Below are 56,612 nucleotides of genomic sequence, written 5' to 3' on the forward strand. Positions count from 1 at the left end.
GGGCACGCGGGGGCGCGGGCTTCGGGGGTTAGTCGGTCAACGGGAGGTCGGCGGAGTGGTACTGGCGGGCGTTGTCGGTGATCGCCGCGTGGGTGTGGTCGTCCAGGCGGGCCAGCCAGTTGAGGCCGGGGGTGCCCATGGCGAGGGCGGCGGTGGCGTACGCGTCGGCCACCCCCAGGTTGGTGCCGACCACTGTCACCGAGCGCAGCCCACTGGCCGGCGCGCCCCGGCGCGGGTCCAGCACGTGCCGACCCCGCTCGTACACGCCGGACGTGGCCACGGCCAGGTCGGTCCCGCTGAGCACCAGGCACGCCGCCATCGCGTCCCACGGGTGCCGGATACCGATGCGCCACGGCTCCCCGGACGGCGACAGGCCCCGCACCCGTACGTCACCGCCGGCGTTCACGCAGTGGTTGACGGCACCGGCGGCGACGAGGCGGTCCGAGGCGACCTGGGCCGCCCAGCCCTTGACGTAGCCGGACGGGTCGAGCCGACCGGTGGCGTACGCGTCGAAGAACCCGTCGGTGGCGCCCCACAGGTCGGCGCAGGTCTCCAGCACGTACCGCAGGTCCGCGGACGACTCGGACAGCAGCACCTCACCCCTGTCGAAGCGGCACACCTCGCTGTCCGGCTGGTAGGTGCTGAACCGCGCGTCCACCTCGCGCATCCAGGTGAAGACCTCATCCGCCAGCTCGCGCACTGTCGACTGTGGCAGATCGTCGGCGAGGTCCAGGGTGATGGCCGTACCCATGATCTGTTCGACCCGGCACAGCCCGGGTCGGGTCAGCGTGGCCCGCACGTCAGAAAGCCTGCTCGATGGCGGACCGCAACGACTGCTTGTAGGAGTTACTGGTCTCGGTGGCCCCGGAGACGGTGTTGAGGTTCGCGTTCTGCTTCTGCACCACCTCGCCGCCGCGGCCGTCGTAGCGGTTGCGGACGTCGCCGCTGTGGATGTCGGATTCACCCCCGCTGGGCAGCGACAACGCGACGGCCTCGACGATCCGGTTACCCGAGACGACGATCTGCACCTGCACGTACCCGTACTCGTTCTCGAAGCCGTTGCCGGTGACCCGGCGGGTGGTCGACTGGGGCGCCTTGGTGGTGGTTCGGGGTGCGGCCTTCGTGGTGGTGCGGGTGCCGGACGGGCGGGCGGTGCTCTTCGTCGGTTTGGGCGACGTGGGCGCCTTGGGCGCGACGGACGGCGTCGACGCGACGCCCGCCGGGTCGGTGCTCGGCTCGACCTCCTGCGGGGTGGGGTTGACCGGCTGGGCGCTCGGCAGGTTCTGGGCGACCTGGTTGGTGGCCGGGGAGCCCTTGAACACCACGAGCGCGGTGGTGCTGGCCGCCAGGCCGGTGATCGCGAGGAACGCGCGACGCATGGGGATGCCCTTCCTACAGCTCGAACGTGGCCAGGTGGATCTGCCGTGGGGGCACGCCGGCCCGCCGCAGCGCACGCACCGACTGTTCCACCAAACCGGGCGGCCCGCACAGGTAGACGTCGCGTCGGGCCACGTCGGGCACCAGTTGACGCAGCCCGTCCGGGCTCATCAGTTGGCGGGGGCCGGGGTCGTCGCGGGAGCCGATGACGTACCAGACGGAGGTGTGGCGTTCCTGGGCCAGCCAGTCCAACTCGCGGCTGAGCAGCACGTCGGCAGGCGTGCGGGCCCGGTAGATCAGCGCGGCGCCCGGAGGCAGTTCCTCCAGCATCGCCCGGATCGGCGTGATGCCGCTGCCGCCGGCGATCAGCAGCGCCCGCTCGCGGAGCCGGTGCGCGGCGGTGAAGGTGCCCGACGGGCCTTCGGCCCAGACCCGGGTGCCCGGCTCCAGGTCGCGCAGGTCGGCCGTGTGGGTGCCGACCACCTTGACGGTGACCCGCAGCCAGCGGCCGTTGGCGGCGGCGGAGACGGAGAACGGGTGCGACTGCCACCAGCAGCCCCGGGTGAGGAACCGCCAGCGGAAGTGTTGGCCGCCGAGCATCGCCAGCCGGCCGAGCCGCTCCCCGGTGAGGTAGATGGAGATGGTGTCGGTGCTCTCGGCGACCACGTCGGCGACCCGCAGCTTGTAGCGCAGGTTGAACGCCAGCGGCGCGATCACACGGCCCCAGAGCAGGGCGGCGACCACCAGCAGGTAGAGCGCGATCCAGCCGGTGCGCACCGGGCCGGGCTTGTACAGCTGCGCGCCGTGGGTGAACTGGTGGCCGAAGCCGAGCAGCAGGATCAGGTAGCTGGACAGGTGCAGCAGGTGCCACAGCTCGTAGGGCAACGCCCGCCGGATCGCCCGGACGCTGCTGAACCCGACGAGCATCATGATGCCGGTGGCGACGAACGCCGAGACCATGTCCTCGTAGTCGCCGAGCAACGTGCCGACCTCGGCGAGGATCGACTGGTTCCGCAGGTCGGCGTAGCCGACGAGGATCAGCGACATGTGCGCCAGCACGGTGACCAGCAGGGTGGCCCCGACGTCCCGGTGCCAGCGGGCCATGTGTTCGCCGCCGATCCACCGTTCCAGCACCGGCAGGCGGCTCATCATCAGCACCTGCACCAGCAGCAGGTAGCCGGCGACCAGGCCGGCGATCCGGCCGGCCGCGGTGACTGTCGTCGCGGTGGTCCGCAGCGATCCGGCGGGGGTGCCCAACCACCACGGCAGCACGCTGGCGAGCAGGCCGACCAGGAGCAGCACGCCCAACAGCCGTCGGCCGCCGGGTCCGCGCCGCTCCGGGATCTGCGGGGGTACGGGCGCAGCCGACCGGCCGCCGTGCCGGGACGAGGTCCCGGTACGACGGCCGGCGGCGTGGGTGTGCGAGTACGTCACGCGTACAGCTTCATCGGGGCGTACTTCTGGCGGGGGAAGACCTTGTCGACCTCCGCGTTGGTGAGCCCGAACCGCCCCTGCGCCACAGCGCCGTAGACGTTGAACATGTTGTTGTACTCCGGCACGTCACCGGAGTCCAGCTTGTCCAGGCCGTTCCAGGTGCCCAGCAGCGAACCGGCCAGCTTCTTGCCGGACAGCACTGTGACCACGCCGCCGTGCCCGTGGTCGGTGCCGTTGTTGTTGGAGCCGACCCGACGGCCGAACTCGCTGGACACCATGATCGTCACGTCGGCGGCCTTCGGGCCGAGGTCGGTGAAGAACGCGGCCATCGCGCTGGCCAGCTCGTTGAGCCGGCGGTGCAACTGGCCACCCTCGCGGGTGCCCTGGTTCTCGTGGGTGTCGTAACCACCCATGCCGACGGTGGCGACCCGCACGTTGGCGCCGCCCTTGATCAGCTGGGCGAGTTGCTGGAACGCGTTGCCGACGCCCTCGTACTTGACGCCCTCGGCGGGCTGGTACGGCTTGGCGGCGAGCTTCTGGGCGGTGGCCAGCGCGCCCATGCCCTCCTGCACGGCCTCCTCGACCGGGTGGTTGATCCCGGTGAAGAGCCCCTTGATGGCCTTCTCGGTGGCGGCCCGGAACCGCTCGTCACCGTTGAGCCGCAGCGACCCGACGTTGTTCAGCGACAACGCGCCGTTGTTGCCGACAAGCGAGCGGGGCAGCGTGCTGCCGATGCCGACGCTGCGGAACGCGGTGCCCTTGCCCAGGTTGTCGACGAGCCCGTCCAGCCAGCCCCGGCCGCCGGTCTCGTTGGGCAGCCCGCCCAGGTTGCAGGCGTCGGCGGCCTGGAAGTGGCTGCGGGACAGCCGCTCGTCGGAGACCGCCGGAATGAAGCCCAGCTGACCGGCGCTGAGCCACTTCTCCAGCGGCTTGAACGCGCTGGTCAGCTTGAAGCCGCGGCCCAGGGACAGCGAGTCGTTGCCGAGCAGCAGGTCGGGCCGGGCCTTGTTGAGCACCGCGTCGTTGTCCGGCGCGATCAGGCTCAGCCCGTCCAGCCCGCCGTAGAGGAAGACGTGGATCAGGGTGCCGGTCTTGGTCGCCGCGAACGACGCCGAGGTGGTGACGAACTGGGCGGTGGCCAGCGCGGTGGCGGTGGCCGCGGCACCCGCGACGAAGGTCCGTCGGGTCACGCCACGGCCGTCCTGCTGGGCCTCCTCCAGGTCCTCCAGGGTGCGGTACCTGTCGAACTCGGCGGCGTTCTCGGCGGCGACGATGTCCGCCTCGGCCCGCAGCAACGCCTCGGCCGGGTTGTCGGCCAGCCGGCGCACGTCGGGGCATTCGGGGTGCAGGGGGAAAGAGTTGTACACAGTCTTCTCCATCGGGTGCCTCACCGGAGGTGGTGCTGGGGGGAAGCGAGGATCGCCCGCGCGACGGCGGTGATGGCCCCGTTGAACGTGGCGTCGACCTTGGCGGTCGCCGCCACACCGGCCACGCCGAGGATGAGGTTCTTCTCCCGCGTGCTCAACTTCTGGCCCACCAGGCGCAGGGAGAGAGCGTCCACGTACGCCCCGGCGGTCGCCGGCGGCTTGGCGACCAGCTTCTCCGGCGCCGTGTACGTGAATGTGGTGCGGTAGCCGGCGAGGATCTCGCCCGCCTCGTTCCAGCCGTTGACCATCGTGCCGGCCGAGGTCCAGGCGACGTAGACGTCCGGGTAGCCGTCCGGGGTCGGATGACCCATCGGGGACTGGCCCAGCTCGCGCATCTTGTCGTGGATCTGCCGCAGCCCCCGCGCGTACGCGGTGCGCTTGCTGTCGCCGTTGTTGTGCTTCGGCGACGCCTCCGGGGAGACGCCCAGGGTGCGGTACGTGGCGACCAGGTACTCCATCGGCCGACGCACCTTCTGGCCCACACCGGCCCAGAACTCCGAGGAGCAGAACAGCGTCATCAGGACCGGCTTGATCATGCCCTTGTTTGTGGTGTACGTCTTGGCCAGCCGGTCCACCAGGGACTTCGGCGGGGTGTCCGAGACGAACCGGGTGGCCAGGCTCTGCGCCACGTACCTCGCGGTCGACGGGTGCGTCGCGATGTAGGTGATGTACGCGTCGATCGCCGCTTCGGCCTTCTTCGGGTCGGCCGAGTTGTTCGCGTGGCTGAAGCCGAGGATCTTCACCTTGCCGACGTAGTGCTGCTCGGGGCGGAAGACGTACTTGCCCTTGTCGTCGACGCCACGGCCGGTCTGCAGCATGGCGGCCTGCCGCACGTCCGGCTCCTTGTAGCCGCCGTCGACGCCGACCGAGTAGAGCTCCAGGTTCTCCCGGGCGAGGTTCTCGTTGATCGCGTCCTTGCGGGAGTCCTTCTGGTTCAGGTAGATCAGCAGCGCCGGGTGCTTGTTCGCGGCGACCAGCATCTCCGGGTAGCTGCCCAGCGCGTGCTTGCGCACGACGTCCTGGTCGAACGAGCTGCGGTACACCTCGCCGCCGTCGAAGTCCGCGGCGACGTGCAGGAAGTCGTTCCAGAAGTCGACCATCACCTCGAACAGCTGGCGCTTGGACCAGATCTGCCGGGCGATGGTGGCGTCGACCATCTCCCGCTCCGGCTGGGCGTCCTGCTCGTTGAGCTTGTCCCGCTGGTCGCGCAGCTGCTGCACGGAGAGCTTCTGGGTCGGCAGCTCGGCGAGCTTCAGCTCGCCCTTGCTCGGCTCCAACTTCTCCGGGTCCAGCTGGGCGCGGATCCAGGCGTCCATGCCCTCGCGCTTGATGTCGGCGACCACAGCGGGCGTCACGCCGAAGGTGGTGCGCCGGGCCAGGTGCAGGATCGGGTCCTTGGCCAGCACCGTCTTCACTGTCACCTTGGTCGCCGCCGCGGCCGCGGCCGGGCCGGAGAAGGTCCGCCCACCGGCCGGCGCGTTCTTCTTCAGCGCCTCACCGGCCCGGGAGCCCATGTAGCTCTCGTTCTGCTCGGTGTAGGTACGCACCGTGCTGGGCTGCTGGCCGCTGGGCCGCGCCGCGGTGCCGTCGGTCACCGTGCTGCCGGTCGCGTCGCCGGCCGCCGCCTCGTCGCCGAAGAGGCCACGGAACTGCGGGGTCATGGCGAGCGCCGCGCCACCGGCGACGACGGCGGCGCCACCGAGGGCCACCATCGCCTTACGTCGACCGACCTTGCGACCCGGCTCGTCGTCATCGTCGATGGTGGGCAGTCCAGTGCCGGCCGGGCGCGCCGGGGCCGGACGGCCAAGGCCCTCCGGGCCGACCCACTGCGGGCCGCGCGGCGCGGGTGCGGGCTGCCCGGCGTGCGCGTACCCGTCGGCGTACTGCTCACGCGGGTCGGCCTGCGCGGCGTAGCCGCCCTGGTGGGGGTGGGGCGAGTCGTAGCCGTAGGGCGCGGGCGTGTGGGGGTCGCCGTAGCCGTCAGCGGTGGGGTGCTGATGTCCGTCCCAACCGCGGTCGTCCCGCGGTCGACGTGGTGGCACATTCTGGTCGGCCATGTACCAATCCCGATTTCTGAGAAGCGCCGGAAGCTGCTACCGGGCAGGTGCGGCAGGTGCGGCGACTGTTGCCTGAGGGGGTTGCTACGGCAAGGTAACCAAGGCCCCAGGGCCCTTCAAGGTGGCCGGAACACACTCGTCAGGGCACTTAAGACAGCGTTCAGTGCGACAGCGGCCGGGGGCGGTGGGATGGACGTGCCGGCAGACCTTCCCAGCAGGGCGTACGCGCGGCAGCCGAGCACGGATCGGACCAACGCCGCCGTACGCGACACTTTCGGCGCCGTTCACCACCAAAGGCAAACTTAAGGTTCAGGTAAGCCGGACATGAAGCGCGCTCACGTGGAGGAAAAGTAGCAGCAACGGGTGAGCGTGAGCCGCCACCGCAGCGGGTATGCCGCCGAACCGCTGAACGCGTGAGGGGAAGGCAGCGCCATGCTCAGCAAAGAGGATCAGCGCAGATTCGACCAGATCACCCGTCAGCTCCGAGAGAGTGACCCGGCCTTCTTCAAGCGGCTGGACCACAGGGTTCGGGCCCGCAGGGGCCGCTACCTGATGTTGTTGACCATCGTGCTGTGGGCGTCGCTGCCGGCGATAGCCGTGTTCGCCGGTCGACTGACCGGTGCGATCTGCGCGGTGGTGCTGGTGGCCAATGCCGCGATCATGTGGCGGTTCCGCCGCCGGTGGACGTGACGGCTCACCGGTCGGCCGGGCCGAACGCCCGGTACGCGCGGCGCAACCGTTCGAGTAGTCCCGGCCCACCGATGGCCGGGGCCGGTGCTCCGAGCTGGCGCAGCAGCAGGTCGGTGCCGGTCACCAGTCGGGGCGGCCGATCCGGCAGCGGCACCGGCGCCGACCAGAACCGGTCCGCCGCCTCCGCCAGGGGCGTCGCCGACAGCCCGGCGAGCGCGCGGGCGGCACCGACCGGCGCCACGACGTCCACTGTCGACACGACACCGTCCGGTTCGGACGGTTGGTCGACCGGCGTGGGCGGCGGGGTGGCACCGGTGGCCGCGGCGCGCCGGGCGCGGAGTTCGTCGAGCAACTCCGCGCGGGACCGACCACGCCAGTGCAGCAGCTCGAACGGGTCCGCGTCGAACGCCTCAGCCAGCAGGTAGAACGTCGCCGCGAGGTGCTTGCACGGCACCGCGAAGTCGGGGCAGTTGCAACGCTGGGTCAGCTCGTCCACACCGGCCGGGAAGAGCGGCGCGCCGGCGGCGGCGAACAGCTCCTCCAACTCGTCGGGCAGGTCCCCGGCGAGCAGCCGGGCGCTGAAGAACGCCTGCCCGGCCAGCTCGTTCTCGACTCGGGACCAGAGCGCGGCCGGAAACGGCTTCAGGGCGATCGACACCTGGTACGGCTTCGGCCGGGAGCCCTGCACCACCGCACTGACCCGCCCGGGTGTGATGTCGAGCGTGAGCACCTGACCGGCCCGCGCGTACGACCGGCCCCGGGTCAACCGGGTGCCGAGCGCGAACGACTCCAGCACCTCCAGGAAACGCCGCGACCACCAGGACCTGCCGATCGCGCCCCGGGCGCTACGCGCCCGCAGACCCCCGTCGACCTTGCGGGGGCGCCCATAGTCGGCGAAGTCGGTCACTCCACCACCGCCCCGGCCTCCAGGGCGAACAGGTCCCGCAACTGGCCGGTCGACAACTCGGTGATCCACTGCTCACCGGTGCCGACCACCCGCTCGGCGAGGCGGCGCTTTTCGGCGATCATCGCGGCCACCTTCTCCTCGACAGTGCCGGCGCAGACGAACTTGCGTACCTGCACACGTCGGCGCTGCCCGATCCGGAACGCCCGGTCGGTGGCCTGGTCCTCGACCGCCGGGTTCCACCACCGGTCCACATGCACCACGTGGTTCGCGGCGGTCAGGGTCAGGCCGGTGCCGCCGGCCTTGAGCGACAGGACGAACAGCGGCGGACCCTCCGCCGACTGGAAGCGCTGCACCAGGGCGTCCCGCTCGGCCTTGCCGAGGCCACCGTGCAGGAACAGCACCTCCCGGCCGAACCGCGCCGACAGGTGACCGCGCAACATCGCACCGAACTCGGCGTACTGGGTGAAGAGCAACGCGCGCTCCCCCGCCGCCAGCACCTCCTCCAGGATCTCGGTGAGCCGGGCCAGCTTGCCGGAGCGGCCCTCCAACGGTGAGCCGTCGCGCAGCAGTTGGGCGGGGTGGTTGCAGACCTGCTTGAGTCGGGTCATGGTGGCCAGCACCAGGCCACGTCGCTCGATGCCGTCGCTGGTCTCGATCCGGGCGAGCATGTCGTCGACCACCACCCGGTACAGCGCGGCCTGCTCGGAGGTGAGGTTGCAGAGCACCTCCATCTCCAACTTCTCCGGCAGATCCGAGATGATCGACGAGTCGGTCTTGAGTCGGCGCAACACGAACGGGCCGGTGATCCGCCGTAACCGCTCGGCGGCCTCGGCGTCGCCATGCCGCTCGATCGGCTCGGCGAACCGCTTGCGGAACGTCGCGGCAGGCCCGAGCAGACCCGGGTTGGCGAACTGCATGATCGACCAGAGGTCGGCGAGGCGGTTCTCCACAGGCGTACCGGTCACCGCCACCCGCTGCCGGGCGGGCAGCGCGCGAACCGCCTCGGCCTGTCGGGTCGACGCGTTCTTGATCGCCTGGGCCTCGTCCACCACCACCCGGTGCCAGTCGATGCCGGCCAGGTCGGCGGCGTCGCGGGCGGCCACCGAGTAGGTGGTCAGGACCAGGTCCGCGCCGTGCGCGGCCGCCGTGAACTCCGCCCCCCGCGCCCGCTCGGCACCATGGTGTACGTGCACCCGCAGCTCCGGAGTGAACCGCGCCGCCTCCCGCTGCCAGTTGCCGACCAGTGACATCGGACAGACCAGCAGGGTCGGCCCGGCCTCCGGCGGGTCCCCGGCGAGCAGCGCGAGCAGTTGCACGGTCTTGCCCAGCCCCATGTCGTCGGCGAGCACACCGCCCAGGCCGAGTGAGCGCAGAAAGGCCAGCCAGGCCAGTCCCCGCTGCTGGTACGGCCGCAGCGTCCCCTGAAAACTCGGCGGCGGGTCCAGCGGGGTGAGCCGCCGCTCGACCGCACCGGCGAGCAGGTCACCCAGCGCCCCGTCGGCGGTCACCTCCAACACCGGCAGCTCACCGGTGGCCTCGCCGTCGGCCAGCCCGAGGCGAAGCAGGTCGGCAACTGTCAACTCGCCCGCGGAGCGGAGCAGGCGCAGACCGGCTGCGAGCCGCCCCGGGTCCAACTCCACCCACCGGCCGCGGAGCCGTACCAACGGGGTCTTCGTCTCGGCCAGCGCCGCCAACTCCTCGGCGGACAGCGGCTGGTCACCGAGCGCGATCTCCCAGCGGTAGTCGACCAGGGCGTCCAGACCGACGCCGGCTTCGGTGCCACCCACAGTGCCCGGCGCGGTGCGGCTGCGCGCCCGCAACCGGGCGCCCAGGCGCGCCGACGGACGCTGCCACCAGGACGGCAGCAGCACCCCGAAACCGGCCGCGTGCAGCACCGGGGCGCCCGCACTGAGGAACCGGTGAGCCCCCTCGACGTCGAGTTCCATCGCCTCCGGGGCGGCGGTCCGCAGCGCGGCGTCCAGGTCCGGCCAGAGCCGGCTGGCCCGCCCCAGCTCGGCGAGCAGCGTCTCCTGCGGGCTGGTGGTCCGGCCCGCCAGGCCGCCGAGCGTCTGCGGCGCCCGCCAGATGTCCCCGGCGTCGACGTGCAGGCCGGGCTCGTCCGCAGCCTGCAACCCGAACTCCAGCCGCCAACGCCCGCCCCCGATCGACTCGACCGGCACCGGCGCACTGTCCGCGGGCACCGACACCGACGCGCTGTCGGCGGGGACCGGCCGGGTGGCCAGGATCGGTTCGGTGACCTCGTCGGGGGCCGGTTCCACCAGGCGGAAACTGGCCCGCACCGGGCCACCGGCGGCGTCACGCTGCCACGCCTCCAGTTCGGAGGAGAGGGTCGCCAACCCGGCCGGGTCGATGGTGAAGTCCCGCTGCGGGCCGGCGAGCGCGGCCAACCAGGCCGGTGCCGGACCACCCGGGCGCAGCCCCCGGGCCAGCGTGGTGGTCGCCAGAGCGGCCCGCGCGGCGGCGTCGGTCAACGCGTCGAGCGCATCCGCGACCAGCGCGCCGGCGGTCAGCTCGGTGGCGGTCAGCTCGGTGGCGGTCAGCTCGGTGGCGGGCGGCTCGACGGCTGCTCGGGCGGCGGGTGGCAGGGCGGCCTCTCGGACGGCTGGTGGCACCACGGCCGCTCGGGCGGCCGGTGGCAGGGCGAGCGCCAGCGATCGCGCCCAGGCGGCGTCGGTGCCGGTCAACAGTGGACGCCAGACCGCCTGCGCGGCAGCGCCGGACGGCCCCGTCACACCAGCGCCTGACCTCTGGTCGCCTGTCGTCACACCAGCGCCGAGCGGCTGGTCGCCCGTCGTCGTGCGTACGCCGGGGAGGACCCGGCCACGGGTCACCAGGTCGGCGGCGAAGTCGGCCAGCTCGGCGAGGTGCCGCAGGGTGGCCCCGGGTACCGCCGGGATGTCGTCCAGGGCGTGCAGCAGCGACAGGGCGTCGTCCGGGGCGTACACCAGGATGGGGACCCGCCACCGGGCCAGGGTGAGCCGGCCGCGGGCCGCGGGTGCGACGGTGGTCCGGATCAGCTCGGGTGAGTCGGTCGGCGCGCCCGCCAGGGTGGGTAGGGTGAGCAGCGCGGTGTCCGGCCGGGTCGGCTCGGCGGCTTCGGCGAGGACGGCGGCCAGGTCGGTGTGCCCGGCGGCGAAGGGGTGCGGGCGTTCCCGGGCCGGTCGGCCCGAGCGCGGCGCGGGAATCGGTGCGGCGCTGTCCTCGGCCCAGACGGCGAGGCCGCCGGTCGAGTTGTCGCCGGGCAACCACAGCCCGTGGATGACCAGCACCTGTTCCCCCTAGTCGCCGCCCGCCCCACAGAATAGGCGGCCCCCCAGGGCGACCCACCGCCGCCACCTGCGCGATCTTGCAGTTTGTGTTGGCGTTCTGCGGAGAGTGCGCCTTTTGTCACCGCAGAAAGTGCAAGATCGCGGGGCTCGGGGGGTCAGAACGCGCCGGAGTCGCCGTCGGTCAGTTCGCGCAGGATGTCGGCGTGGCCCGCGTGACGGGCCGTCTCCTCGATCATGTGCACCAGGATCCAGCGCACCGACACCTCGCCGAGCTGCGGGTGCGGCACCACGTGGTCGAGGTCGACGCTCGCGGCGACGGCCCGGGAACGGGCGCAGGCCCGCTCGTACGCCTCAACGAGCCCTGCGACGGTCTCCTGCTCGCCGAGAGTGAAGCTGGCGACGGCATCCTCCTCGGAGGTCAGGTAGACGTCGCCGGGCTCGGGGGCCAGCAGGGTCGGGAACCAGTTCCGCTCGACCAGGGTCAGGTGCTTGACCAGCCCCACCAGCGTGGTCGCCGAGGGCACCAGCCGGCGGCGGGCGTCGGCGTCGGAGAGACCGCGCAGTTTGCGCAGCACGACGGCCCGGTGGAAGTCGAGGAACGAGGTCAGGACGGCGCGCTCGTCGCCGGTGCGGGCGAGCACCGGACCGAGTGTGGGATCGATCGTCTGCTCCATCCGCCGACCCTAGCCACGGGCCGGGTCCCCCGCTGCCCCGCTATCCGCTGCGGGCGGGCGCTACGACGGGCAGGATGGGCGCATGGCTTCATCCGTGCAGATCCTTCTCGTCGGCGGCACGGCGGACGGGCAGACCATCACCGTCGAACTGGACACCAACGGCCGCCCGCCGCTGACCCACCATCACATCGGCTCCGGTGGGCTGGTTGACGCGCAGATCTACGAGTTGGAGACCGCCCGCGAGGAGGCCCGCGAGTGGCGCTACCGGTGGACCGGCCCGGCGGTGTGACCGCCCGCTCAGACCCGGGTGAGGGTCTGACTGCGCAGGCTCTCCAACACGCCGCGGGTGACCTCCGAGGTGCCCCGCGCCTGATCGCACACCTCCGCCACCCGTCGGGCGGTGGCCTCGGCGCGCTGCTCCCGCTCGTCCCAGAGTCGGTCGACCTCGGCCAGCAGCGGCCCCTCGACCTCCCGCTCCACGCCGCGTAGCGCCGGCACACCAAGCCGTTGGGCCAGGTCGAAGACCTTGCCGGCGTACGGCAGGGGCAGGAACGGCGTACCGACCATCGCCGCGAAGATCAGGAAGTGCAGGCGCATGCCGACGGCCAGGTCGAAGTGGCGCATCAACCCCAGCACCTGCTGTGGAGAGTAGGTGCCGTGCAGGATCCGACCCCGCTCGGCGGCGACCATGTGGGACAGCACCCCGTGGGCGTGCCGGATGTCGTCGCGTTCCATCGGCACGAACAGCACGTACGCGTCGATCCGGTGCACCAGGAAGTCACCGATCTGGGCCAACAGCCGGTGGTAACCGTCCACGTCGAGGCGTTCGGCGGCCCGGCCCGGCTCCCGCACGCTTATCCCGACCAACCTCTTGCCGACCGGCACACCCTCCTCGGCCAGCAGGTGGGCAGGGAACTCCTCCGGTTGCAGCAGGAACGCCGGGTCCGCGGTGACCGTGATCGGGTTCAGCAGGCCGGCCTCCTCCAGCACCATCCGGGACTCCTGGTCCCGGACGGTCACCTGGGTCGCGCTGGACAGCGTTTCCCGGACCATGCCGGTGTCCACCCCGTCGCTGAGCGGCCCGACCCCCACCGCGTACGTGATCAGCGGCAGGCCCCGCTCCTGGGCGACCCGGACCACCCGCAGGTAACGGCGGGCCTCCCGGTCGTAGAGGATGCCGCCGCCGCCCAGGATGAGCAGGTCCAGCTGGGCCAGGACGAGGGCCGAATCGGTACGGCTCACGCCCTCCCACGGCACCGCTTCGACGTCCGGGTGTGCGGCCCGGGTGTGCTCCGGGTTCCGCGAGAAGACGATGATCCGGGCGTTCGGTTCCTGCGTACGCAGATCGGTGAGCAGGCCGGTGAGGATCGCCTCGTCACCGAGGTTTCGCCCACCGTACGAGCCCAGCACACCGATGGTCAGTCCGGCGCCATGCGTCATCCGTCGCTCCTCCCCAGGTGCGGTCCGCGCCGGTTTCCCGCTGGGCAGGTGAACAGTCCTGCCGGGGGGACCGACCTGGGTCGTCCCCCCGACTCAGCTCGCCGGGGTGAGGCGCTTCGCCATCTGCTGCGAGGTGACCTCGAAGCCCAGACTGCGGTAGAGGCCAATCGCCACGGTGTTCGTACCGAAGACGTTCAGACCCAGCTCGGGCACGCCGAACTGGGTGAGTTCGGCCTCGATGAGCTGGATCATCCGGCGTGCGTGGCCGCGTCCCCGGTGCGCCGGGTGCACCTCGATGTTGTGGATCCACGCCTGGTGCGGGGCGGTCGCCGTCGGCAGGGTCACCCAGATCCAGCCGATCTCGGTGTCGTCGACCCGGCCCAGCCGCAGCAACGCCCCCTCGGTCGCCGCGCCCGCCGGCAGCGACTCCCGGATCTGGCTGACCGACCGTTCGAGGGCCGCCTCCGGGGTCAACCCCCGGTTCACGACCAGGTCCTCGGCGTACCCCTGCTCCAGTTCACCGAGCAACCGGGCCAAGTCCTGCGCCGTCATCGGTGTCAACGTCAACTCCACCGCGTCCCCCCTTCGTCGTCGCCAGCGGGTAGTGCAGCAGAACCGGCCCGGACACGCCAACGGATTCCCCGCCGGGGCGTACCGACCGACCTGGCGGTCAGGGTGCCGTCGGCGTCGACTCCAGTTGGTGCGCCAGTTGGGCCAGGTCGCGCAGGCGCAAGTCGCCGTCGAGGCCCTTCAGCGCGGCGGTCATCGCCCCGGCCGCCCGACCGGCCCGCAGGCCGACCTCGGCGTCCTCGACGACCAGGCACCGCGCCACGGGTACGCCCAGCAGCGCCGCGGCCCGCAGATAGCCCTCCGGGTCCGGCTTGCCGACGCTGACGTCCTCCACCGTGACGAGCACCGGCGCCTTGATGCCGGCGGCACCGAGCCGGGCCTCGGCGAGCCGCGTGTCGGCGCTGGTCACCACCGCCCAGGGCAACCCCAGCCGGGCCAGCGCGTTCAGCAGTTCGTGCGCCCCGGGCGTGGCCGTCACGTCGGACAGGTCGTCGTACTGCAACGCCAACTGTCGCGCGGCGGCGGTGGCGACCGCGCTGTCGTCGAGCGCGGGCAGCAGCCGACGGATGGTCCGATCGGCCGGGCTGCCGTGCGCGATCGCCAGCGCCGTCCGCGGGTCGACGCCGTACTCGGCGGCCCACCGCTCCCAGGCCCGCTCCACGGCGGCGTCGGAGTCGACAAGGGTGCCGTCCATGTCGAACAGCACCGCGCCAGTGCCCGCCAGTTCCACGCTCACGCTCCCCGAATCGCTCGCCCCACCCTCCCCCACCTCGCAAGACCCGCGCAACTTCGGTGATCCTGCTGTCTCGTCGCCTGGTGAGGCAGCAGGATCCGTGAAGTTGCCCGGATCATGGCGGCCCGCCGGGTCGGCGGGCCGTCAGGGATCGCAGGCCGTCGAGGATCGCGGGAATCGGACCTGGAGGTCGGAGCGAGGGGTCCGATAGCCGCCAGACGGGAGCCCGGCGCGGCCAGATGATCGTTTGCATGACGACGACACTCAACAACAGGGTCGCCTTGGTGACCGGCGGCTCCCGGGGCATCGGGGCCGGCATCGCCCTACGCCTGGCAGAGGACGGGGCCGACGTGGCGCTGACCTACCGACAGGACGCCGAGCGGGCCGCGACAGTGGTGAAGCAGATCGAGGCGCTGGGCCGCAGAGCGCTGGCGATCCAGGCGGACGGCGCCGACCCGGAAGCTGTGCGGGGCGCTGTCGACCGGGCGGCCGCCGAACTGGGTCGGCTGGACATCCTGGTCAACAATGCCGCGGTGTTCCTGGTCGGCGCCCTGGACGAGCTCGGCTCGGCAGAGGTGGAGCAGACGATCGCTGTCAACATCAGGGCACCGTACGTCGCCGCGCGGGCGGCGCTGCGGCACCTGGGCGACGGTGGACGGATCATCAGCATCGGCAGCAACGTCGGTGAACGGGCGGTCTTTCCCGGGCTGACGCTCTACGCGATGAGCAAGACCGCTCTGGTCGGGCTGACCCGGGGTCTGGCCCGTGAACTGGGCCCACGGGCCATCACCGTCAACCTGGTCAACCCCGGGCCGACGGACACCGACGCCAACCCGGCGGACGGCCCGAACGCGGCGGCGATCAGCGGATTCACCGCCGTCGGCCGGTACGCTCGCCCCGCCGATATCGCGGCCACCGTCGCGCACCTGGCCAGCGCCGAGGCCGGCTACGTGACCGGAGCGGTGGTCAACGTGGACGGCGGTTTCACCAGCTGACCCTTCGACCCGCGTGCCGACCAGGCTGCTTGGCCAGGTGATGGGCGTGGTGCTCAACGGCGCCTGGTTGGCATCACGGTCTGCAGCAGGAATGCCTGCTCGTCGGGCGTCCTGGATCGGTGGCAGCTCAGCAACTCGACACGCCGCGCGCCGCCCTGCTGAGCTGCCAGGGATCGCTCGTATGTTGACCCGGACCGATCCAGGTGGCCGCCGGGCTGCCTACCGCTGGACGTCAAAGGAGTTCGTAGCCGGCTTCCTCGACTGCGGCACGTACCTCGGCGATGTCGAGAGGTCCATCGCTCGTCACCGTGGCGGTGTCGCGTTCGACGTCCACCGCCACGGCGGTGACTCCGGGAAGCCGTTCGATCTCCTCGGTGACGAAGCCCGCACAGTGCCCGCAGGCCATCCCGATCACCCGATAGCTGCTGACCGTCATGCCGGCAACTGCCTTAGGTCGGGCGCCTCTGGTGGCGGGAGCTGTGAGCTGACCTCGGCCGGGGCGGTACCGCTGGCCTTCAGGGGGACCGATCGGGTGAGCATGTGTGCCCGGCGCATCCGCCCATCGGCAGCGAACTGCCCGAAGAAGTGGACGTCGACACTGCCCGCGCGCTTGGCGGTCTGGAAGTGCAGTGTGTAGCGGGCGGCGATCCGGTCCCCGTCTGCAATCGCCTCATGCACCTCCCACCGCGCGCCGGTCTGGTGTTTCCGCGCCGGGCGGGTGTGTGCGATGAGCTTCGCGCGGTCCATCAGGTTGCCGTCGGCGACCTGCACAATGTCGGGCGTGTGGTACCGGTCGACGACCATCGCAGGATCGTCGTCGCCGCGAACCAAATCGCTCATGAAGGAGGTGAAGAAGTTGGCAATGAACTCCTTCGGGTTGCTGCCATCAAGACCGCCCATGTCACCCACCGCCAACTCGTGATTCGGCGAACCTTTACGGCTTGTAAGATATAGACCTCCGATAACTTTGGCAAGGTGTAAGAAATGAGTGGCTCCGCAGAGCGCAACCGACGCGCAGACGCCCGCCGCAACAGCAGCTCGATCCTCGACGCAGCAGTCCGACTGCTCGACGCGCAGCCCGACGCGAGCCTTGACGCCATCGCCGGCGCCGCCGGGGTGACCCGGCAGACTGTCTACGCCCATTTCCCGTCCCGCGAGCACCTGATGGCAGCCGTCGTCCAACGCATCACCGACGAGGCTGTCGCCGCGATGGACGCCGCCGAGCCAGACAACGGATCCGCCACGGACGCGCTGATCCGCGTCCTCGAAGCCGGCGCCCAGACCGCCGGGCGCTATCCGGTCCTCCTCCAGCAGATCGCGTCACTACCGGTGAGCCCGCACGTCGACGAAGAACGCCACGCGCCGGTCGCCGCCCGGATCAACCGAGTGATCCAGCGCGGTCAGGCGAGCGGCGAGTTCGACAAAGGACTCCCGGCCGCCTGGCTGGCCGCGATCACTATCAAGATCGGCCACGCCGCAGGCGAGGAAGTCGACGCCGGCCGGATGCCCCGGAGCGAGGCCGCCGACGCGCTGCGTACCGTCCTGGCCAGGCTGCTGCGCCCCGAATAATCGTGTGCGAGGTGGCCGACCAACGGGCCGCGCGAAAGACCCAAAAGGACGGTGCGGGCCGCCTGGAGGCGGCCCGCACCGTTACCGAACGGCGGGCGCGTTACGCCCGTCTGCCGGAATGCTGGCGGGTGGGAGTTCCCGGCCTACAGGTCGGCCTTCGTCACGCGGGAGGACTCGTACGTCGTGGAGGCCTGCGGGAGGCCCGGCACGGTGGAGACGTCCTTGACCAGCATGCCGGTCTCGGCGTCAATGGTCAGCACCTCGCTGCCCTCACCGCCGAACACCTCGGGCCCGGCGGTGATCGTCAGCGTGGCCGCGCCGTGGGTGGTCGAGTTCTTGACGCTGACCGCGGAGATGGTGGACAGCAGACGCAGCACACCGGCCCGGACCCGCGTGTTGCCGTCGCCGGCGGACAGCGCTTGGGTGCTGTACGTCCACAGGGCGTTGTCGAAGTGCCGCTGAACGGCCTGAGGGCTGTACGGCTTCGGCTCGGCGTTGCCGCCCTTCTGCTTGATGATCACCTGGGCGGCCGCCTGCTGCTTGTCCCACACCACCTTCTGCGCCGCGGGGTCGAGGCCCACCAGCGGATCCTTGGCTGCCTTGAGCATCTGGGTCCGGCCGTCGGCCGGGCTGCTCTCCGCCGCGGCAACGGCTGCCTTGAGGAGCGGAGCGTAGCCGCCGTCCGTCATCTGGTCCTGGTGACGGGCGATCGCACGCTTGATGTCCTTCACGCTGTTGCCCGTATAGATCGCGTGACCGTCGGTGTACAGCGTGTAGACGACCTGCATGGTCTTGGTGCCGTGGACCTGCGTCGCCTTCACCAGCCACGCGTCGCCCGCCGACGGGGTGACCGTCTTGATGGAGCCGGCCAGCGTCATCAGCGGCGCGCGCTCGGCAGACCCGTCGACGGTGGTCGAGCCCGAGGTGGCGGCCGACGAATCCTTGCCGGCCTCCGTGCCCCCGGTCGCCGGCGAGTTGACCACCACAGCGACGACTGCCGCAGCGGCGGCAACCCCCACCGCGGCGCCAATGCCCAGTCGGCCTGTCATACCGATCCGGCGGCGGCGCTGAATCGCCGGGCTGGATTCGTGATCCCGCGTGGTTGTCGTCGTTTCCATTGTTGACGTCGCCTCCATAGTCGTGTGCTCCGCTGATATCGCGCCCAGCAGCCGCACGGTTCCGGGGCCGGCCATAGCCGCCCGCAGCACCGCCCGCGCCCGCTGATACGCCTCCGGGCGTAGTGGTTCTGCGCTGCCCAACGCACCGACCAGATCGAGCTCGTCGGTCATCGGTGTCTCTCCTTCGCGCTGTTGCGGTCCTTCAGAAGCGCGGACACCCCCGGCGCGTCGCGCAATGCCGTCCTGGCCTGGCTCAGCAGCCGCCGCGCGGTGCCGGCCGGTATGCCGAGTGCCCGCGCGGCGTCGGCTGCGGTCAGGTCCTCCCAGGCGACGAGCCTCAGGACCTCCCGCTCTTCGGGTTTGAGCCGCGTCAGGGCCGACCGGAGCACCGTCCGGGCGTCCACGCCGAGGTCCACCGCCGACCACGGATCCCATCCAGTAGCCACGTCCGGCACGTCCGCGACCAGGTCCTCGGCCGGCCGGGACCGCCAGTAGCGCCGCAAGCGATTCAATGCCACCCCGTACAGCCACGGCCGTGCATCGTTGTACGACCGGTCGTACGATCGCCGCGACTCGAACGCCGCAACCCAGACCTCGCCCAGGAGGTCCTCAGCCGCATCCCGCCCCGCCCGGCGAACGAGGTACGAACCGACGGCGGCCTCATGACGCTCGACCACCTCCACGAAGGCGTCGACATCGCCATCCAGCGACCGGCCTATCAGATCCGCATCCGAAGCCATGGCCCTCCTCGGCAAAGTCCGCGCTTCAACCTGTCATTGCCGATCAGGCGGCGAAGTGTTCAGGCGCCGAGGTGCTGGACAGGTCGCCGGGCTGCTCTGGAAGGCCGACTGAGACGACAACTGAGACGAAGAGGGCCACCGGTGATCCGGTGGCCCTCTTCGCTTGCTGATCAGAGTGTGGGCGCGGCAGGTTTCGAACCTGCGACCCCCCGCTTGTAAGGCGGGTGCTCTCCCACTGAGCTACGCGCCCGGATCGCCCGTGTGGCGGGCCGGTGGCTGGCAAGCTTACCTGCCCGCCACCGACCCGGGCGCACGGCGTACCCCGGTCAGGTGGTCGCTTCGGCGATGGCCTTGCGCCAGGCTTGCTGGTCGCGGGCCTCGCCCGGGCTGTTCATCTCGGCGAAGCGGACGACGCCGGCCTTGTCGATGACGAAGGTGCCCCGGTTGGCGACGCCGGCGATGTCGTTGAAGACCCCGTACGCCTGGGCGACAGCGCCGTGCGGCCAGAAGTCGGCAAGCATCGGGAACTGGTAACCCTCACGGTCGGCCCAGATCTTGTGGCTGTAGGCCGAGTCGACGCTGATGGTCAGCACCTGGACGTCGTCGTTCACGTACTCGCCGAGGTTGTCTCGCACCTCGCTCAGCTCGCCCTGGCAGGTGCCGGTGAAGGCGAGCGGGTAGAAGACCAGCAGTACGGTGCGTCTGCCCCGAAGGTCCGAGAGTCGGACCTCCTGGTTGTTTTGGTCCTTGAGCACGAAGTCCGGTGCCATGGCACCAACCTCGATGGGCATGCGAACTCTCCTCGCGTCGAGTCGGGTGAACGGCACCAGCCTGCTGCCCGGCGGTGGACGGACCGTCGGGCGCGGGAAGCGGTGTTTGCTACTTCTTGGCCTTGGCCCCTCGACGCAGCACCAGACGTGCGCCGCTCCAGTCCCGGCCGGCGTTCACGGTCGAGGTCTGCTGGAGGCCGGCGGTGGGCGCGGACTCCGCGACCTCGCTCGGCTCGACGTGCCCGTCACGCCCCGCCTTCGGGGTGAGCAGCCACACGACGCCGTTGTCGGCCAGCGGGCCGAGGGCATCGACGAGCAACTCGAAGAGGTCACCGTCGCCGTCCCGGTACCAGACCAGCACCGCGTCGACCACCTCGTCGGTGTCCTCGTCGACCAGATCTCCACAGCGGTCGGTCAGGGCGTCGCGGAGATCCTGGTCGACGTCTTCGTCGTACCCCATCTCCATGACGACCATCCCCGGTTCGATTCCGAACCGGTCCGCCAGGCTGCGTACCCCGTCGGCGGCCTGACCAGCGGTCGCGCTCACTGTCGCGTGCCTCCTCATCTCGTCCCTGCTCGCGGCGTCGGTGCGACGCCGTCAGGCAAAGTCCACACAGTTGTTGGTCTGCGCGCAAGTGGCGCACCGGGTGGAACGGAATTTACCGTGCCAGCAGCGTACGGGCACCGTCGGTAATGGCTTCCGCGGAGACCAGTACGTGACGTGCTGCCGGACCTAATGGTACAAACGAGTCAACTCCCGCCACTCGACGTGCGGCTCCGACATATCCGGCGTCGACCAGGGCGGCGATGACTCCCTCGCCGACCCCGCCGGAACGGCGCGTCTCGTCCACGACCAGCACCCGGCCGGTCGCCGAGGACTCCCGGATGATGTCCGCCACCGGCAGCGGGGCCAACCAGCGCAGATCCACCACGCGGGTGCCCACCCCCTCCTCGGCGAGGACGGCCGCGGCCCGCAGCGACATCCGCACGCCGTTACCGAAGGTGATGATGGTGAGGTCGTCCGCCGAGCCGACCCGGTAGACCCGGGCCCGCCCGATCGGCACGTGGCCGGCCACCCACCCGCCCGGCTCCGGATAGCCGGCCAGCCACTCCCCGTCACCATCCGCGTACAGGTCGCGGGTGTGGTAGAGCGCGATCGGCTCCAGGAACACGCACACACTGCCGTCCACCGCCGCGCTCGCCAGACAGGTCCGCAGCATGGGCGCGGCATCGTCCGGCCGCGCCGGCACCGCGACCACAAGACCGGGCACATCCCGGAGTACGGCCACCGAGTTGTCGTTGTGGAAGTGCCCGCCGAACCCCTCCTGGTACGCCAGGCCCGCCACCCGCACCACCATCGGGTTGCGGAACGCCCCCTGTGAGAAGAACCGCATGGTGGCCGCCTCACCGCGCAGCTGGTCCTCGGCGTTGTGCAGGTACGCCAGGTACTGGATCTCCGGCACCGGCAGCATCCCGGCCAACCCGGCGCCGAGGCCCAGCCCGAGCACCGAGGTCTCGTCGAGCAGGGTGTCGAAGACCCGGGCCGCCCCGAACCTGTCGCGCAGCCCCTTCGTCACCCCGTACACGCCACCCTTGGCGGCCACGTCCTCACCGAAGAGCGCCATCTGCGGGTGGTCGAGCATCCCGTCGGCGAGTGCCGCGTTGATGCTCTGCGCCAGCGTCATCGGCCCGGCCAGCTCCGGCGGCTTCCCGCCGAACGCCTCCGCCCGTGCGCCCGCGCCCGGCCCGCTGGCCCGCGCTGCGGCGTCGGCGACCGCCCGCGCCACCCGCACCGGACGGCGGGGCGCCAGCGCCGACACCACGTCGGCCGCGGAGGCCAGCTTCGGCTCGCCCAGCACCTCCTCGGCCAGCCGGCGCACCTGCCAGCCGGTCTCGTCGTACCGGGCCAGCAGCTCCTCGCCCGTCGCCACGCCGGAATCGACCAGCAGCCGCGCGGTGGCGGCCACCGGGTCCCGGTCCAGGTCCTCGGCCAGCTCGGCCGGGCTGCGGTACGCCGACTCGGCGTCCGCCCCGGCGTGCCCCATCAGCCGCACGGTGCGCAGGTGCAGCACGGCCGGCCGGCGGTTCCGGCGTACCCAGGCCGCGGCCTCCGCCGCCACCTCGTACGTCCGCACCGGGTCGGCCCCGTCCGCGCTGAAGTAGCGGATGCCCGGCTTGGCCCGCAGGGTCGTCTCGACCCAGCCCTCCGGCGACCGGACGCTGATGCCCAGCCCGTTGTCCTCGCAGACGAAGAGCACCGGGATCCGCAGCCCGGCGTGGTCGTACCAGCCGGCGGTGTTGAAGGCGGCGGTGGCGCTGGCGTGGTTGACCGAGGCGTCCCCGAAGGAGCAGACCACTATCGCGTCCGGCGGCCAGGGAGCGTGCGTGGCGCCCGCGCCGCTGCCGACCGGCACCCCGGCCCCGGTACGCCGTCCGGCGCTGTCCAGCCGGCGCAGCCGCTCCACGGCCAGTCCCATCCCGACCGCGCGGGGCAGGTGCGAGGCGATGGTGGAGGTGGTCGGCACGATGGCCAGGTCGGCTCGACCGAACACCTTGTGCCGGCCCCCGGCGATCGGGTCGAGGCTGGACGCGACCATCCCGCGCAGCACGTCCCGGGCCGCGTCGGCGTACGCCCCGAATCCCCCGGCGGGTGGCTCGGACCCGGCCGGCTCGGGTTCGGCGGCCTGGTCCGGCTCGACGGCGGACGCGGACGCATCGGCGGCGTCGGACGCCGGGGCGTCGGCTATCTGGGCGGCGCGGAGGCAGTAGAAGGCACCCGAGCGGTAGTGCAGCAACGCCGGATCGGTGGGACGCAGCGCGGCGGCGACCGCGGCGTTGCCCTCGTGCCCGGCCGAGCCGATCGTGTAGAAACCCTCCCCGAAGCTGCGCAGCCAGCGGCCGGCCAGGTCGAGCTGCCGGCTGGTCACCTGCGCGTCGAACAGGTCCAGCACCTGCGCGCCGGTCAGTGGGGCGTCGTCGGTGACCGGGTCGGCGGGGTCACGCCGCCGCTCGGCGGCAGGTAGCGCCGCCAGCGTCTCCCGGAACCGGTCGTCGAGATCTTGCGGGGTGGTCACGTCGGACAGCATTACCGACGGAAGCCCTGCTCGCCCAGTGGGACACGGCCGACGGGGGTGCGCTCACTCCGGCCCGAAGGACTCCGGACAGCCGCCGTCGGACACCTTCCAGACCAGGTCATGAAGGGTGCTCAGCTCCTCGTCGCTCAGCCCGGACAGGAGTCGGGAGTCGGACATCACCTCGATCACCCGGGCCCGGACGACGCGGCCCTCCTCGGTCACCAGCAGCGTCTTCTGCCGCCGGTCCGTCGGGTCGGTGCGGCGCTCGACCAGCCCGGCCTGCTCGAGCTTGTCGACGAGCACCGTCACGTTCGACCTGTCGCACGCCAGCTGACCGGCGAGATCCCGGGCTGGTAGCGGGTGGTCCGGGTCCAACTCCCGCAGCGCCCGGGCCGCCGCCGGGGTGAGCCCCAACTCGGCGAACGCGGAGCCCTGCCGGTGTCGCAGGACGGCGGTGACGTGCGCCATCCGGCGCACCACATCGACGGCGAGAGCGGCCCGATCCAGCGGCTCACCTGTTGCGGGAACGACCTGCTGCGCCACCGCCACATCGTACGCACGCCATCTCGCCGCCCGGGTCAGCGATCGAACTCCTCGGCGAGGACTGAAGCCCGGCAGGGACGGATCGACAGCGATCGTCGGTGTTCGACTGCCGGCGACGGGCCGTGGCCCTCGTCGTCACCTCCCGGCCACCAACGCTCGCGAGGCTCACCCAGTCACGAGAGATCGGATTCTGGGGAGGATTTCGTGTCACTGTCCCGACGTACCATCCTGCTGTCCGGCGCCGCACTCGGCGCCGCGGGCGCGGTCACCGGGCTGCCGGTGGCGGCCGGCGCGGCGGCGGCCCACCGACCGCTGGCCTATCCGTTCACCCTCGGAGTGGCGTCCGGCGATCCCGACCACGACGGGTTCGTGCTGTGGACCCGCCTGGCCCCGCAGCCACTGGCCGAGGACGGCCTCGGCGGCATGCCGGACCGCGACGTGCCGGTGCACTGGGAGTTGGCCGCCGACGAGCGGTTCCGGCATGTGGTGCGCCGCGGGGTCGCGGTCGCCCGCACCCGCTCGGCGCACAGCGTGCACGTGGAGTTGGCCGGCCTGCTGCCAGGGCGCGAGTACTTCTACCGGTTCCGTGCCGAGCGCCACGTCTCGCCGACCGGACGCACCCGCACCGCCCCGGCACCGTGGACCATGCCGGCCGCCCTGGCGATGGGCTTCGCCTCCTGCTCCCAGTACGAGCACGGCTACTTCACCGCCTACCGGCGGCTGGCCGAGACCGAGCCGGAGCTGATCCTGCACCTGGGCGACTACCAGTACGAGTACGCCCCGGACACGTACAACGTCCCCGCTGGCAACCCGCGTGACCACGAGGGACCGGAGACCCGGACGCTGGCCAACTACCGGCAGCGGCACGCCCAGTACAAGACCGACGCCGACCTGCAGGCCGCACACGCGGTGGCGCCGTGGGCTGTGGTGTTCGACGACCACGAGGTGGAGAACAACTGGGCCGACGAGGTGCCCGAGGCGCCGGACCCGGAGTTCCCCGCGCGGCGGGCGGCGGCGTTCCAGGCGTACTACGAGAACATGCCGCTGCGGCGCACCTCGATCCCCCGCGGCATCGACATGCAGCTCTACCGGCGGGTGCGCTGGGGGCGGCTGGCCACGTTCCACATGCTCGACACGCGGCAGTACCGCGACGACCAGGCCTGCGGCGACGGCTACAAGGACTGCGCGGCGGCATCCGACCCGGCGCGGTCGATCACCGGGGCCGAGCAGGAGGCGTGGCTCCTGGACGGCTTCCGTCGCTCGGACGCTCAGTGGGACATCCTGGGCCAGCAGGTCTTCTTCGCTCAACGGGACAACAACTCCGGCCCGCTCACCGTCACCAGCATGGACTCGTGGGACGGCTACGTCGCCTCCCGGGACCGCATCACCCGGGGTTGGTTGGCCGCCGGGGTACGCAACCCGGTGGTGCTGACCGGCGACGTGCACGCGCACTGGGCCAGCGATCTCAAGCTGGACTATGCCGACCCGACCTCGCGCACCGTCGGCACCGAACTGGTCTGCTCCTCGATCACCTCGACGGGTGACGGCGCGGACTCGGCGGCCGGCTCGCACCCGTGGTTCGCGTTCAACCCGCACCTCCGCTTCCAGAACAACCTGCGGGGGTACGTGCGCACCACGATCACCCCGGGACAGCTCACCGCCGACTTCGACGTGCTGCCGTACGTCAGTCGGCCGGGCGCGCCCGCGTACACCCGGGCCTCGTTCGTGATCGAGGACCGCGTGCCCGGCCTGCACCAGACGGCGGACAACCCGATCCCGTCAGCGGTCCGCAGCGCCGCGCCGTCCGCGGACCCCGGCCAGCAGACCGTCCAGCAGGAGACCGTCCGTCCATAACCCGCCCGACGCCTCAAGATCCGCGCAGCGTCAGGGAACTTGTTGCCTCGCCACGCGCTGAGGCAGCGGTTTCGGGGAGGTTGTGCAGATCTTGAGGCGGGCCGGCGTGCCGGGACGACGGCCGGGCAGGCGGGTGGTCAGCCGGGGAGGAAGGAGAAGCGGACCTGGCGGGTCGGGTTGTCGCCGTTGGTGTCGACGAGGCAGATCGACTGCCAGGTGCCGAGCGCCAGCCGGCCGCCGAGGACCGGCAGCGTGGCGTACGGCGGGATGAACGCCGGGAGCACGTGATCGCGGCCGTGGCCGGGCGAGCCGTGGCGGTGCCGCCAGCGGCTGTCGGTGGGCAGCAGCGCGTCGATGGCGGTGAGCAGGTCGTCGTCGGACCCCGACCCGGTCTCGATGATCGCCAGGCCGGCGGTGGCGTGCGGCACGAAGACGTGCAGCAGGCCATCGCCCTCGCCCGAGACGAACTGCTGGGCCTCCGCTGTGATGTCCCGGACTGTCGGCCGGGACCCGGTCTGGACGGTGATCACATCGCTGCGCATACGTCGCATTCTGCCGCAGGGCGCGGTCAGGAACTGCCGCCACCGCCACCGGAGTCACCGCCGCCGGACCAACCCCCACCGGAGTCACCGCCGGACCAGCCTCCGCCGGAGTCACCGCTGGACCAGCCCCAGCCGGACCAGCCTCCGCCGGAGTCGCCGCCGCCGACCGGTTCCGTACCGTCGGAGTTGTCGTGGTCGCCGTCACGCTGGCGGCCGACGTGCCCGCTCCCGGCGTCCCCGGCGGGCATTGGGTAGAAGGGGTACCCGGCGGCGCCGTCGGTGTCCGAACGACGGCGGCGGCGACGACGACTGTCGGCGCCGCTCAGCCGGGCCGCGCGGATCGCGTCCCGGAGCAGGGCCGCGCCGAGCACGGCCACCAGGGCGCCGAGGGCCACCAGTCCCACCATCGGCAGGTTGCCGGAGGCGACGGCGACCGCGCCGATGACCAGGCCAACCACCCCGACAACGATCATGCTCGCGGCGACCGCGACATGGCGTCTGTTCATGGTGCTGACGGTAGGAGTGGCGGTCAAACCGCTCAGGTTTCACACGGTCGTCGCGCTAAGTTACCGGCGGGTACCTGTGTTCAGCATCGCGTCGGGGGGACCTAGACGTGACGACGGGTGCCACCAGGGGGCAGGATGGCGCTAGAGACCTATCCCACACACAACCGAGGGAACGCCTGTGGCTACGGAACGCAAGCGCCCGGTGATCAGCGACGGCCTACCGAGCCAGCTTCCGGACATCGACCCTGACGAGACAAGCGAATGGGTCGAGTCGCTTGACGGTGTCATCGACGAACGCGGTGCCAAACGCGCCCGCTACGTCATGCTGCGCCTGCTGGAGCGGGCCCGTGAGCGCCAGGTCGGGGTTCCGCCCCTGACCACCACCGATTACATCAACACCATCCCGTCCGAGCGCGAGCCCTGGTTCCCGGGTGACGAGCACGTCGAGCGGCGAATCCGGGCGTACGTCCGGTGGAACGCCGCCATGCTGGTGCACCGGGCGCAGCGCCCGGAGATCGGCGTCGGCGGGCACATCTCCACCTTCGCCAGCTCGGCGTCGCTCTACGAGGTGGGCTTCAACCACTTCTTCCGGGGCAAGAACCACCCGGGCGGCGGCGACCAGATCTTCTACCAGGGTCATGCCTCCCCCGGCATGTACGCGCGGGCGTTCCTGGAGGGGCGGCTCAGCGAGCACCAGCTCGACGGGTTCCGCCAGGAGCTGTCGCACCCCGGTGGTGGGCTGCCCTCCTACCCGCACCCTCGGCTGATGCCGGACTTCTGGGAGTTCCCCACCGTCTCGATGGGCCTCGGCGGTCTGAACGCGATCTACCAGGCCCGGTTCAACAGGTACCTGCAGCACCGCGGCATCAAGGACACCTCCCAGCAGCACGTCTGGGCGTTCCTCGGCGACGGCGAGATGGACGAGCCGGAGACGCTCGGCGCCATCGGCGTCGCCGCCCGCGAGGAGCTGGACAACCTCACCTTCGTGATCAACTGCAACCTGCAGCGGCTGGACGGCCCGGTCCGGGGCAACGGCAAGGTCATGCAGGAGCTGGAGGCGTTCTTCCGGGGTGCCGGCTGGAACGTGATCAAGGTTGTCTGGGGTCGTGAGTGGGACCCGCTGCTCGCCGCGGACACCGACGGCGCGTTGGTCAACCTGATGAACACCACGACCGACGGCGACTACCAGACCTACAAGGCGGAGTCGGGCGCGTACGTGCGGGAGCACTTCTTCGGCCGTGACGCACGGACCCGCAAGATGGTCGAGCCGCTCAGCGACGACGAGATCTGGAACCTCAAGCGGGGCGGGCACGACTACCGCAAGCTCTACGCGGCCTACAAGGCGGCCACCGAGCACACCGGTCAGCCCACAGTCATCCTGGCGAAGACGATCAAGGGCTGGACGCTCGGCTCGCACTTCGAGGGCCGCAACGCGACCCACCAGATGAAGAAGCTGACGCTGGAGGACTTGAAGACCTTCCGCGACCGGCTCTACCTGGACATCCCGGACTCGGCGCTGGAGGACAACCCCTACCTGCCGCCGTACTTCCACCCGGGCGAGAAGTCCGAGGAGCTGGCGTACCTCAAGGAGCGGCGCGAGCAGCTCGGCGGGTACCTGCCGTCCCGGCGGACCAGCACGAAGCGGCTGGCCATCCCGGGCCCGGAGCGGTTCGCCGACATCAAGCGCGGCTCGGGCAAGCAGAAGGTGGCCACCACACAGGCCTTCGTCCGTCTGCTCAAGGACGTGATGAAGGACAAGGAGTTCGGCAAGCGCTGGGTGCCGATCATCCCGGACGAGGCCCGTACCTTCGGTCTCGACTCGATCTTCCCGACCGCGAAGATCTACTCGCCGCACGGCCAGCGCTACACCTCGGTCGACCGCGAGTTGTTCCTGTCGTACAAGGAGTCGACCTCCGGGCAGATCCTGCACGAGGGGATCAACGAGGCCGGTTCGGTGGCCTCGTTCACCGCGGCCGGTTCGGCGTACGCCACGCACGACGAGCCGATGATCCCGATGTACATCTTCTACTCGATGTTCGGGTTCCAGCGGACCGCCGACGGGCTGTGGGCCGCGGCCGACCAGATGGCCCGGGGCTTCCTGCTCGGCGCCACCGCGGGTCGGACCACGCTCAACGGTGAGGGCCTCCAGCACGAGGACGGGCACTCGCTGCTGATCGCCGCCACCAACCCGGCGGTGGTCGCGTACGACCCGGCGTTCTCGTTCGAGATCGCGCACATCATGGAGCAGGGTCTGCACCGGATGTACGGGGACGCGCAGGAGAACGTCTTCTACTACCTGACGGTCTACAACGAGCCGACGCTACAGCCGGCCGAGCCCGCCGACGTGGACGTGGAGGGCCTGCTCAAGGGCATCTACCGTTACTCGCCGGCACCGCAGGTCGACGGTCCGAAGGCCAACCTGCTCGCCTCGGGCACCGGGATGCAGTGGGCTCTCAAGGCCCAGCAGCTGCTCGCCCAGGACTGGGGGGTGGGCGCCAACGTCTGGTCGGTGACCTCCTGGACCGAGCTGCGCCGCGACGCGGTGGAGACCGAGGAATACAACCTGCTCAACCCGGGCGCCGAGGCGAAGGTCCCGTACATCCAGCAGAAGCTGGCCGACGCGGACGGGCCGAAGGTCGCGGTCAGCGACTTCATGCGCGCGGTACCGGATCTGATCGCCCGCTGGGTACCCGGCGACTACACGTCGCTCGGCACCGACGGTTTCGGCATGTCGGACACCCGGCACGCGCTGCGCCGGCACTTCCACGTCGACGCGGAGTCGATCGTGGTGGCGACGCTGCGGCAGCTCGCCCGCAGCGGCGCGGTGGCGACCACGGTGCCGGCCGAGGCCGCCAAGAAGTACGCGATCGACGACGTCAACGCCGCCCCGGTCGGCGAGACCGGCGGCGACAGCTGACCCAGCACCACTGAGGAGGGCCCGGCGCACAGGCGCCGGGCCCTTTTCGGTGTACGGAGCGGCGGTGGTCCGGGGGCCCTGGCGGGGATCCGGACCACCGCCGTCGCGGGTGACGCCGGGAGGATGGGCGCTCGTCAGCCGACGGCGGCCAGGTCGGTGAGCCGGGCCAGCGAGTCCTCCAGGTCGGCGCCGACCCGACGCAGTCCGAGGCGCAGCAGGGCCGCCTTGACCGGGCCGGCCGGCCAACGGACCACGATGAGGCGCACGATGGTCCCGCCCTCCTCCTCGTCTCCGGTGAGCTGGACGTAGATCTCGGTGCGCGCCTCCGCCCGAGATCCGGCGCCCTTGGCCCGTTCCCGCCAGCCGATCAGCGTCGGCTCCTGGTAGGCGATCACCTCGGCCTCATGCGCCGAGCCGCGCCCCGCCTGGACCAGTTGTCGCCGCCCGAAGCCCTCTCCCGAGAGCACTTCGGCCGCGCGGACCCCGGCCAGCCAGGCCGGCAACTGCTCGGCCCGCTGCACGACATCCCAGACCACTTCAATTGGCGCCGCCACGTGCGCACTGCGTTCCACGAGGATCATTTCCGTCTTTCCTCCGGTGAGGACATCCCACGATATCGGCACTCTATGCGCTAAATCGGACTTACCTGGACGGGTTCGGAAAAAGACACGCCGATCAACCATTGCGCAATGCGCCAGACCGGCCTATGGCGCATTCATCGAGAGCGCTCTAAAGTCCCGAACACGTTTCACGTTGACCGGGAGGGCGCATGTCGACAGCACCGATGCCCCAGTTCCCCACCGGCTTCCGCTGGGGCGTCTCCACCTCGGCCCACCAGATCGAGGGCGCCACCACTGCCGACGGTCGGGGTCCGTCCATCTGGGACACCTTCGCGCACTCCCCCGGGCGGATCAGCGACGGCAGCAGCGGCGAGGTGGCCTGCGACCACTACCACCGGCACACCGAGGACGTGGCGCTGCTGGCCGGCCTGGGCGCCTCCGCGTACCGGTTCTCCATCGCCTGGCCTCGGATCCAGCCCACCGGCGCCGGCCCGGCCAACGCGGCCGGCCTGGACTTCTACGACCGCCTGGTGGACGAGTTGCTGGCCGCCGGCGTCGACCCGGTGGCCACCCTCTACCACTGGGACCTGCCGCAACCCCTGGAGGACGCCGGCGGCTGGCTGCACCGCGACACCGCCGCCCGGTTCGCCGAGTACGCCGAGAAGACCGCCGCCCGGCTCGGCGACCGGGTCCGGCTCTGGATCACCCTGAACGAGCCGTTCATCCACATGAGCCTCGGCTACGGCATGGGCGAGCACGCCCCCGGCCGGACGCTGCTGTTCGACGCCTTCCCGGTCGCCCACCACCAACTGCTCGGGCACGGGCTCGCGGTCGCCGCGCTGCGGGCCCACACCGCCAGCCCGGTGGCGATCGCCAACAACTACTCGCCGGTGCGGGTGCTCGGCGACCGCGACGCCGACCGGGCCGCCGGGGCGGCGTACGAGACGCTGCACAACCGGCTCTTCACCGACCCGCTGCTCGGCCGCGGCTACCCGGAGCTGCCCGGCTTCGACCCCAGCGTCATCCACCCCGGCGACCTCGACACGATCGCCGCGCCGATCGACGTGCTCGGGGTCAACTACTACAACCCCACAGGCATACGGGCGGCCGAGAAGGGTTCACACCTGCCGTTCGACCTCGTACCGCTGGACGGCTACCCGCGTACCGCCTTCGACTGGCCGGTGGCCCCCGACGGGCTGCGCGAGCTGCTCGGCTGGCTGCGCGACACGTACGGCGACGCGCTGCCGCCCATCGAGATCACCGAGAGCGGCTGCGCGTACGACGACGCGCCCGACGCCGACGGGCAGGTGGCCGATCCGGAGCGGATCGCGTACCTCGACGGGCACCTGCGCGCGGTCCGGGCCGCCATCGACGACGGGGTGGACGTCCGCGGGTACTTCGTCTGGTCGCTGCTGGACAACTGGGAGTGGGCCGAGGGGTTCACCAAGCGCTTCGGTCTGGTGCACGTCGACTACGCCACCCAGACCCGTACGCCGAAGTCGTCGTACACCTGGTTGCGCGACGTGATCGCGGCCAGCCGGCAGGGGTCGGCGCGGTGACCACCCTCGACCCGACGCCGGCGTCGCTGCCGGCGGCGCTCGCCGAGCCGACGGTGCCGGTGCGGCGCGGCTGGATCGGCCTGATCTTCGCGGCCAACCTCGGTGTGTGGATGGCGTTCTTCACGCCCATCCAGGTGCTGCTGCCGCAGCAGATCGAGCAGATCGCACCGGGCGACAAGGAGAACATGCTGGCCGTGGTCACCGGCCTCGGCGCGCTGGCCGCGGTGCTGGCCAACCCCCTCGCGGGCGCGCTCTCCGACCGGACCTGCCTGCGGATCGCCGGCCGGGAGTTCGGTCGACGGCACGTGTGGACGGCGGGCGGGGCCGTGCTCGGCGCGGCGGCCCTGGTGCTGCTGGCCCAGCAACGGACCATCCTCGGGGTCGCCCTCGGCTGGGTGGCCGCGCAGGTCTGCTTCAACGCGATGCTGGCCAGCCTCAGCGCCGCCGTCCCGGACCGGGTCCCGGTGACCCAGCGCGGCGGCGTCTCGGGGTGGGTGGGCATCCCGCAGGCGCTCGGACTGGTGCTCGGCGCGGTGCTGGTCACCGCCGTGGTCACCGGCAACGCCGCCGGCTATCTGGCCATCGCCGTGGCCATCCTGCTGCTGTCGCTGCCGTTCGCGCTGCTCACCCCCGACGAGCCGCTGCCGCGTACGCATCGGCCGGTGATCCGGACGCGGGCGCTGCTGGCCTCGATGTGGATCAGCCCCCGCCGGCACCCGGATTTCGCCTGGGCCTGGATCACCCGGTTCCTGGTCCAGTTGGGCAACGCCCTGGGCACCCTCTACCTGCTGTACTTCCTCAGCGACGGGGTTCGCCACCCCGACCCCGAGGGCGGCCTGCTGATCCTGATCCTGCTCTACACGCTCGGGATGATGCTGACCGCTGTGGTCGCCGGACGGATGTCCGACCGGTCCGGCCGCCGCAAGATCTACGTGATCGTCTCCGGGCTGATCATGGCGGTGGCGGCGCTGCTGCTCGCTGTCGCGCCGGTCTGGCCGATGGCCATCGTCGCGGCGCTGCTGCTCGGCGCCGGCTACGGCGTCTACCTCGCGGTGGACGCCGCGTTGATCACCCAGGTGTTGCCCCGGGCCACCGACCGGGCCAAGGACCTGGGCGTCATCAACATCGCCAACTCGGCGCCGCAGGTGCTCGGCCCGGCGCTCTCCGCCCCGCTCGTGGTGTACCTGGGCGGCTATCCCACGCTCTACGCGGTCACCGCCGTGGTCACCCTGCTCGGCAGCGCCCTGGTCGTGAAGATCCGCTCGGTGCCGTGAGCCAGGGGGCGGTGGCGGAAAGCAGTCGCGTACCGCCGTAGGCTGGGGGACGTGACAGTACGTGTGCGCTTCGCCCCCTCCCCGACCGGTATGTTCCACGTCGGCGGCGCCCGCTCGGCGCTGCAGAACTGGATCTACGCCAAGCAGCAGGGCGGCGTGTTCGTACTGCGTATCGAGGACACCGACGCGGCGCGCAACAAGCCCGAGTGGACCGAGGGCATCCTCTCCGCACTGGACTGGATCGGGATCTCCCGGGGTAGCTACGAGGGCCCGTACTTCCAGTCGGCGAACGCCGGCGAGCACCGGGCCGCCGCCGCGCGCCTGTACGAGTCGGACCGCGCCTACTACTGCGACTGCACCCGTGAGGACGTGCAGGCCCGCACCGGCTCGCAGTACCAGGGCTACGACGGCTACCACCGCGATCTCGGCCTCGGGCCGGGCGAGGGGCGTGCGCTGCGCTTCCGTACGCCGGACGAGGGCACGACAGTGGTGGTCGACCTGATTCGCGGTGAGCCCACCTTCGAGAACAAGCTCATCGAGGACTTCGTCATCGCCCGGGGCGACGGCTCGCCGGTGTTCCTGCTGGCCAACGTCGTCGACGACATGACCATGGGGATCACCCACGTGATCCGGGCCGAGGAGCACCTGCCCAACACCCCCAAGCAGCAGCTGCTCTGGGAGGCCCTCGGGGTCAAGCCGCCGATCTGGGCGCACGTGCCGGTGGTGGTCAACGAGAAGCGGCAGAAGCTCTCCAAGCGCCGGGACAAGGTCGCCCTTGAGGCGTACCGCGACGAGGGTTACCTCGCCGGGGCGATGCGCAACTACCTGATGCTGCTCGGCTGGGCGCCCTCCGGCGACCGGGAGATCGTGCCCTGGTCGGTCATCGAGGACGAGTTCCGCCTGGACGAGGTCAACCTCTCCTCGGCGTTCTTCGACGAGAAGAAGCTGCGCGCGTTCAACGGTGAGTACATTCGCGCGCTGCCGGTGGCCGAGTTCATCGACGCCTGCCAGCCGTGGCTGACCGGCACCGAGACGATCGCGCCGCCGCCGTGGCAGCCGGAGGAGTTCGACGCCGACGCGTTCGCTGCGGTGGCGCTGCTGGCCCAGACACGGATCGCGGTGCTCAGCGAGATCGTGCCGAACGTCGACTTCCTCTTCCTGGCCTCGCCGCTGATCGACGAGGCCGCCTGGACCAAGACGATGAAGGACGGCTCCGCCGAGCTGCTGGACGACGCCGTCGCGGCGTTCGAGGCGCTGGAGTCCTGGGATGCCGAGTCACTGAAGTCGACGCTGGAGGCGGTCGGCGCCGAGCGGGGCCTCAAGCTCGGCAAGACGCAGGCGCCGGTGCGGGTCGCGGTCACCGGCCGCACCGTGGGTCTGCCGCTGTTCGAGTCGCTGGAGGTGCTCGGTCGCGAGCGCAGCCTGACCCGGATCCGCGCCGCCCGCCTGCGCCTGGTCTGACTGTCGCCCGTCAACTCGTCGAGAGAGTGTCGCCGGCGTAACTCCGCATCGCCCTGCCTTTGCTCTGCACCCCAATCTGCACCGGTCACAGAACGTCGCCGTCGCATCCGCGGGTGCAGAGCAAAGGATGATCCGCGCGCGTGCCCACCGGGAGCGGCGAGGATCAGAGGGTTACCGAGCTCGTCGCTGGCGGCGGAACACCAGGCCGGCCCCGAGTGCGGCGAGCAGCAGCAGGCCGCCGAGCGCCCAGAGCCACCAGCGACTGCCAGAGTCGGACTGCTCCGATGCGGCCGGCACTGTGGAGGCCGTCGAGCTGCCGGGTGTCGCCGACGCGGGCCCGTTGGAGGGTACGCCGACTGCCGACGCGCCAGCCGAGGGCGAGCCGGCCGGGCCGGTGCCGGCAGCGGCCGACGGCGAGGCGGACGGGTCGGCGGCGGTGCCGGTCGTGAGGGTGAAGCGCACCTCGCCCTTCACCGGATGCCCGTCGGACGACGCGAGCTGGTAGCCGACGATGTAGAGCCCCGCGGCGGCCGGCTTGAACGGCACCCGCACCCGACTGCCGTCGAAGGCGGGAGTCCCGCCAGCGACCACATTGTCCGGTCCGGTTATTGTGATCTTCGTCGTAGTCGGCGACGGCTTGGCGAGGAACCGCAGCTCGACCCGGGCGGGTGCCGTCGCCACGCGGGCGCCGTCGCGCGGATTGCTGCCGGTCAGCTCGTTGTGGGCGGCGGCCGGTGTTGCCGGCACCAGAAACGACACACCGAACGCCACGCCGAGCACCACTGGCATGACCCGCACCGTACGTGTAACCCTGCCCCCCATGAACCCCTCCGTAAGGGTACGATCCGCCCGCTGATCAAACGGCTCCTCACTAGTCGAGCAGAGATCGCAGATAGTTCCAAATACTGTTCCAAAAGCTGCAACTCATCGACGTTCTGCGGAGTCTGTAGGAGTGGACGCGACCATCTGGTCGATGCCACACCGGGCAGGTCGGTCCGGACGTCACGACGAAGCCATCCATCGAACGGGGCGAGGAGGCGGGATGGTCCGACACATGAGGCGGTTGGCCACCGTGTTGGCGGGCACGCTGGCGGCGGCGCTGTTGTCGCTTGGCACCGCCGGCTCGGCCTCGGCGGCGCCGAAGCCTCCACCCGCCGGAGTGGACATCACCGGCACGGGGCTGTCCGCGCCGGTGCGGATGCACGAGGACACGGAGCCCGCCCTCGTGGGCGCGGTCATCGACCAGGTCAACTTCCTCGCTCGCACCGGCATGCCGACCGGTCCGAAGGCGGCCAGCCTCGGTCCGAAGTACACGGTCGTGGTGCTCGCCGGCGAGACGCCGAAGCAGACGTACGACCTCTATCCCAAGGCGGTCGGTGGCCCTCGCGTCTACCGGCCGGCGAAGCAGCCGGACGGCCGCAAGACCAGCGCCGGCTGGTTCCTGGGTCGGCTCAGCATGTCCGAGACCCTGCGCACCGCAGGTGTGCCGCTGGAGCGGCAGTTCGACACTGTCAGCGGCGGCGTGGGCGGCGGCGAGCGGGTGCTCCCGGAGGACACGCTCGACCCGGCGAAGGACCTCGACGAGGCGCTCGGCGACCTGCAACGCCTGCTGTTGCTCAACGTCGGCGTGATGCTGACCATCACGGTCGGCCTCGCCGGGATCGCCCTACTGATCCGCCGCCGCACGCGCTGAGCTGGCGCGTGCACTGAGCTGACGCACGCACTGATCAGTGAGTGCGTCGGCGGTGATCAGCACCAGCGGCGCGGTGGGCGCTCCCGGCGGGTGGCCCGTGGCCGCGGCCGGACCGGGCCGTGCCGATGCGCCCCGGCCCAGCCGGGAAGTTCGCTGAGGCAACCAGCGGGAACGTCGGAGTCGGGCTCGGCGAGGGTGTTGGGCTCGCCGGAGCGCTGGCGCGGAAGCGGGACGTCATCATCGGCCCGGCCGGCGAGCGGCTCCACCGGGTGCGCTGGCGCGCCACCGACCGCCCGGCGGTGCTTGCCAGCCGCCTGCGGGTCGTGGTGCCCCGGCCGGCAGGGCTCGCCCTGGGCGCAGCCGTGTTCGGCCTCCCCGTGCGCCATTCCCGGTCTCCTCACGCTCGCCTCATTCTCGGGTGCTCCCCCCGAGGTGCCCTGTCACCGTACTGGCCGGGACCGACGGGCCGCGCGCAGCGTACCCGGGGTCCGGACCGGCAGGTCCTCGAAGACGCTGGTGAGCGCGGGACCCGGTTGCGCAGTTCACAGCTTCTTCCCACACCGTTCACCGTGGGGCTCGCCGGCGGGGAGGACCGGCGCTCAGCGGGTGCGGTGAGCCTCCAGGTCGGCTCGGGTGAGGAGCGCCCGCAGTGTCACGCCGTGTCGGGTGAGCGCCTGCGCCCCGCCCTCGGCCCGGTCGATGACGCAGAGGGCGTGCTCCACCCGGGCGCCCAGCTCGCGTAGTTGGCGGGTGGAGATGACCACCTGGCCACCGGAGGTCACCACGTCCTCGACCACCAGAACCCGCCGACCGGCCAGCTCCGCCCCCTCGGCGAGCCGGGCCGTCCCGTACGCCTTGGCGGTCTTGCGGACGAAGGCGCAGGGCAGCCCGGTGTGCCGGCCGAGCGCGGTCACCACCGGAATGCCACCCATCTCCAACCCGGCCAGCACCTCGGTGTCCGTCGGGACCAGGAGCGCCAACTGGGCGGCCACCCGGTCCAGCAGACGGGGATCGGCCTCGAAGCGGTACTTGTCGAAGTACTCGTCGGCGGTCCGCCCGGAGCGGAGCACGAACGTGCCGGTCAGCCGGCAGGTGGTGTCGATCTCGCGAGCCAGCGCGGCAAGGGTTTCCACATCGGTCATGATGATCATTATCGCGCTGGCGGGGTGCGAGCCGCGTACCCCTTTCGGCGCATGGCTGCGGCGTCGAGGTCCTCCCCCGGTCGGAGTTCGGCGGGCGACGGTTGTGGTGGGATCGGGGCATGCGTGCGCCACCGTGGCTCGACTCCGGCACCCTCGGCCGTGACCTCGTGCTGGCCGGCGCGTCGCTGGCCGGTGGCCTGGTGCTGCACGCCCTGGGTTGGCAACCGCAGGTCCGTCCGGACGGGAACGTGCCGTCGGCGTTGTTCCTGCCGCCGCTGGTGGCGGTCTGCGTCGCCGTCGGCCTACGGCGGGTCGCACCGCGCGCCAGCCTGGCCGTGGGGACCGGCGCGCTGGTGGTGGACACGGCGTTGGGCAGTTCCCTGGGCACCGTCCTGGTCTACACGCAGGTGCTCTACGACGCCTGCGTGTACGGCCCGCCCCGGCTGTGGCGGTGGTTGCTGCGGATCACCGTGGCGCTGAGCCTGGTCGGGGCGATCGTCGGTGTGCTCGGGTACGGCCAGTGGCGTGGGGCGGCGCTCGGGGTGCTGGTGGTGCTCGCCGGGGTGTTGCCGGTTCTGACCGGCATCAGTGTGCGGCAGTACCGCGACCAGGCCGCCGCCGAGCGGGCGCGGGCCGAGCAGACCGCCCGGCTGGTCGAGTTGGACCGTCGGCAGGCGGTCAGCGCCGAACGGGCCCGGATGGCCCGGGAGTTGCACGACGTGGTCGCGAACCACCTCAGCGCGGTGGCCATCCACGCCACCGCCGTGCTCTCCGTACCCGGGTTGGATCGCGGTCAGGTGGAGTCGGCGTTGCGGGTGATCCGGGAGAGCAGCGTGCAGGGGCTGGCCGAGATGCGTCAGATGATCGAGGTGCTGCGCGAGCCCGGGACCGCTGGCGAGCCGGGTACGCCGGAGGTGGTCACCGCGCGGCTGGCCGAGGCGGACGGACTTGTCGAGCGGGTCCGGGCGGCCGGTCTCGCGGTGCGGGTCCGGACCGATGGCACGCCCGGCGCGCTGCCGGTGGGGGTGGACCTCGCCGCGTACCGGATCGTGCAGGAGTCGCTGACGAACGCGCTCAAGCACGGCACGGGCGAGGCGGAGTTGACGATCGCGTACCGGCCGGCCGAGGTGGTGCTGACTGTGGAGAACCCGGTGCGCCGGGGCGGGGCCGGGCTGCCGGGCGCCGGGGCCGGGTTGATCGGCATGCGGGAGCGGGCCACGCTGCTGGCCGGCCGGTTCACCGCCGGGCCGCGCGACGGTCGCTGGCAGGTGCGGGCGGCCCTGCCCACCGGGGAGGGCGGGTGACCGGGGCGGCGCGGCCACCGGGCGACGCGGGCGCGGCGACGGTACGGGTGGTGCTCGCCGACGACCAGCCGGCGGTACGGGCCGGGCTGGCCCTGATCCTGAACGGCTCACCGGGTGTCGAGGTGGTAGGCGAGGCGGCCGACGGGGACGCCGCGGTGCGCCTGTGCCGGGAGTTGCGCCCCGACGTGGCGGTGCTGGACGTGCGGATGCCCCGCCGGGACGGGATCTCCGCGACCCGGGCGATCGTCACCGACGGGCTCGCCGACGTGCTGGTGCTCACCACCTTCGACCTGGACGAGTACGTCTTCGGGGCGTTGCGGGCCGGCGCGGCCGGGTTCCTGCTCAAGGACACCGACGCCGACGGCCTGGTCAGCGCGGTGCGGACGGTGGCGCGGGGGGACGGGTTCATCGCGCCCACTGTGACCCGCCGCCTGATCACCGCGTTCGCGGCCACCGCGCCGGGCGCGTCGGCGAACGCTCGGGCCGCGCTGGACACCCTGACCCCACGCGAGCGTGACGTGCTGGCCTGCCTCGGGTTGGGCCTGTCCAACCAGCAGATCGCCGATCGGCTGGTGCTGGCGGAGAGCACCGCCAAGACCCATGTGAGCCGGATCCTCGCGAAGCTGGACCTGCGTAGCCGGGTGCAGGCCGCGATCCTGGCCCAGGAGGTGGGCCTGCCCCCTCCCCCGCACCCGTGAGATCCGGCCCGCTGGGCGCGCCGACCGCGGCCGGCGGACCGGTGCCGACGTGGTTGGCCTGCTCACGACGTGTCAGGCTAGGGCGGTGAGCACGCCGGGCGGTGGGAAGCTGTCGGCCACGCTGCGCCGGATCGAACGATCGGCGGGGGCGTTGGCCACCTCCAGCGTGGCCCGGATGGACGAGACGCTGCCCTGGTTCCGGGCGCTGCCGGCCGACCAGCGCTCCTGGGTGATGCTTGTCGCGCAGGCGGGCGCGAGGTCGCTGGTGCAGTGGCTGCGCGAGGGCGGCGGCACTGCGGACAGCACCCAGGAGGTCTCCGACGAGGTCTTCGACGCCGCCCCGCAGGCGCTGGCCCGGTCGATCACCCTCCAGCAGACCGTGGCGTTGATCAAGGTGACGATCGACGTGGTCGAGGAGCAGGTGTCGCACCTGGCCGCCGAGGGCGAGGAGCAGCAGCTACGCGAGGCGGTGCTGCGCTTCTCCCGGGAGATCGCGTTCGCCGCCGCCCGGGTGTACGCGCGGGCCGCCGAGTCGCGCGGCGCCTGGGACGCCCGGTTGCAGGCGCTGCTGGTCGACGCGTTGTTGCGCGGTGACTCGCCGGACGTCCTGGCCAGTCGGGCCGCAGCGCTCGGCTGGACGGACGCGCCGCCGGTGGCGGTGGCGGTCGGTCGGTCGCCCGGCGGCGAGGTCTCGGCGGTGCTGCACGTGGTCTACCGGCAGGCCCGCCGGATCGGCGTGGAGGTGATCGGCGGCGTTCACGGCGACCGGCTGGTGATCGTGCTGGGCGGCGCACCGGACCCACTGACCGCCACCGCGAAGCTGTTGAGCGCGTTCGGGGACGGCCCGGTGGTTGTCGGTCCCGCCGTGCCGAGCCTGGACGAGGCGACCGAGTCGGCGCGGGCCGCGCTGTCCGGCTTTCGGGCCGCCCCGGCCTGGCCCAGCGCGCCCCGGCCGGTACCGGCCGCGGACCTGCTGCCGGAGCGGGCCCTCGCCGGTGACGCGGAGGCCCGTCGGCGGTTACGCCATGACGTGTACGCGACGCTTGTGCGCGCCGGTGGGGAGCTGCTGGCGACCCTGGACGCCTTCCTGGCCGCCGGTGGCACACTGGAGAGCGCGGCTCGGGCACTGTTCGTGCACCCGAACACTGTGCGTTACCGGTTGCGCCGAATCGCCGAGGTGACCGGGTTCTCGCCGCTGTCTCCGCGCGACGCGTTCGCCCTTCAGGTCGCGCTGACAGTGGGTCGGTTGGATCCGGTTGCCCCGCTGACTTCGCCGGTCCCGACTCAGACAATCACCCCGGCCGCTCGGAAATCCGCCCAAACTGAGGATGATCCCCGCCGATCTTTGTAGGAAACCTCCAAAGGTCCTAGTGCGGTTTGGTCGAAGGCGGCACCGCGTTACCCGCCCGTATCCGGGAGAGTCATAGGCGTGCTCGCCGTACTTAGTCCCGGCCAGGGTTCTCAGAAACCCGGCTTCCTGACCCCCTGGCTCGACCTGACCGGCACCGAGGCGCGACTGCGCGAGTGGTCGGCGTTGGCCGGGGTCGACCTGCTGCACCTGGGCACCGCCGCCGACGCCGACGAGATCAAGGACACCGCCCGCACCCAGCCGCTGCTGGTCGCCGCGGCGTTGCTCGCGGCCGAGCACCTGCCGCTGGACGACGTCGCGCTCACCGCCGGCCACAGCGTCGGCGAGTTGGGCGCCGCCGCGCTGGCCGGTGTGCTGTCGGCCGACGCCGCGATCACCCTGGCCGGCGTACGTGGCCGGGAGATGGCCGCCGCGTGCGCGCTGGAGCCGACCGGCATGGCCGCGGTGCTCGGCGGTGACCCCGACGAGGTGATCGCCGCAATCGAGGCGAATGGGCTCTACCCCGCCAACCGCAACGGCGCCGGTCAGATCGTCGCCGCGGGCGCCCTGGACGGGCTCGACAAGCTCGCCGCCGCGCCGCCCGCCCGGACCCGGATCATCCGACTCCAGGTGGCCGGCGCGTTCCACACCCCGTACATGGCTCCGGCCGAGACCGCGCTCGCCGCGGAGGCCGCCCGGATCACCCCCGCCGACCCGGCCCGGACCCTGCTGTCGAACCTCGACGGCACCGCTGTGGACGACGGCGCGGCCATGGTGCAGCGCCTCGTCCGCCAGGTCACCGCGCCGGTGCGCTGGGACCTGTGCATGCGTACGCTGGCCGACCTCGGGGTCACCGGCGTGATCGAGCTGCCCCCGGCCGGCACCCTCGCCGGCCTGGTCAAGCGGGAACTCAAGGGCGACGGCGCCCCGGAGATCGTCACCCTCAACACCCCGGACGACCTGCCGGCCGCACGGGACCTGATCGCCCGTATCGGAGGTCGTTCATGACTGGCAGTCGCATCGTTTCGATGGGGCACTACCAGCCCTCCCGGGTGGTGACCAACGACGACATCGCCCAGCTCGTCGACACCAACGACGAGTGGATCCGCGACCGGGTCGGCATCGTCAGCCGGCGGATCGCCGACACCGAGACGGTCGCCGACATGGCCGCCGCGGCCGCCGGCAAGGCGCTGGCCAACTCGGGCCTGACCGCCGCCGACATCGACCTGGTAGTGGTCGCCACCTGCTCGTCCATCGACCGCAGCCCCAACGTGGCCTGCCGGGTCGCCGCCAAGCTGGGCATCACCGCCCCCGGCGCGTTCGACCTCAACACCGCCTGCTCGGGCTTCGCGTACGCGTTGGGCACCGTCGACCACGCCATCCGGGCCGGGGCGTCGCGCAACGCGATAGTCATCGGCGCGGAGAAGCTGTCCGACTTCACCGACTGGACCGACCGCTCCACCTGCATCATCTTCGCGGACGGAGCCGGTGCCGCGGTGGTGTCCGCCACCGCCGACGACGAGCCGACCGGGATCGGCCCGGTCGTCTGGGGTTCGGTGCCGGACAAGAGCGACGCGGTGCGCATCGAGGGTTGGCGCCCGTACATCCAGCAGGAGGGGCAGGCGGTGTTCCGCTGGGCCACCACCGCTATCGCGCCGCTCGCGCTACAGGCCTGCGAGCGGGCCGGGGTCGACCCCTCGGAGCTGGCCGCGTTCGTGCCGCACCAGGCCAACGCCCGGATCATCGACGGCATCGCCAAGCGGCTCAACATCCCCAACGCGATCATCGCGAAGGACATCGTCGAGTCCGGCAACACCTCCGCGGCGAGCGTGCCGCTGGCCCTGTCCAAGCTGGTCGAGCGCCGGGAGGTGCCCTCGGGCGCGCCGGTGCTGCTGTTCGGCTTCGGCGGTGGCCTGACCTACGCCGGTCAGGTCGTCCGCTGCCCCTGATGACCCCCTCGGGCGCGTACGCGTCGAGGAGTGGCGGTCGGCGACGCCGACCGCCGGAGAACCCCGATGAAAGGAACCAACCGCAATGACCCGTGACGAGATCACCACCGGCCTCGCCGAGATCCTCGAAGAGGTTGCCGGGGTGAACCCGGACGACGTGGCCGAGGGGAAGTCCTTCACCGACGACCTCGACGTCGACTCGCTCTCCATGGTTGAGGTCGTTGTCGCGGCCGAGGAGAAGTTCGGCGTCAAGATCCCGGACAACGAGGTGCAGAACCTCAAGACCGTCGGCGACGCTGTCAGCTACATCGCGGCGCAGTCCTGATCATGACTCGTCCTGACGTCGTCGTCACCGGGCTCGGCGCGACGACCCCGCTTGGCGGGGACGTCGCGTCGACCTGGGACGCAATGCTCGCCGGCCGCTCCGGGGTGAGTGCCCTCACCCAGGAGTGGGCCGAGCAACTGCCGGTCCGGATCGCCGCCCAGTTGGCCGTGGAGCCGTCCGAGGTGCTGGACCGGGTCCGCCTGCGCCGCCTGGACCGTTCCGAGGCGATCGCGATCATCGCGGCGCAGCAGGCCTGGGCGGACGCCGGCCTCGCCGGCTCCGACCTCGACGGGGAGCGGTTGGCCGTCAGCGTCGGCTCCGGCATCGGCGGTGCCACCACTCTGCTCGCCCAGGACGACATCCTGGAGGCGTCCGGGCCACGGCGGGTCTCTCCGCACACCATCCCGATGCTGATGCCGAACGGTCCGGCCGCCTGGGTCGGGCTGGAGTTGGGCGCCAAGGCCGGCGTGCACTCGGTGGCCAGCGCCTGCGCCACCGGCGCCGAGGCGATCGCTCTCGGGCTGGACATCATCCGCTCCGGCCGGGCCGACGTGGTGGTGGCCGGCGGCACCGAGGCGGTCATCCACCCGCTGCCGATCGCCGGCTTCAGCTCGATGCGGGCCATGTCGACACGTAACGACGACCCGGAGCGGGCCTCCCGCCCGTGGGACCGGGGCCGGGACGGCTTCGTCCTCGGCGAGGGCGCCGGCATCGTGGTGCTGGAGCGGGCCGAGCACGCCGCGGCCCGGGGCGCCCGGGTGTACGCGCGTCTCGCCGGCGCCGGCATCACCTCCGACGCGTACGACATCGTTCAGCCGCACGCCGAGGGCGAGGGCGCCATCCGGGCCATCGCCAAGGCGATCGCCGACGCGGACATCGCCAAGCGCGACATCGTGCACGTCAACGCGCACGCCACCTCGACCCCGGTCGGGGACATGCTGGAGATCGGCGGGCTGCACAAGGCGCTCGGCGACCACCCGGTGCTGTCCGCGACGAAGTCGATGACCGGTCACCTGCTCGGTGCGGCCGGTGCGCTGGAGTCGATCGCCACCATCCTGGCGATCCGCGACAGTGTCGTCCCTCCGACGATCAACCTCGACGACCCGGAGCCGGGCCTCACCCTGGATGTCGCCGCGCACAAGGCCCGCCACATGGACATCCCGGCCGCGTTGAACAACGCGTTCGGCTTCGGCGGCCACAACGTGGCTCTCGTCTTCGCCCGACCCTGAGATCCCGCGCAAGGGCCCCTCCTCGTCGAGGAGGGGCCCTTGTGTCGTTCAGCCCCGGTTGCGGGGGTGCTGCTTAGCGGTGCGCTCGTTGCCGTGGCGGTAGTTGCCGGTCGGCCCGTTGCACGTGCCGGAATCCTTCTGCCGCTCCCATGGGTGGAGGCTGTCAGACCGGCCGGGGGGCGGGGCGACCCGATTTCCGTGCGAGGGCTCGCGAAGGGCGAGTGAGGTGGGCGCTGATCCGTCCGCGCCCGGCTGGTCAGGTGCGACAGGTCGTCGCGGGCAGTCCGGGGACGGCCACCGGTGACCGGCCGCCCGGCTGGGCCTTGCCGGCGAGCACTGCGGCCAGGGCGGTCATCGACGCCCGGCTGGAGGAGTACGTGGCCAGCAGCGTCGGTGACTTGGCGTCGGCCAGCACGTACGGGGTGTCCATGGCGACCGTGACCGCCGCGTCCGCGCTCAGGTCCTTGGCGCCGTCGCCGTAACCCACCAGGTGCACGATGGTGCCGCCGCTGGGCTTGACCTGCACCCCGGCGGCGGTCAACGCGGCGGTGAGCGTGGCCCGGGTGCCGTCCCGACCGCCGGACGAGGTGACGGTGACCGGCCCGCGTACCGCCTTGCCGCAGGCGCCCCGCAGCACTGTCACGGCGGCGGCGGCCAGCGCGTCGGCCGCCGCCCGGTGCGCCGGGGTGTTGAGCGTGGACATCTGCGCCGCCGGCAGGTCCGCGAGCTGGAACTTCATGGTCAGCACCCGGGTGACCGCCTCGACCAGCCGGGTCCGGGGCAGCGATCCGCCGCGCAGCGCGGCGAGCAGGCCGTCGTACGCCTGACCGACGTTCGGGGTCATCAGGATGAGGTCGTTACCGGCGTTGAGCGCCCGGACCGCCGCCTCGCCGGGAGCCCAGCGCTTCGCGGGCGGCATGTTCATGCCATCGGTGATCACCACGCCCTTGAAGCCGAGTTGGCCGCGCAGCACGTCGGTGAGCAGTTTGTGCGAGAACGTCGCAGGGGTCCCCGGGTCGATCGCGCGCGCGTCCAGGTGACCGGACATCACGGCCATGGCGCCCGCGTCCATACCGGCGGTGAACGGCGGCCACGCGCCGCTCTGCAAGGCCGCGGCGGACTGGGTGAGCACCGGGAGGTCCTGGTGCGAGTCGTCGGCGCTGTGGCCGTGCCCGGGGAAGTGCTTCAGGGTGGCCGCGACCCCGGCCGCCTGGAGGCCACGGACCGCCCCGCCGACCTGTGCGGCGGCCTTCTTCGGGTCGGCGCCGTACGACCGGGAGCCGATCACTGTGCTGCGGGTGGCCAGCACGTCGGCCACCGGGGCGAAGTCGATGTTGATGCCCATCGCGGCCAACTCGGTGCCGGCGGCCCGCCAGGCGGCCTCGGTGAGCTTCGGGTCACCGGCCGCGCCGGCCGCGAGGGCGCTGGGCAGCACTGTGACCCCGTCGCTGACCCGGGTGACGACGCCGTACTCCTGGTCGGTGCCGATCAGGAGCGGCGCGGGGCCGGCGGTGAGCCGACCGGCGGCCGCACGCAGCCCGGTGGTGAGCTCGTGCACCTGCTTGGGATTGTCGACGTTCGTGGTCTCCTGGTTGCCCTTCGTCGGGTCGTCGGCGCTGAAGCCGACCAGGATCAGGCCACCCAGTCGGTACTTGGCGATCATGTCGGCGGGGGTGTCGACCCCGGCGAGGGCCTGGTTACCGGCCGCCGAGCCGGCGGAGACCTTCGTCGCCGAGTCGCCGTAGGCGTACGGCATCAGCACCTGGCCGACCAGGTCTTCGTCGGACAGCGTCGCCACCAGCGCGGCGGCGCGGCCGGCGGGGTCGCTGGCCGGCGGCGCGGCCGGGGCGCTCGGGCCGGCGGACGAGGCGGCCGGGCTGGGCGTCGGGGTGGGTCGGGGTGACCCGCCCGAGCAGCCGGAGAGGAGCAGGGCGGTCAGGGCGGCGACAGCGACACGGGCGCGCCACGGGCGATTCGACACGCCGCCTATCCCACCAGTTCCCCCTTATCGGGGCAACTTGACCTTACCGCCCGCACGCCGCACCGGCGGCGCGCGTGCACGTAGCCGCCTCGCGGACCGTCGGGTCAGCCGACCCGAGTGAGCAAGGTCACCGGGGCGCCGTCGCCGGCATACCGGTAGGGCTCCAGGTCAGCGTCCCACGCCGTGCCGAGCGCCTTGTCGAGGGCGTGCGCCAACGCCTCCGGGGCCCGCGAGGCCGCCATCAGCGCCCGAAGGCGGTCCTCGCCGAGCTGGATGTCGCCGGCCACGCCGACCGTCGCCCGGAACAGGCCACGAGCCGGCACGTACATGAAGCGCTCACCGTCGGCATTGGGACTCGGTTCCTCGGTGACCTCGAAACGGATCATGGGCCACTGCCGTAGGGCAACAGCCAGCTCGGCGCCCGTCCCCGGACGACCGGTCCACCCGCACTCTGCCCGGCGTGCGCCGGGGTCGACGGGCTGAGCCGTCCACTGCAGGTTGACCGGCGCGGCTAGGACGCGCGCGATCGCCCACTCGACGTGCGAGCACACGGCGAGCGGGGTCGAGTGGACGTATACGACGCCACGCGTTGGCACGGTGACCTCCCGGGAGAGCGAGGTGCGTCTTCCCCTACGACCTCGTCCACCCAGGTGGCTGCTGCAACACATGATGACTCCTGTGACGCGTGGTGCGCCAGGGAATCGGAAAAAACGCCGGGTGGAATAGCCGGACGGGTGGTCGCCGTTGCCTCTCAGGACACCGCGACGACCAGCATGATGTCGTGGTCCTGTACAGTTCCACCGGCGGCTTATGCCGCGTTACACCTTCGCGGGCCGAGTCACGTACGACCCGCACACAGCCCCCGGACGTCCAGTCCTCCCGTACGTCTTGCAAGGAGTACCTCCGTGGCGAGCAACACCTCTAAGACCGCGCGCGCGTCCGTCCGGGCCGGCCAGGCTGGCCAGGGTGGCGCCCTCAGCGTGCTGGGCGAGTTCAAGTACCTCATCCCGCTCAACGGCGGCAAGCACGCCTACGTGCGGAACCTGACCAACGGCAAGACCGCGCACCTGCGCACGGACTCCGACGCCTTCGTCGAGGAGATCCGCGTGCTGGCCGCCGCCGGCCACGCCGCCAAGATCCGGGCGGAGATCAACAACCTGGCTGCCACCCACCCGGGTGACGGCTGGGAGGCCACCGAGAAGCGCCTGGTCGCGGCCGGCGTCTTCGAGGGCTGAGCCCTCCCCCACGCACCAACCGAAACCGCCCGCCGGGAACTCCCGGCGGGCGGTTTCGTACGTCCACGGCCGGGTCAGCCTGGATCGAGCAGGGCGACCTCTCCGGTGGCCAGGTCGTAGAGGCCGCCGACCACTGCCACCCGGCCGGCGGCTACCGGCCCGGCCAGCAGGTCGTCCTCGCGCAGGGTGCGCACCGTGCGCCGGACGTGTCGGCGGATCGCCAGCGGCCGCACCGCCGGATCGTCGATCCCCGCCTCGGTGACCGCCGGGGCGATCTCGTCCACCAGGTACGCCAGAGACCCCCCGGGACGCTGCCCGGTGCGCAGCGCCTCCACCGCGGCCTCCACCGCGCCGCACCGCTCGTGGCCGAGGACCATCACCAGCGGTACGCCGAGCTGGCCGACCACGTACTCGATCGAGCCGCAGACCGCGCGATCGAGCACGTGCCCCCCGGTACGGATCACGCAGATCGCGCCGAAGGTCTGGTCGAAGATCGCCTCCAGCGGCACCCGGGAGTCGATGCAGCCCAGCACCACTGCGTACGGCTGCTGGTCGCCGGAGGCCGCCGCGGCGGCGGCCGTGACGTCGTGTCCGTGCACCGGCTGACCGCTGACGAACCGCCGATTGCCGGCGAGCAGATCGGCCAGCGCGGCGCGCGGCGTACCGCCGGCCTGCCGCCCCTGCCCCGACGTCGCGCCCATGGGCGCCCCCGACGACCCCATGCCGTTCAGCTTGGCCCGCCGCCGCCCAGCACGGGCGAGGTCGGAAATCTTCGCCACGGTGCGATTGGCGTGGCGTCATGGAGGGTAGCCGGTGTGTTACCGCCGGGTATCGGAGGTGCTGGTGGTACTCGGGCGGCCCTGGGGAGGTGGCGATGCCGGAGCGGTTCGAGGTCGGTCTGCCGGACGGCGTACGGCTCAACGTCGAGGCGACGGGTCCGACGGACGCCCCGGTCACCGCCATCCTGCTGCACGGCTGGACGCTGGACGGGCGCGCCTGGCACCGGCAGGTCGACGCACTCAGCGCGGCCCCGTTCGGTGGTGCGGTGCGGGTGGTCGCGTACGACGCGCGGGGGCACGGCCGGTCCAGCTGCATGGCGCTGCCCACGGCGACAGTGGCCCAGTTGGGTGACGACCTGGCCGCGGTGATCGACGCCGTGGCGCCGACCGGCCCGGTGGTGCTTGTCGGGCACTCGATGGGCGGCATGACGATCATGGAGTACGCCCACCGCCACCCCGCGCACTTCGCCGCCCGTACCGCCGGCCTGGTCTTCGTCTCGACCACCGCCGAGGGGCACACGCACACCGTCTACGGGCTCTCGCCGCGGATCGCCCGGTTGATCCGGCTGGCCGAGACGACAGGCGCCGGCGTGCTGGCCCGGTGTGGCTCGTGGCGGGCGCCCCGGGCACTGCTGAACGCGCTGCGGCCGAGCATCCGGTGGATGCTCTTCGGTGACAGCTGCGAGCCGGCCGACATCCGCCTGGTGACGTCGGCGGTGGCTCGGGCCTCGCTACGCTCGATCGGCGGGTTCCGGGCCTCCATCGGCACCCAGCACCGACTGGACACCCTCGCCGCGTTGGCCCACCTGCCGGCCGCCGCCCTGGTCGGCGACCGGGACCGGCTGACCCCACCGCCGTGCGCCGAGTCGATCGCGGCCGCCCTGCCGGCCACCGAGCTGACCGTCTGCCCAGGTGCCGGGCACATGCTGATGATGGAACGCCCGGACGAGGTCAACGCGGCGCTCACCGGGGTTCTGCGCCGGGTGCTCACCGAAGCGCCGCACGCGATCACCGCCGAAACGGGTGCGTGAGCACGTTCCCGCACCTCGGGCGCGGCAGGTCGGGCCCAGGGCCGTACTCTTCTCGGTTGGCCCGCGCGGTTCCCGCCGCCTGCCGGCGACCTCTGAAGGAGCGTGCGTTGACCGACCAGACCGGCCTGGAGCAGGAGATCGCCGTCGAGCAGCGACACCTCGACCGGGTGTACGCCCGACTGGCCGAGCTGCGGCAGTCGGCCGTCCGCGCCGAGCGTGACGGCTACCGGATGGCGCGGGTGGGCACGCACGGCGCGCTGGTCGAGCGCGACGCGATGGTCTTCCACGCGGCGCAGCGGCGGCACACCCTGGACGCCGAGCACGAGGGGCTGGTCTTCGGCCGGCTGGACCTGCGCGACCGTCAGGTGCTGCACGTCGGGCGACTGGGGATCCGCGACGAGAACGCCGTCACGCTCGTCGTCGACTGGCGCGCGCCGGCCGCCGCCGCCTTCTACCAGGCCACCCCGGCGCAGCCGCTGGACGTGGTGCGGCGCCGCACCATCCAGTCCCGCGCCGAGCGGGTCACCCGGATCGAGGACGACCTGCTGGACCCGACGGCCGCCCCGGAGGGGATGACGGTCGTCGGTGACGGCGCGCTGCTGGCCACCCTGTCCAAGGCCACCGGCCGGGGTATGCGCGACATCGTGGCGACCATCCAGCGGGAGCAGGACGAGGCGATCCGCTCCCCCGGCTCCGGGGTGACGATCGTCGCGGGCGGCCCCGGCACCGGCAAGACCGCTGTCGCCCTGCACCGGGCCGCGTTCCTGCTCTATTCCGACCGCAGCCGCTACGCCGGCGGCGGCATCCTGGTGGTCGGCCCGTCGTCGGTCTTCGTCGAGTACATCGGCTCCGTGCTGCCGTCGCTCGGTGAGGACACCGCGACCCTGCACTCGCTGGGCACCCTCTTTCCGGGGATGACAGCGACCCGCCCCGACCCGCCCGAGGTGGCGGCGGTGAAGGGCTCGTTGCGGATGCGCCGGGTGCTGGAGCGGGCGGCCCGCGACGCGGTGCCGGGCGGCCCGGGTGAGCTACGGCTGCTCTACCGGGGCACGCTGCTGCGACTGGACCGGGCCGCGCTGGACCGGATCCGGGATCGCGCGCTGCAACGCGGCGCGCGGCGCAACGAGGTGCGTCGGGCCGGTTTCGACGGGGTGTTCGCAGCGCTCTGGGCGCAGGCCCGTGAGCTGAGCAGCGGTCGGCTGCCGGAGCAGCCCGCCTTCGAGGCGGAGATCGCCGAGCGGTCGGAGTTCCGGGAGTTCCTCAAGGCGTGGTGGCCTCGGCTGCACCCCCGGCACGTGCTCGGCTGGCTGGCGCAGCCGGATCGGCTGCGCCGGTACGCCGGGGGAATCCTCTCCTCGGCGGAGATCCGGCTGCTCAACGCCGCGTACCGGAACCTGGACTCGGCCGGGCTGACCATCGCCGACGTGGCGCTGTTGGACGAGTTGGACGCGCTGCTCGGTAAGCCCGCGCAGCCGGCTCGCGCGCGACGCGATCCGTTCCAGCTCGCCGGTGGCGTCCGCGAGTTGAGCACCCTCGGCGAACGGCAGCGGGCCGCCCGCGCGGCGGCCCGGGAGCGCCCGGAGGACTACCGGGAGTACGCGCACGTGGTGGTGGACGAGGCGCAGGACGTCTCGCCGATGCAGTGGCGGATGATCGGTCGGCGCGGCCGACTGGCCTCCTGGACCGTGGTGGGCGACCCGGCGCAGACCGCGTGGACCGGCGATCCGGAGGAGCTGAACCGAGCCCGGGACCAGGCGCTGGGCCGGCGTAAGCGACACGACTTCACGCTCACCACCAACTACCGCAACTCTGCGGAGATCTTCGCGGTGGCGGCGGCGGAGATCCGTCGGCTCTACCCCGACCTGCCGCTGCCGACAGCCGTCCGCTCCACCGGGGTCGAACCGGTCGAGCTGGTGGTACCCGCAACCGGGTTGGAGACCGCGACAGTGGAGGCCGCCGCCGGCCTGCTGGCCGAGGTGGAGGGCACGGTCGGGGTGATCACGCCGGTCCCCCGCCGCGACGAGGTCGCCGGTTGGCTCGGCGCGCTCGGCGCGCCGAGGTTGCAGGTGGTGACCAGCCTGGAGGCCAAGGGCATGGAGTACGACGGGGTGGTGCTGGTCGCCCCGAGCGAGATCCGGGCGGATCCGGGCGCCGGAGTACGCACCCTGTACGTGGCGCTCTCCCGGGCCACCCAGCGGCTCACCACCATCGACTCGACCGGCTGACCTGCGCGGACCGCCGTCGGTGAGAGGCGCTGCACATATACTTGCACACATAGCGATGTGAGCATACATTTGACCGGGTCCCGGCCAGCGACGGAAGGTGGTTCTCGTGGGCGCAGGTCATGACCACCACCATGGGTCCGTCGCCAATGCCGCACACCAGCACCGGGGTCGACTCTGGGCCGCATTCGGGCTGCTCGCCACCCTGATGGTGGTCGAGGCGGTGGTCGCCCTGCACACCGGCTCGCTCGCCCTGCTCTCCGACGCCGGGCACATGTTCACCGACGTGCTCGGCATCGGGATGGCGCTCGCCGCGATCACGGCGACCCGGCGGGCCACCGGCGACCCGCAACGCACCTTCGGGCTCTACCGACTCGAGGTGCTCGCCGCGCTGGCCAACGCCGTCCTGCTCTCCGGCGTCGCGATCTACGTGGTGATCGAGGCGATCCGCCGTTTCGGCGATCCGCACCAGGTCATCGCCGGCCCGATGCTCGCCGTGGCAGTGCTCGGCCTGCTCGCGAACATCGCCGCCTTCGCCCTGCTGCGCGCCGGGGCCCGGGAGAGCATCAACCTCCAGGGCGCCTACCTGGAGGTCCTCGGCGACCTGCTCGGCTCGCTCGGCGTCATCGGCGCGGCACTGCTCATCACCGTCACCGACTGGTGGTGGGCCGACCCCCTGGTCGCGGTCGCCATCGGCGTGTTCATCCTGCCGCGCACCTGGCGGCTGGCCCGCGCCGCCGTCCGCATCCTGGTGCAGGCCGCCCCTGAGCACCTCCAGGTGACCGCCGTGCACGACCGGCTGGCCGCGGTCCCCGGTGTCGTCGAGGTGCACGACCTGCACGTCTGGACGCTCACCTCGGGCATGGATGTGGCCTCCGCACACCTGACCATGGCACCTGGCGCGGAGGTCGGCGCGGTGCTCACCGCGGCGCGTACGGCCCTGCACGACGACTTCCGCATCGAGCACGCGACACTGCAGATCGAGCCCGGCGCCGCCTCCGGAGCGTGTGGCTCCATCGAATGGTGACGGGGCTTTTCGGAACATTGCTCGGCTTTCGCCGTAATTTTCCGTGGTGACGCACGCACCGTCCGTCACATTGGCTGCAGCGGCCCCATCGGCACCGGTAGGCTCGGTCCCGGCCTCCACCAGGCGGCGCCCTCCCGGCGCCGGTGGTGGTCGCCGCCTAATCGCCCAGCTGGGCGAACCGGGGAACCATGTTTCTGGGGTGCATCCGCGTCAGCGGTAGGGATCTTCCGTCCCGAACCCGTCAGCTAACCCGGTCGGCGGCTGACGGAAGGACATGCTCAGTGGCACCAGCACGACCACCCGCCGCCCGACTGGCGGCCCTGATCGTCGCGATGTTCGCCCTCGGCGTCGCGCTTCCGGCCGGCACCGCCTCGGCCGCTCCCCCAACCGGATCGCGGGCCGCCGCACCCGACTCCGACGAGGAGGGCGGCACCCCGGCGTTGCGCGCCCAACTCGAGGCAGCCAGCAAGGGCTACCTGGACGCGAAGCGCGCCCTGGACACCTCCGTACAACGGCAGCAGCAGCTCGCCACCCAGCTGAAGACCATCGAGGTCGAGATCGACCAGCGCAGCAGCAAGGTCGGCGAGATCGCCGGAGTGGCGTACCGCACCGGCCGGCTCGGCGCGATGTCGGCGCTGCTCAACAGCAACACTCCCGAAGGCTTCATGGACCGGGCGGCCGCGCTGGACGCGGTGGCCGCCAACGAGGACAGGGTGCTGGGCGACCTGCTGAAGAGCAAGGACCAGGCCAACCGCACCCGGGGCGCCCTGGACGGCGAGATCACCGAACAACGCAAGCAGGTCGCGGTGATGGCCAAGCGCAAGGATCAGGCCGAACGGGCCCTGACCGTGGCCACCGCGCCCAAGCCGCAGACCACCGCCGACACCGGCTCCAACCGGGGCACCTCCAGCGCCAACGCGAAGGCCGCACCGCGCAACTCGGACGGCTCCTGGCCCTCCGAGTCGTGCAGCGTCAACGACCCCACGCCGGCCAACGGCTGCATCACCCCGCGCACCCTGCACGCCCTCAACCAGGCCAAGGCCGCGGGCTTCACCCGGTACGTCTCGTGCCACCGCCCCAGCGGCTCTGGTGAACACCCGAAGGGTCGGGCCTGCGACTTCGCCGCACAGAAGAGCGGCTTCGGTGGAGCCGCCACCGGCGGCGACAAGACCTACGGCAACAACCTTGCCGCGTACTTCATCCGCAACGCGGACCGGCTCGCCGTGCTCTACGTGATCTGGTACAAGCAGATCTGGCTGCCCAGCAGCGGGTGGAAGTCGTACAGCGGGGCGCACGGCACCCCGTCGACCGACCACACCAACCACGTACACCTGTCGGTCTACTGACCCACGCGTCGTGATGCCTGTGAGCCATCGGTGATGACTCACAGGCATCACCTGCGTCCGGGCCGGGCTACGTCGCCGGACGTACCCCTGATGTCGTCGCTCGTCGGACGACCCGGCCGGGGCCGGCGGGCAGCATCGCGGTATGCCTCGGATCCGACCCCGCACCCGCAAGGCTCTGCTCACCCTGCACCTCGTCACCTCACTCGGCTGGCTGGGCACCGACCTGGTGCTGCTCACCCTCGGCATCGCCGTGCAGCGGGGTGCCGACCCGGGGGTGGTCTATCCGGTCACGGCCCTGGTCGGCACTGTGCTGTTCGCGCCGCTGAGCGTCCTGGTCTGGCTGATCGGAGTCGCCAGCTCGCTGCTCACCCCGTGGGGGCTGCTGCGCCACCGCTGGGTGCTGGTCAAGCTCGTGCTCACCACTGTGATGGTCGGGCTGGTGCTGTTTCTGCTGCTCCCGAACCTGCGCCACGCCGGAGCGGTCGGCGCCGCCCTGCCCACACGGGATCGCGCCGACCTGGTCATCGCGCCGGCGGTGTCGACCAGCCTGATGATCATCGCGACCGTGCTGTCCACGTACAAGCCGTGGGGCCGGCGCCGTCCCGCCGCCGGAACCACCCTCGCGGGCCGTGGCCGCACCACCTGATCACATCGGCCGTCGACCGCGCCGTGATCACACGCGACGCTTCCATGATCGCGCTGCAACCAGGATGTGAACACCGTTGCGTTAGGCGGAGTGGCTGTTCGTCAACCCCGCGCTGTTCCGTCGATCATGGACTTGTGGTGGGTGGCAAAGTGCCCGGATCGAGCCAAACCCGGCACCGTAACTCCATGATCGACGAGGGTGGGGTGCCCCTCTTCCGCGATCTTGCGTTTACTGTCGCGACACAAGAGGTCATTCGGCGCATATCGGCGACCGAAACTGCAAGATCGGCGCGGGCGGGGCGTTTCTGGACTGGCGGACCTGGGCTCACCGCGCCCTTGCACCCAGCAACCGCTCGCTAACGCAATTGTGTTGACCAGGATGTGGTGGCCTCCGGGCGCCGCGAGGCCACTACATCCACGATCGAGCACGATCATGAAGCGGGGCAACGGCCGGCGCGGCGGGCCGGCAGTGGAGCGCGGGCGGGGGTAGGCCGGCGGTGGAGCGCGCCGGACGGGCGGGGCGGGTCAGGCCGGGGGTGGGGGGGTGCCGGTGCGGTCGAGGGCCGCGCCCAGGCGGGTGGCCAGGGCTAGGTGAGCGGCCTGGGCCTGGCGAAACGCGTAGCGGAACAGCGGCGTCGGGGCGGTCAGGGTGATCTCGACGTCGATGCGGACCAGGCCGTCCGGCTCGGCGCGCAGTCGGGTGTGGTTTCGCACCGTGGTGGCCGGCCACTGGCGGGCCACCATGACGATCTCGTCGGCCTCGCTGATCAGCACGTCCGCGCGGTAGGTGGTCCGGAAGCGCAGCGGGCCGGCCGCCAACCGGTCGTTGATCGTGTAGCTGGCCTGCGCGCCGGGTCGGGGCGGCACCCGGCGGACCCGGACGATCAGCGGATGCAGCTCACCCTGCCGGGTCAGGTCGCTGAGCAGTGCCGCCGCCTCGGCGGGTGAGCATCGGGCCTGAACGGTGTAACTGAAGGTATCGCTGCTGAGCACACCGTCTCCCGCCGTCGTTTGGTCGCCCGATCGTCCCGTACCGATGTCTGGCTGGCAACGCCCGGACGGACACGCACTGTTGTCCCGGCGTTCGCACACCGTTCGCACTACGGTCGGCTAATGGGAAATCACCAGCTGTGACGGAGGGTGGATGCGTGAAGGGCTACGACCGATGAGCGGGCACGTGATGGTCTTCGCGCCCACTCCACAGCTGACGGTGACCGTGGACCAGCCCAACGACCACCCTGAGCTGCACCTGCACCCCGGCGGTCAGGGCGTCTGGCAGGCCCGCATGGTGATCTCCCTCGGTGTCGACGTGGTGCTCTGCGCAGCCCTCGGTGGCGAGATCGGCCAGGTGCTGGAGCCGCTACTGGTCAGCGAGGGCGTGGACCTCAAGGTGGTGGCCCGTGACTCCGGCAGTGGCGGGTACGTGCACGATCGCCGGGATGGATCCCGGCAGGAGATCGCCGACGTGCCCGGACAGCCGTTGAGCCGGCACGAGATCGACGAGCTGTACAACCTCGCCCTCGGCGAGGGCCTGCGGGCCTCGGTGAGCATCCTCAGTGGGCCGAACGAACCCTGGCTCGTGCCCGCCGACCTGTACCGACGCTTCGCCGCTGATCTCGGCGCGAACGGCGGCCGGGTGGTGGTCGACCTCTCCGGCGATCACCTCGGTTCGGTGCTGGAGAGCGGGGTGTTCTTCCTCAAGGTGAGTCACGAGGAGTTGATCCGCGACGGCCGCGCCCGCAGCGACGACACCGGGGAGCTGACCCGGGCCATGTACGAGCTGCACGCGGGCGGCGCCGAGACGGTGGTGGTGAGCCGGGCCGACCAGCCGGCGTTGGCGCTCATCGACGGGGAGCTGTTCCAGGTCGAGATGCCCCGGCTGGAGGCCGCCGACCCGCGCGGCGCAGGAGACTCGATGACCGCCGGAGTGGCGGCCGTCGTGGCCGGCGGCGGGGACATCCGGACCGCCATCCGCACCGGCGCCGCCGCTGGCGCGCTGAACGTGACCCGGCACGGCCTGGGCACCGGTCGACTGGATTCGATCACCGGCCTGGTGGACCGGGTCCGGCTGGTACCCGCGGACGACCGGCAACAGGAACGGACCACCCCGGACGAGTTGGCCGGCCGGGTGGTCGAGCGATGACCCTGCGAGTGCTGATCACCAACGACGACGGGATCGCGGCGCCGGGCATCCAGGCACTGGCCTGGGCGGCCAGGCAGCGGGGCCTGGACGTGGTGGTCGCCGCGCCGATGGAGGAGGCGAGCGGCACCAGCGCCGCGATGAGCGCCCTGGAGCGCGACGGGCGAGTCGTCGTGAACGATCACCCGCTGCCGGACCTGGAAGGTGTGCCGGCGTACGGGGTCGCCGGGTCCCCCGGCTTCATCACGCTGATCGCCCTGCACGGGGCGTTCGGCCCACCGCCGTCGGTGGTGCTCTCGGGTGTCAACCGGGGCGCCAACGCCGGCCGGGCGGTGCTGCACTCAGGGACCGTGGGCGCCGCGTTCACCGCCGCCACGAACGGCTGCCGGGCGATCGCGGTCTCCCTCGACGTGCTCTCGGCCGGCGAGGCGACGGCC

General features: G+C 71.7%; 53 protein-coding genes, 1 tRNA gene, 1 pseudogene and 1 riboswitch (1 of these 56 running past the window's edge). Of the genes and pseudogenes, 25 read left to right on the plus strand and 30 right to left on the minus strand.

What is annotated here, in order from left to right; all coding sequences use genetic code 11:
- Window positions 1-28 precede the first annotated feature (28 nt).
- Genes KBX71_RS29485 through KBX71_RS29505 form a run of 5 tightly spaced genes read right to left on the minus strand, consistent with a single transcriptional unit; the run spans window position 29 to window position 6,295 of the window.
- Window positions 29-751: an FAD:protein FMN transferase gene (locus KBX71_RS29485; protein WP_210821091.1), complete on the minus strand. Its 723-nt coding sequence runs from the start codon at window positions 749-751 to the stop codon at window positions 29-31.
- Window positions 752-800: 49 nt separating this feature from the next.
- Complete coding sequence (locus KBX71_RS29490) at window positions 801-1,379, minus strand: FMN-binding protein (protein WP_210821047.1); 579 nt, start codon at window positions 1,377-1,379, stop codon at window positions 801-803.
- 13 nt (window positions 1,380-1,392) lie between these two features.
- Complete coding sequence (locus KBX71_RS29495) at window positions 1,393-2,811, minus strand: ferric reductase-like transmembrane domain-containing protein (RefSeq protein ID WP_210821048.1); 1,419 nt, start codon at window positions 2,809-2,811, stop codon at window positions 1,393-1,395.
- Window positions 2,808-4,190: a DUF1501 domain-containing protein gene (locus KBX71_RS29500; RefSeq protein ID WP_210821049.1), complete on the minus strand. Its 1,383-nt coding sequence runs from the start codon at window positions 4,188-4,190 to the stop codon at window positions 2,808-2,810. Before KBX71_RS29500 ends, KBX71_RS29495 begins: the two co-directional genes overlap by 4 nt.
- Before the next feature lie 8 nt (window positions 4,191-4,198).
- On the minus strand, window positions 4,199-6,295 hold the full coding sequence (locus KBX71_RS29505) for a DUF1800 family protein (RefSeq protein WP_210821050.1): 2,097 nt from the start codon (window positions 6,293-6,295) through the stop codon (window positions 4,199-4,201).
- Between the two features lie 432 nt (window positions 6,296-6,727).
- Between KBX71_RS29505 and KBX71_RS29510 the strand changes: the two genes are divergently transcribed.
- Window positions 6,728-6,985: a DUF3040 domain-containing protein gene (locus tag KBX71_RS29510; protein ID WP_088988248.1), complete on the plus strand. Its 258-nt coding sequence runs from the start codon at window positions 6,728-6,730 to the stop codon at window positions 6,983-6,985.
- Window positions 6,986-6,989: 4 nt separating this feature from the next.
- On the opposite strand, the gene KBX71_RS29515 is transcribed toward KBX71_RS29510, so the two are convergent.
- The 3 genes from KBX71_RS29515 to KBX71_RS29525 form a co-directional block, all read right to left on the minus strand.
- Window positions 6,990-7,892: an SWIM zinc finger family protein gene (locus KBX71_RS29515; RefSeq protein WP_210821051.1), complete on the minus strand. Its 903-nt coding sequence runs from the start codon at window positions 7,890-7,892 to the stop codon at window positions 6,990-6,992.
- The gene (locus KBX71_RS29520; protein WP_210821052.1) at window positions 7,889-11,182 is read right to left on the minus strand and encodes a DEAD/DEAH box helicase; all 3,294 of its coding nucleotides are present in this window, start codon (window positions 11,180-11,182) and stop codon (window positions 7,889-7,891) included. Before KBX71_RS29520 ends, KBX71_RS29515 begins: the two co-directional genes overlap by 4 nt.
- 155 nt (window positions 11,183-11,337) lie before the next feature.
- Window positions 11,338-11,856 carry a DinB family protein gene (locus tag KBX71_RS29525; protein ID WP_210821053.1) on the minus strand — a complete coding sequence of 173 codons (519 nt, stop codon included), beginning with the start codon at window positions 11,854-11,856 and terminating at the stop codon, window positions 11,338-11,340.
- Window positions 11,857-11,938: 82 nt separating this feature from the next.
- On the opposite strand from KBX71_RS29525, the gene KBX71_RS29530 reads away from it, so the two are divergent.
- Window positions 11,939-12,145 (plus strand): hypothetical protein, encoded by a 207-nt coding sequence (locus tag KBX71_RS29530; RefSeq protein WP_124822874.1) that lies wholly within the window; start codon window positions 11,939-11,941, stop codon window positions 12,143-12,145.
- Between the two features lie 8 nt (window positions 12,146-12,153).
- On the opposite strand, the gene KBX71_RS29535 is transcribed toward KBX71_RS29530, so the two are convergent.
- The 3 genes from KBX71_RS29535 to KBX71_RS29545 form a co-directional block, all read right to left on the minus strand.
- Window positions 12,154-13,296 (minus strand): polysaccharide pyruvyl transferase family protein, encoded by a 1,143-nt coding sequence (locus KBX71_RS29535; protein ID WP_196925240.1) that lies wholly within the window; start codon window positions 13,294-13,296, stop codon window positions 12,154-12,156.
- 93 nt (window positions 13,297-13,389) lie between these two features.
- The gene (locus tag KBX71_RS29540) at window positions 13,390-13,848 is read right to left on the minus strand and encodes an N-acetyltransferase (RefSeq protein WP_210821054.1); all 459 of its coding nucleotides are present in this window, start codon (window positions 13,846-13,848) and stop codon (window positions 13,390-13,392) included.
- 118 nt (window positions 13,849-13,966) lie between these two features.
- A complete protein-coding gene (locus KBX71_RS29545; RefSeq protein ID WP_307847379.1) occupies window positions 13,967-14,602 on the minus strand; it encodes an HAD-IA family hydrolase in 636 nt (211 codons plus the stop codon).
- A gap of 248 nt (window positions 14,603-14,850) precedes the next feature.
- On the opposite strand from KBX71_RS29545, the gene KBX71_RS29550 reads away from it, so the two are divergent.
- Entirely contained in the window at window positions 14,851-15,594 is a 744-nt protein-coding gene (locus tag KBX71_RS29550; protein ID WP_210821055.1) for an SDR family NAD(P)-dependent oxidoreductase, read from the plus strand.
- A 232-nt stretch (window positions 15,595-15,826) separates the two neighbouring features.
- Here KBX71_RS29550 and KBX71_RS29555 read toward each other — a convergent pair whose 3' ends face one another.
- Entirely contained in the window at window positions 15,827-16,030 is a 204-nt protein-coding gene (locus KBX71_RS29555) for a heavy-metal-associated domain-containing protein (RefSeq protein WP_210821056.1), read from the minus strand.
- The gene (locus tag KBX71_RS29560) at window positions 16,027-16,494 is read right to left on the minus strand and encodes a nuclear transport factor 2 family protein (protein ID WP_210821093.1); all 468 of its coding nucleotides are present in this window, start codon (window positions 16,492-16,494) and stop codon (window positions 16,027-16,029) included. The genes KBX71_RS29555 and KBX71_RS29560 overlap by 4 nt, the downstream gene beginning before the upstream one ends.
- 84 nt (window positions 16,495-16,578) lie before the next feature.
- Here KBX71_RS29560 and KBX71_RS29565 point away from each other — a divergent pair, with 84 nt between their 5' ends.
- Entirely contained in the window at window positions 16,579-17,163 is a 585-nt protein-coding gene (locus tag KBX71_RS29565) for a TetR/AcrR family transcriptional regulator (RefSeq protein ID WP_210821057.1), read from the plus strand.
- Between the two features lie 143 nt (window positions 17,164-17,306).
- On the opposite strand, the gene KBX71_RS29570 is transcribed toward KBX71_RS29565, so the two are convergent.
- The 7 genes from KBX71_RS29570 to KBX71_RS29600 form a co-directional block, all read right to left on the minus strand.
- The gene (locus KBX71_RS29570; protein ID WP_210821058.1) at window positions 17,307-18,452 is read right to left on the minus strand and encodes a hypothetical protein; all 1,146 of its coding nucleotides are present in this window, start codon (window positions 18,450-18,452) and stop codon (window positions 17,307-17,309) included.
- The gene (locus KBX71_RS29575) at window positions 18,449-19,021 is read right to left on the minus strand and encodes an RNA polymerase sigma factor (RefSeq protein ID WP_210821059.1); all 573 of its coding nucleotides are present in this window, start codon (window positions 19,019-19,021) and stop codon (window positions 18,449-18,451) included. The genes KBX71_RS29570 and KBX71_RS29575 overlap by 4 nt, the downstream gene beginning before the upstream one ends.
- A 178-nt stretch (window positions 19,022-19,199) precedes the next feature.
- Window positions 19,200-19,271: transfer RNA gene (locus KBX71_RS29580), tRNA-Val, on the minus strand.
- A gap of 76 nt (window positions 19,272-19,347) precedes the next feature.
- Window positions 19,348-19,812: a peroxiredoxin gene (locus KBX71_RS29585; RefSeq protein ID WP_210821060.1), complete on the minus strand. Its 465-nt coding sequence runs from the start codon at window positions 19,810-19,812 to the stop codon at window positions 19,348-19,350.
- An 88-nt stretch (window positions 19,813-19,900) separates the two neighbouring features.
- A complete protein-coding gene (locus tag KBX71_RS29590; protein WP_124822862.1) occupies window positions 19,901-20,338 on the minus strand; it encodes a DUF3052 domain-containing protein in 438 nt (145 codons plus the stop codon).
- Between the two features lie 112 nt (window positions 20,339-20,450).
- The gene (locus KBX71_RS29595; protein WP_210821061.1) at window positions 20,451-22,877 is read right to left on the minus strand and encodes a thiamine pyrophosphate-dependent enzyme; all 2,427 of its coding nucleotides are present in this window, start codon (window positions 22,875-22,877) and stop codon (window positions 20,451-20,453) included.
- A gap of 51 nt (window positions 22,878-22,928) precedes the next feature.
- Window positions 22,929-23,408, minus strand: a complete 480-nt coding sequence (locus tag KBX71_RS29600) for a MarR family winged helix-turn-helix transcriptional regulator (RefSeq protein ID WP_374102661.1) — start codon at window positions 23,406-23,408, stop codon at window positions 22,929-22,931.
- Window positions 23,409-23,612: 204 nt separating this feature from the next.
- Here KBX71_RS29600 and KBX71_RS29605 point away from each other — a divergent pair, with 204 nt between their 5' ends.
- Complete coding sequence (locus KBX71_RS29605; RefSeq protein WP_210821062.1) at window positions 23,613-25,262, plus strand: alkaline phosphatase; 1,650 nt, start codon at window positions 23,613-23,615, stop codon at window positions 25,260-25,262.
- 137 nt (window positions 25,263-25,399) lie between these two features.
- Here the strand turns inward: KBX71_RS29605 and KBX71_RS29610 are convergent, their stop codons facing one another.
- The gene (locus tag KBX71_RS29610) at window positions 25,400-25,804 is read right to left on the minus strand and encodes a YjbQ family protein (RefSeq protein ID WP_210821063.1); all 405 of its coding nucleotides are present in this window, start codon (window positions 25,802-25,804) and stop codon (window positions 25,400-25,402) included.
- 26 nt (window positions 25,805-25,830) lie between these two features.
- Entirely contained in the window at window positions 25,831-26,310 is a 480-nt protein-coding gene (locus KBX71_RS34445; protein WP_210821064.1) for a hypothetical protein, read from the minus strand.
- Window positions 26,311-26,488: 178 nt separating this feature from the next.
- Here KBX71_RS34445 and aceE point away from each other — a divergent pair, with 178 nt between their 5' ends.
- Complete coding sequence (aceE, locus tag KBX71_RS29620; protein ID WP_210821065.1) at window positions 26,489-29,227, plus strand: pyruvate dehydrogenase (acetyl-transferring), homodimeric type; 2,739 nt, start codon at window positions 26,489-26,491, stop codon at window positions 29,225-29,227.
- A 134-nt stretch (window positions 29,228-29,361) separates the two neighbouring features.
- Here the strand turns inward: aceE and KBX71_RS29625 are convergent, their stop codons facing one another.
- A complete protein-coding gene (locus tag KBX71_RS29625) occupies window positions 29,362-29,808 on the minus strand; it encodes an SRPBCC domain-containing protein (RefSeq protein ID WP_030488771.1) in 447 nt (148 codons plus the stop codon).
- A 188-nt stretch (window positions 29,809-29,996) separates the two neighbouring features.
- Here KBX71_RS29625 and KBX71_RS29630 point away from each other — a divergent pair, with 188 nt between their 5' ends.
- From KBX71_RS29630 to gltX, 3 genes are read left to right on the plus strand one after another with little or no spacing between them, the layout of a single operon-like run.
- Window positions 29,997-31,346 carry a GH1 family beta-glucosidase gene (locus KBX71_RS29630; protein WP_210821066.1) on the plus strand — a complete coding sequence of 450 codons (1,350 nt, stop codon included), beginning with the start codon at window positions 29,997-29,999 and terminating at the stop codon, window positions 31,344-31,346.
- Complete coding sequence (locus KBX71_RS29635; RefSeq protein WP_210821067.1) at window positions 31,343-32,620, plus strand: MFS transporter; 1,278 nt, start codon at window positions 31,343-31,345, stop codon at window positions 32,618-32,620. Before KBX71_RS29630 ends, KBX71_RS29635 begins: the two co-directional genes overlap by 4 nt.
- Window positions 32,621-32,671: 51 nt before the next feature.
- Window positions 32,672-34,081 (plus strand): glutamate--tRNA ligase, encoded by a 1,410-nt coding sequence (gltX, locus tag KBX71_RS29640; protein WP_307847383.1) that lies wholly within the window; start codon window positions 32,672-32,674, stop codon window positions 34,079-34,081.
- 171 nt (window positions 34,082-34,252) lie between these two features.
- Here the strand turns inward: gltX and KBX71_RS29645 are convergent, their stop codons facing one another.
- Window positions 34,253-34,870, minus strand: coding sequence for a copper resistance CopC family protein (locus tag KBX71_RS29645; RefSeq protein WP_247684326.1), 618 nt, complete (start codon window positions 34,868-34,870; stop codon window positions 34,253-34,255).
- Between the two features lie 253 nt (window positions 34,871-35,123).
- On the opposite strand from KBX71_RS29645, the gene KBX71_RS29650 reads away from it, so the two are divergent.
- On the plus strand, window positions 35,124-35,774 hold the full coding sequence (locus tag KBX71_RS29650) for a hypothetical protein (protein ID WP_210821069.1): 651 nt from the start codon (window positions 35,124-35,126) through the stop codon (window positions 35,772-35,774).
- Between the two features lie 56 nt (window positions 35,775-35,830).
- On the opposite strand, the gene KBX71_RS29655 is transcribed toward KBX71_RS29650, so the two are convergent.
- Together KBX71_RS29655 and pyrE are read right to left on the minus strand one after the other, a co-directional pair.
- The gene (locus KBX71_RS29655) at window positions 35,831-36,160 is read right to left on the minus strand and encodes a hypothetical protein (protein ID WP_124823068.1); all 330 of its coding nucleotides are present in this window, start codon (window positions 36,158-36,160) and stop codon (window positions 35,831-35,833) included.
- A gap of 213 nt (window positions 36,161-36,373) precedes the next feature.
- Entirely contained in the window at window positions 36,374-36,916 is a 543-nt protein-coding gene (gene pyrE, locus KBX71_RS29660; RefSeq protein WP_210821070.1) for an orotate phosphoribosyltransferase, read from the minus strand.
- 119 nt (window positions 36,917-37,035) lie between these two features.
- On the opposite strand from pyrE, the gene KBX71_RS29665 reads away from it, so the two are divergent.
- The 7 genes and pseudogenes from KBX71_RS29665 to fabF all read left to right on the plus strand — a co-directional run bounded on the left by KBX71_RS29665 (window position 37,036) and on the right by fabF (window position 43,769).
- Complete coding sequence (locus KBX71_RS29665) at window positions 37,036-38,220, plus strand: sensor histidine kinase (RefSeq protein ID WP_210821071.1); 1,185 nt, start codon at window positions 37,036-37,038, stop codon at window positions 38,218-38,220.
- The gene (locus KBX71_RS29670) at window positions 38,217-38,918 is read left to right on the plus strand and encodes a response regulator transcription factor (RefSeq protein WP_210821072.1); all 702 of its coding nucleotides are present in this window, start codon (window positions 38,217-38,219) and stop codon (window positions 38,916-38,918) included. The genes KBX71_RS29665 and KBX71_RS29670 overlap by 4 nt, the downstream gene beginning before the upstream one ends.
- A gap of 1 nt (window position 38,919) precedes the next feature.
- Entirely contained in the window at window positions 38,920-40,269 is a 1,350-nt protein-coding gene (locus KBX71_RS29675; protein WP_307847384.1) for a helix-turn-helix domain-containing protein, read from the plus strand.
- Window positions 40,270-40,347: 78 nt separating this feature from the next.
- Window positions 40,348-41,265, plus strand: a pseudogene (locus KBX71_RS29680) (ACP S-malonyltransferase); the annotation flags it as partial.
- Between the two features lie 5 nt (window positions 41,266-41,270).
- Window positions 41,271-42,215 carry a beta-ketoacyl-ACP synthase III gene (locus KBX71_RS29685; RefSeq protein ID WP_210821074.1) on the plus strand — a complete coding sequence of 315 codons (945 nt, stop codon included), beginning with the start codon at window positions 41,271-41,273 and terminating at the stop codon, window positions 42,213-42,215.
- A gap of 85 nt (window positions 42,216-42,300) precedes the next feature.
- Window positions 42,301-42,540, plus strand: coding sequence for an acyl carrier protein (locus tag KBX71_RS29690; RefSeq protein WP_030330276.1), 240 nt, complete (start codon window positions 42,301-42,303; stop codon window positions 42,538-42,540).
- Between the two features lie 2 nt (window positions 42,541-42,542).
- Window positions 42,543-43,769 (plus strand): beta-ketoacyl-ACP synthase II, encoded by a 1,227-nt coding sequence (gene fabF, locus KBX71_RS29695; protein ID WP_210821075.1) that lies wholly within the window; start codon window positions 42,543-42,545, stop codon window positions 43,767-43,769.
- A 256-nt stretch (window positions 43,770-44,025) separates the two neighbouring features.
- Here fabF and KBX71_RS29700 read toward each other — a convergent pair whose 3' ends face one another.
- Window positions 44,026-45,759, minus strand: a complete 1,734-nt coding sequence (locus KBX71_RS29700; protein ID WP_374102663.1) for a glycoside hydrolase family 3 protein — start codon at window positions 45,757-45,759, stop codon at window positions 44,026-44,028.
- A 95-nt stretch (window positions 45,760-45,854) separates the two neighbouring features.
- Entirely contained in the window at window positions 45,855-46,346 is a 492-nt protein-coding gene (locus tag KBX71_RS29705) for a DUF3145 domain-containing protein (protein ID WP_124820305.1), read from the minus strand.
- Between the two features lie 309 nt (window positions 46,347-46,655).
- On the opposite strand from KBX71_RS29705, the gene KBX71_RS29710 reads away from it, so the two are divergent.
- Window positions 46,656-46,985, plus strand: coding sequence for a hypothetical protein (locus KBX71_RS29710; RefSeq protein WP_030330285.1), 330 nt, complete (start codon window positions 46,656-46,658; stop codon window positions 46,983-46,985).
- A 74-nt stretch (window positions 46,986-47,059) separates the two neighbouring features.
- Here KBX71_RS29710 and KBX71_RS29715 read toward each other — a convergent pair whose 3' ends face one another.
- Window positions 47,060-47,686, minus strand: coding sequence for a carbonic anhydrase (locus KBX71_RS29715; protein ID WP_210821096.1), 627 nt, complete (start codon window positions 47,684-47,686; stop codon window positions 47,060-47,062).
- A gap of 173 nt (window positions 47,687-47,859) precedes the next feature.
- Here KBX71_RS29715 and KBX71_RS29720 point away from each other — a divergent pair, with 173 nt between their 5' ends.
- The 5 genes from KBX71_RS29720 to KBX71_RS29740 all read left to right on the plus strand — a co-directional run bounded on the left by KBX71_RS29720 (window position 47,860) and on the right by KBX71_RS29740 (window position 54,036).
- Window positions 47,860-48,795, plus strand: coding sequence for an alpha/beta fold hydrolase (locus KBX71_RS29720; protein WP_210821077.1), 936 nt, complete (start codon window positions 47,860-47,862; stop codon window positions 48,793-48,795).
- 107 nt (window positions 48,796-48,902) lie between these two features.
- Window positions 48,903-51,020, plus strand: a complete 2,118-nt coding sequence (locus tag KBX71_RS29725; protein ID WP_210821078.1) for an AAA family ATPase — start codon at window positions 48,903-48,905, stop codon at window positions 51,018-51,020.
- Window positions 51,021-51,126: 106 nt separating this feature from the next.
- The gene (locus KBX71_RS29730; protein WP_210821079.1) at window positions 51,127-52,044 is read left to right on the plus strand and encodes a cation diffusion facilitator family transporter; all 918 of its coding nucleotides are present in this window, start codon (window positions 51,127-51,129) and stop codon (window positions 52,042-52,044) included.
- Between the two features lie 144 nt (window positions 52,045-52,188).
- Window positions 52,189-52,320, plus strand: a riboswitch (cyclic di-AMP (ydaO/yuaA leader).
- Between the two features lie 5 nt (window positions 52,321-52,325).
- A complete protein-coding gene (locus KBX71_RS29735; RefSeq protein ID WP_374102662.1) occupies window positions 52,326-53,390 on the plus strand; it encodes a coiled-coil domain-containing protein in 1,065 nt (354 codons plus the stop codon).
- A 142-nt stretch (window positions 53,391-53,532) separates the two neighbouring features.
- Entirely contained in the window at window positions 53,533-54,036 is a 504-nt protein-coding gene (locus KBX71_RS29740) for a hypothetical protein (RefSeq protein ID WP_210821080.1), read from the plus strand.
- A gap of 524 nt (window positions 54,037-54,560) precedes the next feature.
- Here KBX71_RS29740 and KBX71_RS29745 read toward each other — a convergent pair.
- Window positions 54,561-55,028, minus strand: coding sequence for an SRPBCC family protein (locus KBX71_RS29745; protein WP_210821081.1), 468 nt, complete (start codon window positions 55,026-55,028; stop codon window positions 54,561-54,563).
- 172 nt (window positions 55,029-55,200) lie between these two features.
- On the opposite strand from KBX71_RS29745, the gene KBX71_RS29750 reads away from it, so the two are divergent.
- Together KBX71_RS29750 and surE are read left to right on the plus strand one after the other, a co-directional pair.
- Complete coding sequence (locus KBX71_RS29750; RefSeq protein ID WP_210821098.1) at window positions 55,201-56,178, plus strand: PfkB family carbohydrate kinase; 978 nt, start codon at window positions 55,201-55,203, stop codon at window positions 56,176-56,178.
- Window positions 56,175-56,612, plus strand: the 5' portion of a protein-coding gene (gene surE, locus KBX71_RS29755; protein WP_124815210.1) for a 5'/3'-nucleotidase SurE. The gene runs 390 nt beyond the window's last position; 438 of the gene's 828 nt are visible here — the first part of the coding sequence; the start codon lies at window positions 56,175-56,177; its stop codon lies off the right edge, out of view. Before KBX71_RS29750 ends, surE begins: the two co-directional genes overlap by 4 nt.

It is taken from the genome of Micromonospora sp. D93, from assembly GCF_018070365.1.
GTDB lineage: Bacteria > Actinomycetota > Actinomycetes > Mycobacteriales > Micromonosporaceae > Micromonospora > Micromonospora ureilytica.

Bases quoted from the DNA above. Each gene is read 5' to 3' on its own strand.
- KBX71_RS29485 (WP_210821091.1), bottom strand. From the start codon at position 751: ATGGGTACGGCCATCACCCTGGACCTCGCCGACGATCTGCCACAGTCG.
- KBX71_RS29490 (WP_210821047.1), bottom strand. From the start codon at position 1,379: ATGCGTCGCGCGTTCCTCGCGATCACCGGCCTGGCGGCCAGCACCACC.
- KBX71_RS29500 (WP_210821049.1), bottom strand. From the start codon at position 4,190: ATGGAGAAGACTGTGTACAACTCTTTCCCCCTGCACCCCGAATGCCCC.
- KBX71_RS29505 (WP_210821050.1), bottom strand. From the start codon at position 6,295: ATGGCCGACCAGAATGTGCCACCACGTCGACCGCGGGACGACCGCGGT.
- KBX71_RS29510 (WP_088988248.1), top strand. From the start codon at position 6,728: ATGCTCAGCAAAGAGGATCAGCGCAGATTCGACCAGATCACCCGTCAG.
- KBX71_RS29525 (WP_210821053.1), bottom strand. From the start codon at position 11,856: ATGGAGCAGACGATCGATCCCACACTCGGTCCGGTGCTCGCCCGCACC.
- KBX71_RS29530 (WP_124822874.1), top strand. From the start codon at position 11,939: ATGGCTTCATCCGTGCAGATCCTTCTCGTCGGCGGCACGGCGGACGGG.
- KBX71_RS29535 (WP_196925240.1), bottom strand. From the start codon at position 13,296: ATGACGCATGGCGCCGGACTGACCATCGGTGTGCTGGGCTCGTACGGT.
- KBX71_RS29540 (WP_210821054.1), bottom strand. From the start codon at position 13,848: ATGACGGCGCAGGACTTGGCCCGGTTGCTCGGTGAACTGGAGCAGGGG.
- KBX71_RS29550 (WP_210821055.1), top strand. From the start codon at position 14,851: ATGACGACGACACTCAACAACAGGGTCGCCTTGGTGACCGGCGGCTCC.
- KBX71_RS29555 (WP_210821056.1), bottom strand. From the start codon at position 16,030: ATGACGGTCAGCAGCTATCGGGTGATCGGGATGGCCTGCGGGCACTGT.
- KBX71_RS29560 (WP_210821093.1), bottom strand. From the start codon at position 16,494: ATGGGCGGTCTTGATGGCAGCAACCCGAAGGAGTTCATTGCCAACTTC.
- KBX71_RS29565 (WP_210821057.1), top strand. From the start codon at position 16,579: ATGAGTGGCTCCGCAGAGCGCAACCGACGCGCAGACGCCCGCCGCAAC.
- KBX71_RS29570 (WP_210821058.1), bottom strand. From the start codon at position 18,452: ATGACCGACGAGCTCGATCTGGTCGGTGCGTTGGGCAGCGCAGAACCA.
- KBX71_RS29575 (WP_210821059.1), bottom strand. From the start codon at position 19,021: ATGGCTTCGGATGCGGATCTGATAGGCCGGTCGCTGGATGGCGATGTC.
- KBX71_RS29585 (WP_210821060.1), bottom strand. From the start codon at position 19,812: ATGCCCATCGAGGTTGGTGCCATGGCACCGGACTTCGTGCTCAAGGAC.
- KBX71_RS29595 (WP_210821061.1), bottom strand. From the start codon at position 22,877: ATGCTGTCCGACGTGACCACCCCGCAAGATCTCGACGACCGGTTCCGG.
- KBX71_RS29610 (WP_210821063.1), bottom strand. From the start codon at position 25,804: ATGCGCAGCGATGTGATCACCGTCCAGACCGGGTCCCGGCCGACAGTC.
- KBX71_RS34445 (WP_210821064.1), bottom strand. From the start codon at position 26,310: ATGAACAGACGCCATGTCGCGGTCGCCGCGAGCATGATCGTTGTCGGG.
- KBX71_RS29625 (WP_030488771.1), bottom strand. From the start codon at position 29,808: ATGATCCTCGTGGAACGCAGTGCGCACGTGGCGGCGCCAATTGAAGTG.
- KBX71_RS29630 (WP_210821066.1), top strand. From the start codon at position 29,997: ATGTCGACAGCACCGATGCCCCAGTTCCCCACCGGCTTCCGCTGGGGC.
- KBX71_RS29645 (WP_247684326.1), bottom strand. From the start codon at position 34,870: ATGCCAGTGGTGCTCGGCGTGGCGTTCGGTGTGTCGTTTCTGGTGCCG.
- KBX71_RS29650 (WP_210821069.1), top strand. From the start codon at position 35,124: ATGGTCCGACACATGAGGCGGTTGGCCACCGTGTTGGCGGGCACGCTG.
- KBX71_RS29655 (WP_124823068.1), bottom strand. From the start codon at position 36,160: ATGGCGCACGGGGAGGCCGAACACGGCTGCGCCCAGGGCGAGCCCTGC.
- pyrE (WP_210821070.1), bottom strand. From the start codon at position 36,916: ATGACCGATGTGGAAACCCTTGCCGCGCTGGCTCGCGAGATCGACACC.
- KBX71_RS29665 (WP_210821071.1), top strand. From the start codon at position 37,036: ATGCGTGCGCCACCGTGGCTCGACTCCGGCACCCTCGGCCGTGACCTC.
- KBX71_RS29685 (WP_210821074.1), top strand. From the start codon at position 41,271: ATGACTGGCAGTCGCATCGTTTCGATGGGGCACTACCAGCCCTCCCGG.
- KBX71_RS29690 (WP_030330276.1), top strand. From the start codon at position 42,301: ATGACCCGTGACGAGATCACCACCGGCCTCGCCGAGATCCTCGAAGAG.
- fabF (WP_210821075.1), top strand. From the start codon at position 42,543: ATGACTCGTCCTGACGTCGTCGTCACCGGGCTCGGCGCGACGACCCCG.
- KBX71_RS29715 (WP_210821096.1), bottom strand. From the start codon at position 47,686: ATGGGCGCGACGTCGGGGCAGGGGCGGCAGGCCGGCGGTACGCCGCGC.
- KBX71_RS29720 (WP_210821077.1), top strand. From the start codon at position 47,860: ATGCCGGAGCGGTTCGAGGTCGGTCTGCCGGACGGCGTACGGCTCAAC.
- KBX71_RS29740 (WP_210821080.1), top strand. From the start codon at position 53,533: ATGCCTCGGATCCGACCCCGCACCCGCAAGGCTCTGCTCACCCTGCAC.
- KBX71_RS29750 (WP_210821098.1), top strand. From the start codon at position 55,201: ATGAGCGGGCACGTGATGGTCTTCGCGCCCACTCCACAGCTGACGGTG.